Origin of the sequence: Lactococcus ileimucosae (assembly GCF_943193185.1) — a bacterium.
Lineage (GTDB): Bacteria > Bacillota > Bacilli > Lactobacillales > Streptococcaceae > Lactococcus > Lactococcus ileimucosae.
The window spans coordinates 1-57,671 of the sequence record NZ_CALPDE010000011.1; the positions used below are offsets into that span (position 1 = coordinate 1).

Consider the following 57,671-nt stretch of genomic DNA (forward strand, 5'->3'; position numbering starts at 1 on the left):
CCATGGAATATCGGATGGCATACCTCATTGAACATTAATTTGTTTTTTTACTGTCCGTTTTATTTGGTGCTTGACATCTTACTAAAAGCAACTGTGTTTTTTTTGTACTTAATTTTTAAAACTTCTATAAACATCTTCTACAAAGACTTGGGCAATTCTTTTCTTGAAAGCTTCGTTTTCTTTCTATAACTCATCAATACTGAGTTCATTGTAGCCTTCGTAATAATAACTGTTGTCAATTCCTTTCATGAAGGTTTCTCTTCCTAGATTATTTGTCAGCGCATGTTTGAGAACATGCTTGATTTCAATGTCTTTAATCGGACTGCGCTTCACAGCAGATAAATAATCTGCTTTTTCAAGGGCATTCCAATCCACAACCTGCCCCAAATATTTTTTGAAAATCAAGTCCAACCAGATGCGCCCCGCACGACCGTTACCTTCACGAAAAGGATGTGCCACGTTCATCTCCACATACTTCTCAACAATCTGGTCAAAAGTCTCGTGTGGCATCTTATCAATATTTTCAAGTGCAACAGAAAGATACATTACTGGCGCAAAACGAAAATCATCCTTAGCAAGATTAACATCACGAATCTGTCCCGCAAAATCATATAAATCGCTGAACAAATAATGATGAATCTGAGCTAAACCCTTAAAATTCCCAACTTCTATCTTGTCAATATCACCAGAATCAAAAAGCTGCTTTGCCTTTTTCTTTGTCATGATTTCTTCCTCGCGGCGGAGTTGGGCTGAGTTTGTTATGTTTCGTTTGTTTTTTAGGGTCATTGATTCTCCGATCTTCTAAAATCCTGTATCAAATGATTTTTTTTAGTTTGTGATGCTTCTAAGAATGATTTATCCTTAATATAGAATCTTATTTTTTCTTGATTGTATTCTCTAGACCACAACTCATTACTACCAGAAAGAATTACTGGAAATATAATGAAAATTCTAGCATTTTCCACAACTTCTTCCAGTTGATCCTTTTTATAGATATATTCACTCAATTTTTCTCTAAAGATGTGTGCTAATTCTTTCAGCTTGGGAAATGGTCAATGAACCTTGATTTATCTTTTCTTGTAAATCTATCACTTGGGATTCTTTTTCAACATCGGTAGATTTTAGCTTAAGGTTTGGGCAATAAATTTTTGAAATGCTGCTCCCAAAAACAATGCACCCATCGATACTTGCAATTCCCACCAAAAGAACAGTATTTTCTGGATATAAATTTATTTTTGTCTCACTGACAACTTCATCAATAATATAGTCTTCCGCTCTGAAATTTAACAAAATATTTCAAGAGAATCGTTTTCCCTCCAACAGATACCTCACCAATCCATGCCGAAATCCTTTATTTTCTCAGTCATCATTCACCGACGTTAAATATCCGTTCTTGAAGATATCCACCTTCATCGTATTTTTTCACTCCATCCTTATCAACAGCACTCCATATTTTCACATTGCGCTTTTTATCGTCCTTAATTTTTATTTTTTGAGAAATCGCTATATATTGAACTTCTTTCTTTGAATGAATAATATTATCCAAATTCATAAGTTTTAATCTATTATGTGCGGACTCAGAAGACGAAAAGAAATAAGCTTCGTTTAAGTCATCTGTAACCTTCCAACGGTTTTCTTTATTAAGAAGACCACCAACTCTTTCCATCCCACAATAATAGTCCACTTTTCCAGTCATTTCATTCTTTAAAGCAATGAAATGGACAACCTTTGTTTTGTTCCCAAATAAAATATCTTTAATTCCCATTATCATTCTCCAAACATTCATTCAATCACTCGTATTACGTATAAAATTATTTCGTCTTAGTTAAAGTCCGCATGAAATTACTGCTAAAACAGCTGGTAGTATGCTATTTTAGACTCATAAGCTTGAACTACTTTATCTTTAGTCTTTGCAAGTGCAGCTTCCAGACGAGCAATAACAAACATGGGGATGATAACATCTCTATATTTGTCTGCACGATAAGCGCCACGCAATGTGTTGGCAATAGACCAAACTAAATTAACCTCGTTGGAAATATTTATATTATTCTTTTGAAAGATAGGATTGAATTTTTCTGACATTTTTCTATTTGTACTCTTTTTCTGATTTTATATAACTTTATTATAACAAATCTACAGGCTTATATCTCTTTATGACAGTAATTTTTACTGTCAATATGGTGCATGCAGTCAATCAACAATTTAAGCAGATAAAATGCTATCTGTGCCATCATCCACTTCACAAAGTAACCTCACTGTCACATTGTTAGTTCCCGCCATATTCGTAGAATAATTGTTTCCTAGTCCAAAAGGATTTTTAAAAATTAAGACAGCTAAAGTGTGCTAAGATTTAAAGTAAATATATTTTTAGTATGAGACTGCAGCTCAAAGAAAGTAGTTTGACATGGAGGAATTCTAATCGTGCAAAAAGTAAATTTCAAAAAACGCATCGTGGACGTTAACACATGAATGAATTATTCACAATCCTCTCCGAGATCGTAAACTTCATCATCGCACTTGGTATGCTTTCAATGGTCCTTGACCTAAGCCGAGCAAAAAAAGATCTCAGAGAAATGAAGCAGATATTATTAGAAAAGGAAGATAAAAACAGCAAATAACAAAAAACAGGAGAGGATTCTCAACCCTAAGAGTTATCTCCTGTTTTTTAATCGTTTGTATCTTTCTTCATGAGAAGCAACACGCTTCTTCTGATGAAGTTAAACACGGTCAGTTCAAAATGTGCTGGTAATCCGAAATATCAACCTGTCCTGCATGTTTATGCTGTGTTTTAAGTGCTGCTTGAAAAGCGGTATTATCTTGGGACAAGATTTTAACTTTGTCAATCAGTGCCTGTGCATTATCTTTTCTAAAAATATTTTCTGCAGCGGTATAGCGCTTATTGTGCACGACATTATCAAAAGCTAAAATCAGCTGATTGTGTTCAAAAGCTTGCCGGATTATATTTTCCATTTCGTTAGCATGATTGATATCTAAATAGAAATTGCTGTTTTTTAGAGACTTTATAATGTCTTCATCACCAACATTGGGATAAACACTGACATTATCTCTGTTTTCATAGGCCATCAGAGATGGGCTCATCGTAGTTCGTGCCGCAATATGAAAATGCATCTCAGGCAGTGCTGTAACTATCGTTTCTAATGCTTCAATTTCTGCAGAATTAGTGAAGATAAAGGCTTCTGAACTTAAGGAACTACGATTTTTAAGAGGATAGAGGTAACCCAGTTGCATGAGCTCTGTGTTCAGAGATATTCCCTCCAGCTGGCGCATGATTCTCTCAAATTCGGCGCTGTCTTGAACAACAATTCGCTGGGTTGCATTATTGCTATCATCAAGAATACTTCTCATGTTACCGGGAATATCTTCTGAAGTTTCTTGCCAAAAAAGAGTATGTGCAAAGTTTTTTTCAGGATTGAGTGCTTTGAGGCGATTAGTAATGAAAAAAGGGCGCCCCAGATTGTTATAGAAAATCTCATTACTTTCGATATTTGCTACTTCCATGAAGAAAAGGATAAAGTCATTGAAGTTTTCAAAAACATGGTGCTTTCCTTCATGATTAACCTGGACTGTACCCGTGACGTGATTTTCTAAAATAACTTCACGTCCTTTATCATCAAAATAAGTCGTCAAAGCCATGCTTCCATCGGAGTAAGTACACTTGCCATAACGTTCTCCAAACTGATTATACAGATCTATTTGGCGCACACGGCCAGCATCGTTATACCATTCGACAGCTGAAACCACTCTATAGTCATTTTCACGCTTACTGTATTTGATGTGCCCCATTTTTTTATAGCCTTCAAAAATTTCAGCTTGGGCGCTGTCCCCTCTTATTTCCCAATAGAAAGGAACCTTGACTTCGTTAAAAAAGAGTGGTTCTGGTTGAGCCTCAACATCCAGTTGATGATTTTTTTGCATGCCAGTAAAATAACCAACAGGTGTTTGGACATGTTCAGGCATAAAGCCATTTTCTTCCAGAACAATGGTCGTGTGTGTAAAACCTGCCTGGCGTAAGGAATGTTCCAAGTCAAAAGCTTGGGCATTATAATTTTCAAATAAGTTAATCATTGTTTTATTACCTCTTGTTCGAGTTTCAACCACATTTTTTGAATCTCCTCTGTCAAATATTTTTTGGCAATAGCATAAGATGATTGGGAAATGAGGTGAAGTTCTGCTTCGTCTTTTTCCTGCATGGCGATAATGGCCTGAGTAATGTCTTCAACAGCTTTGGGACGATTATTTTTGTCATAATCCAACAAGTAACCGTTTTGATCTGGGTGAATAAACGTTTGATTACCATAAGGTACATCAAACCCAATCATGCCCAGTCCTGAGCCTACTGCTTCAAGTAAGGTTAGACCAAAGCCTTCTGAAGTTGAAGTTGCCACATAAGTTTGATAGTTCTTATACACATCCGTCAAATCATGTTGTCCCATAAGACAAATATAACTTTCAGCGCCTAAATCTTTAATTAACTGGCGCAAAGCAGTTCCTTCACCACCATAGCCATAAATATCTAAAGTTAAGTCCTTAATCTTCTTACGCGCTTCGACAACTGCTTTAATCTGCCAATCTATGTGCTTCTCAGCAGCAAGGCGTGAAGCTGTGATCAAACTATTTTTCTTACGGACACTCGCCTTTTTCAATTCGTCAATAGAGCCTACAGGGAGAGTATAAATAGTAATCTCTCCCTTATCATATTTCTTAAACTGTGCCTCAATGACTTCTTTTTGCCGTTCAGTAGCTGTGATAAAGAAATCAATAACAGAAGTATTTTCAAACTGATAGTCATAGAAATTATTCCAAAGAATTTTCTTTTCTGTCGTAAATGACTCACTGAAATGCTCCGCATGGATGACAATACCAACTTTTGCTGGTCCTGAAGCTCTAATAATTTGTGGTCCCATGCCCGTAGAACGATCAATAATCAGGATATCCTGAGCCGTCAAGTCAAGACACTCAACAAAATATTGAATCAGTGCCTCCTTAGAGTAAATGGTCCGATCACTGAAGATATAGAGGGATTCTTTACCATTGATGAGTTCATCGTAAGCCACCGAGCCATTTTCATTGAAGAAACGCCGCTGATAAATATTTGCTTGGTTATTCACAGGTTTGAAGTACTCGCTAAAAGTCTTCGTGTAACTGTAATAATCTCGCTGAATCAGCTTACCAGCAACAACAATCTCTGTGCGATAGATTTTATCCTTATCCTTTTTATCCAAGAAAGCAGTCATCCGCATATTATTGTCCTTAAAGCTATAAGTCATTTGCCTTTCTCCTTCCTCCACTTTATCAGCGGGCTTAGGAAAAGTCGCTTCCAAATCCTGTCTACTAAAGCGAGTAGGCGAAATCTTTACATCTGTAAAATAGCCATAGAGCCAAATGATTTCATTATCATCAAAACCAATATTTTTCGTCATAGGCTGAATATTTTCAAGAAAGAGGTCCGTAAAAATAAATTGAGCATCCTGCTTATTTCTCTTAAAAATATTCGAACGGTAGGCTTGGGCATATTCCACACCAGAACTGGCCCAACCGATACCATGATTAAAATTATAAATAGTCATATCCTACATCATCCTGTTCTTACTTCAAAAAGAGAGCTTTCTCAATCTCAATTATAAGGCTTTTCGTAAAATGTCCATCGGTGATTAAAGCCCCTACATCTTTCACATTTTCGATAAGTCTTTCATACTCTTCTTCTTTCATATCTTCCACGATTGAAACAACTTCTTCCAAACTTCCAGCGACAAAACCAATGCCATTACGTTGTACAAACGCTTCCTTTGCAAAGCCTTTGGGAACAATAACAGGAAGACCTGCTGCCAAATAAGTTGAAAATTTAAAATGATTCACAATTTGGAAGTACGCTTTGTCAAAGTATTCATCTTCCATATCATCTTCTGTCCAAACCAAACCAATTCCCCCTTCATTAAGCGAACGCATAAGCTGATCATCATACATCCAGCCCTTGATTTCAACATTCCCAACCGCCTCAACTGTTCCTTTCGAATAGGCTTCTAGCAAGATATTACTGGACCAGTTTTTGATAAATGGATAACGTTGAATGCCTCCAGCAAACTTAATCTTCCGCTGGAAAACTGGCTTCGTTTCAAGAGTGATACTACTTGTATGGTCCCAAATTTCTTGAATCAAGACTGGTGTTTTTAGACCAAAATTGATTAAGATTTTATGCATTTTTTCAGAAGGCAGAACTACTAAATCTGCTTGATTATAGAGCTCAATATAGTATTTCATCAGATAAAAGTTAGGTTTAAACATGAGTGGAATGAAGTCATGCGTGAAGATTACTACTTTTTCTACACGATTTTTTAGCTGCTCAGTCAAGACTTTGTCAAATTCAAAACCAGACCAAGAAGGCAGTTGCACTACAGCTAATTCGCCTCCTTGTACAGGTGCTAGAAAACCTTCTATACGTTTCCAACGCTCCATATCCGTATCACGTCCTGAATCATGAGCAACAATAGAGATTTCTTTAAAACCCATTGTTTTAGCAATATTTGTCGTCATATGTTGAGCAATTTGTGCAGTTGAAACAGCTGAATGCCCATAAAAATTAGTGATAAATTTATTCATAAAATTAAATTCCTCATTCTGTATTCGCAAGAATAGTGATAAACTTCTGGACGTTCCTTCGGAGTTCTTATTCACATCACTCTTTAGAGTAATATCATATAGACTCTCACATTAAATTTCGCGCCATCTTCTAGATTTTACACCTGTTCTGTTCCTAACACGCCCAATAAACCACAAAGTCCGCAATTGCGGACTTGTTGGTTATTGAAGCTTAGTTTTGCTCCTGCTCTTTATCATCCTTTTTGCGCTTTTTACTCGCAACAAGGGCAGCTGCAAGGATAGAGAACCCTGCAAAGGTTGCTCCTAGAGCATTTTCATCACCAGTAGCTGGTAATTTTTGACCTATGCTGTTCCCTGGATTTCCAAAGTCCGGCTGTACTTCGCTTGTTAAGCTATCAGACATTGAAATTGAGATGGATTCTGTCGCTGATGTTGACTCGCTTATCGATTCTGAAAGGTAGTCAGAGTTGGACACAGAATCTGATACAGATTCACTTTCTGACACGCTTACTGATAGCGATTCGCTTTCTGAGCCGATATCAATCAATGACAGGAGCGCTGATTCTGAACTTGATTCAGAGCCGCTCGTTGAAGTACTCAGAGAGCCTTCTGGAGTCATTGATGGAGTGATTGGCTTGAAGAAATCGTATTCAGAATCTAAAGCAGATTCAGAGAGAGAGGCAGAGAGGGAACTAGATTCTGATGCTTCCACAGAAGTTGACTCTGATGATTCGGAAAGGCTAGCTGAAGTACTCAGAGAACCTTCCGGAGTCATTGACGGAGTAATTGGTCTGACTGCTGGGAACAGTGATGGAGTGACTGGTTTATAGAAATCGTATTCAGAATCTAAAGCAGATTCAGAGAGAGGCAGAGAGGGAGCTAGATTCTGATGCTTCCACAGAAATTGACTCTGATGACGATTCGGAAAGGCTAGCTGAAGTACTCAGAGAACCTTCCGGAGTCATTGATGGAGTAATTGGTCTGACTGCTGGGAACAGTGATGGAGTGATTGGTTTAAAGAAATCGTATTCAGAATCTAAAGTGGATTCAGAGAGAGAGGCAGAGATTGACGCAGAGACTGAACTTGACTCGGATGAAGATTCAGATTCTGATACTTCTACTGAGGCTGATACGGACTCGGATTCTGAGAGTTCTACTGAGGTTGATTCTGACTCGGAAATCGATGCAGAAACTGAACTTGATTCAGATGCTGATTCAGATTCCGATACTTCCACCGATGTCGATGCGGACTCGGATTCTGATACTTCCACCGAGGTTGAAGCCGACTCGGATTCTGAGAATTCCACTGAGCTTGATTCTGACTCGGAAATCGATGCAGAAACTGAACTTGATTCAGATACTGATTCTGATTCAGATACTTCCACTGAGGTAGAGGCTGATTCTGATTCGGAGAGTTCTACTGAAGTCGATGCAGACTCGGATTCGGAAAGTTCTACCGAGGTTGAGGCCGACTCGGATTCGGATACTTCCACTGAGGTTGAGGCCGACTCGGATTCTGATACTTCTACTGATGTAGAGGCGGACTCGGATTCTGAGAGTTCTACTGAGGTTGATGCAGACTCGGATTCTGAGAGTTCTACTGAGGTTGAGGCCGACTCGGATTCTGAGAGCTCTACTGAAGTCGATGCAGACTCAGATTCGGATACTTCCACTGAGGTTGAGGCCGACTCGGATTCAGAAAGTTCTACTGAGCTTGATTCTGACTCGGAAATCGATGCAGAAACTGAACTTGATTCAGATACTGATTCTGATTCAGATACTTCCACTGAGGTAGAGGCTGATTCTGATTCGGAGAGTTCTACTGAGGTTGATGCAGACTCAGATTCTGAAAGTTCTACCGAAGTTGATGCGGACTCGGATTCGGATGCTTCTACCGAGGTTGATGTGGATTCGGATTCGGATACTTCCACTGAGGTTGATGCCGATTCAGATTCAGATACTTCCACCGAGGTTGAGGCTGACTCGGATTCTGAGAGCTCTACCGAGGTTGATGCCGACTCAGATTCAGAAAGTTCTACTGATGTAGAGGCCGACTCAGATTCAGATACTTCCACTGAGGTTGATGCAGACTCAGATTCGGAAAGTTCTACCGAGGTTGAGGCGGACTCGGATTCTGAGAGCTCTACTGAAGTCGATGCAGACTCGGATTCGGATACTTCTACTGAGGTAGAGGCGGACTCGGATTCAGAGAGTTCTACTGAGGTTGATGCAGACTCAGATTCGGATACTTCTACTGATGTTGATGCGGACTCAGATTCCGATACTTCCACCGATGTCGATGCGGACTCGGATTCTGATACTTCCACCGAGGTTGAAGCCGACTCGGATTCTGAGAGTTCCACTGAGCTTGATTCTGACTCGGAAATCGATGCAGAAACTGAACTTGATTCAGATGCTGATGCTGATTCTGATTCTGAGAGTTCTACTGAGGTAGAAGCTGACTCAGATTCGGAAAGTTCTACTGAGGTCGATGCAGACTCGGATTCAGAAAGTTCTACTGAGCTTGATTCTGACTCGGAAATCGATGCAGAAACTGAACTTGATTCAGATGCTGATTCGGATTCAGATACTTCCACCGAGGTTGAGGCGGACTCTGATTCGGAGACTTCTACTGAGGTTGATGCCGACTCTGATTCTGAGAGCTCTACTGAAGTCGATGCAGACTCTGATTCGGATACTTCCACTGAGGTTGATGCGGATTCGGATTCGGAGAGTTCTACCGAGGTTGATGCGGATTCTGATTCGGAGAGTTCTACTGAAGTCGATGCAGACTCTGATTCGGAAAGTTCTACCGAGGTTGATGCAGACTCTGATTCAGATACTTCCACTGAGGTTGATGCAGACTCTGATTCGGAAAGTTCTACTGAAGTCGATGCAGACTCTGATTCGGAAAGTTCTACTGAGCTTGATTCTGACTCGGAAATCGATGCAGAAACTGAACTTGATTCAGATGCTGATGCTGATGCTGATTCTGAGAGTTCTACTGAGGTAGAAGCTGACTCAGATTCGGAAAGTTCTACTGAGGTCGATGCAGACTCAGATTCAGAAAGTTCTACCGAGGTTGATGCCGACTCAGATTCGGATACTTCCACTGAGGTTGATGCCGACTCAGATTCGGAGAGTTCTACCGAGGTTGATGCCGATTCGGATTCGGAGAGTTCCACCGAGGTTGATGCCGATTCGGATTCGGAGAGTTCTACCGAGGTTGATGCAGACTCGGATTCGGATACTTCCACCGAGGTTGAGGCGGACTCTGATTCGGAGACTTCCACTGATGTTGAAGCCGACTCTGATTCTGAGAGCTCTACTGAAGTCGATGCCGACTCTGATTCGGATACTTCCACTGAGGTTGATGCTGACCCGGATTCTGAGAGTTCTACTGATGTAGAGGCTGACTCTGATTCGGAAAGTTCTACTGATGTAGAGGCCGACTCTGATTCGGAAAGTTCTACCGAGGTTGATGCAGACTCGGATTCTGAGACTTCTACTGATGTAGATGCGGACTCTGATTCAGATACTTCCACTGAGGTTGATGCGGATTCAGATTCGGATACTTCCACTGAGGTTGATGCAGACTCGGATTCAGAAAGTTCTACCGAGGTTGATGCAGACTCGGATTCGGAGAGCTCTACTGAAGTCGATGCAGACTCTGATTCGGAAAGTTCTACCGAGGTTGATGCAGACTCGGATTCAGATACTTCCACTGATGTTGAAGCCGACTCGGATTCTGAGAGCTCTACTGAAGTCGAGGCGGACTCGGATTCCGATACTTCCACTGAGGTCGATGCGGACTCTGATTCGGATACTTCTACTGAAGTTGATGCGGACTCTGATTCGGAGAGCTCTACCGAGGTTGATGCGGACTCTGATTCAGATACTTCCACCGATGTCGAGGCGGACTCTGATTCGGAAAGTTCTACTGAGGTAGAGGTCGATTCGGATTCAGATACTTCCACCGAGGTTGATGCGGATTCAGATTCTGAGAGTTCTACTGAGGTAGAGGCTGACTCAGATTCGGAAAGTTCTACTGAGGTAGAGGCCGACTCGGATTCAGAAAGTTCTACTGAGGTAGAGGCCGACTCGGATTCTGAGACTTCTACTGATGTAGATGCGGACTCGGATTCAGATACTTCCACTGAGGTTGATGCGGATTCAGATTCGGATACTTCCACTGAGGTTGATGCAGACTCTGATTCAGAAAGTTCTACCGAGGTTGATGCCGACTCGGATTCTGAGAGCTCTACTGAAGTCGATGCAGACTCTGATTCGGATACTTCCACTGAGGTTGATGCCGACTCGGATTCGGAGAGTTCTACTGAGGTAGAGGCTGATTCGGATTCCGATACTTCCACTGAGGTTGATGCCGACTCGGATTCGGATACTTCCACTGAGGTTGATGCGGACTCGGATTCGGATACTTCTACTGAAGTTGATGCGGACTCGGATTCGGAGAGTTCTACTGAGGTAGAAGCTGACTCAGATTCGGAGAGTTCTACTGAGCTTGACTCTGACTCAGAAAGAGAGGCAGAGATGGACGCAGACACTGAACTTGATTCTGAAAGCTCAGCTGAAGTTGATGCGGACTCGGAAGCAGACTCTGAAACCATAGTTGATTCAGATGATGAAGCAGACTCGGATTCAGATACAACAATTGAGAGTGATTCGGATTTGTCTAGCGAGTCACTTGTTGATGCGATTACTGATGTTGATTCAGATTGTGAAACAGATGTCGAAATTGAAGCGGAGACTGATTGTGATTCAGAAACTGAAGCAGATACAGATTGCGATTCAGACTGGGAGACTGATTGTGATTCGGATATTGAAAGAGAAGCAGATTCAGATGTTGAGAGAGAATCTGAGCTTGAGTAAGATGTCGAAAGTGAGGATGACAACGACTCAGAGCTTGATACTGACACTGATTCTGAACCACTTTCAGATTGTGAAACCAAGGCTGACTCGGATGCTGATAGAGAGCCTGATTCTGAGGAGGATTCCGACTGTGAAGCGGATACACTCATGGACTCTGAACCTTCTGGACTGAACACGTAAATCACCTTATTGTGCTCAGTTGTCGTATCTGTGATTTCTGTTGTAGTTGGTTGCGTTACCCCTTCAGGCAAGAATGAATTCCCGTCTTCCAGATAAGTATAACCTTCTGGAACGTTGGTCTTTGTATAAAGCTCTGATGTCCAATCGATGGTATTGCCCACGTTGGCCGGGACATTAGCAGCCCCCGCCATCTCACTTCCCACCTGGTTCGAGGAGGAGGATACTGGCAAACCAGAGATAACATCAATGTAGGTATAACTTACATTTGGATTGCCCTCACCATACACATAAACATTATACTCGTTGGTAGTCCCTTCTTGAGGAACGACTGCATAATTTGCTTGTCCCCATTGATCACCATTATCAGCTATAGATGTTGCATCACCACTTGGTTGCCCCTCGGTGCCTGTTGGGACATCCTTAGAAATTTGCGTTGTTTCATTATCTGCACCAATAGCCCACTTGTAACCAGCTGGCATGTTATCAATAGCATACTTCTTATCAACCAAATTAAGGGTCTGCCCGATAAAGTTCGTATCTTGATTAAGAGGAACTGTCGTAGTCCCTACATTCTTACCATTTTGATCCACATAGTTGATTTTGATATCCCCAACTGGAAGTGCTCTGGTCTGAATTTCACGTGTATTTGAAGTAATCAGATTACTTGTCGTGCCATTTGTTTGTGTCCAATTGTTGTTTACCATTTTCAACTGACCAAACTGACCAGTTAAGTCTGGCGTGTTAGGCATGCTGTTTACGCCTGTCCATGCGTTCAAGCTCGAGTTGTTCATAATGAACGTACCGTAACCTCGGATAACTCCTCCTGCAGCTGGCGCTCCATTTGTATTTAAAAGACTCAAATGGAGAGATTTCGGAGAAATAAACTCAACTTTAGAGTTCGATGAGTTCACGTTAATCAGCGGCCCTGACTGATTCCACTGATTCGCATCTATCACAGCACCAGCATTAACTTGAACAGACTGGTTTTGATAGATGTAAAAGAGACTATATGGAGCCTTTGATTTTGACAAAGTCAGGTTAAAGTTTTGGCCAAAAATGTACTGGGCATCTGCTTTAGCACCATTACCACCATGGATAAAGTATTGCCAACCTTCTTGTGACCAAGTAACATTATCTCCAGCAGTAATCTGGTCAATAGCCCCGTTGATGATTGGAGTTGTGACATTGTCACTTTCAGCTCGGGCAGATACTGTAGCTCCATCCCCTATACTGAAAGAGTTCCCATAACCGACGGTTCCTGAAACAACATTTCGTCGATCAAAGTCAAAGACAGAGTCAAGCCAAGAAGAATCAGGCCGGTTATTTTCAACACTTGCCCCATTAGAAATTTCGATCTTCGTAACCGCATGCGTCACCTGACGAAGAATACTAAAGCTATTCTTACCAGAGAAGACAGCCTTACCGTACGGTGAATAAACAGCTGTATTTCCCCACTGATTATTCGCGTGATCTTGACTGCTAAGAATCACATTATCAATATTAGTTGTTAAATATCTCCCATCTGATGTTGTGACGAGCGCGTTCGATTCCGGACCATTCGTTGATAAGGTATGGATAAATGATACATTGGAAATTGTAACAGTCGTCTCAAAGGACGCTGAAGCTGTTGAAGCAAAACGGAACATGTTGTCCTTCAAGTTTACGGTATGCCCGTTCCCTTGCACAATCACATCACTTCCTACCGTACGCTGGTTAAAGAGATTGGCAGTATCATATGTGATTCCATCGTTAGAGGCGTCAAAGTTAGCTGTAATATCAATATAACGAATACTGTTATTATTCCATGCGGAAACAAGCTCTGCAAATGTTGATACAGCTGCATAAGTGCCATCAGCCTGCGCCTGTGCCTTATACTGTGCATCATTGGTCACTTGACCTGGCGTAGCAACATTAACTGACGTTGGCGATTTAGTATTATTAGCATTGTCAGTCAAGATGTTTTCAAACTCTGGACGGTTGCTATCAGGGTCTACAGCAACAGAGTTAGACAGCCTTCCTTCATCACTTTCCAGCGCCTTTAAGGCCGGCAATTTGAAGTTCGTTTTTGAAGCATTGGTGTCTTTCACCGAAGCCAGCGCAGTCAGATCGGCTCCCGCTGCTCCACCTCCCAAAATACTAATACTCGAAATCGTCGCATACAACCAACGTTTCTTCGACTTGTACATGCGATAGCGCAGCTTTGGCTCAGAGGTTTTCAGTTTTAAATTTTCTCTTTTACTTCTTTGTTTTTTCCTCATAGTCATTTTACCTTTTCACTTTCATTATTTGGGTAGTTATTACTTCTTATCAATCACCACCAAGGGCTTGATTTTATTCAGATGGCTTTCAACACGTGCTGTAATTCCCAAATAAAAATCATCATCTGGAATCAAAGCAATCTCATGATAAGTGGAATAATCATGGCTATTGCAAGACTCACAGCAATAAGCGTCGCTATCAACTTTTTGTTACTGGCATCCTCTTCGATATCGTTAATAATACGATCTGACTCTGCCTGAAACAGCTGTTCAATTTCTACTTGCAGGTGTGTCATCTCTTTCAAAGATGGTTCCTGCTGTTCTTCCGAAATTTCTGACATTTTGTAGCACCTCTTTTAGCTTTGCAAACTTGGCATATTTCCATGCCTATGTTTTTAATGTTACGCTTAAATTAATATTAGATGTTTAAAAGTAATATTAAATATATTGTATCACATTTAGGTTACATTACGGTAACGAAAAGCAAGCTATTTCAGTGTTTTAGTTTCGTTATTTGCCTTTTTGCTTTTGTAAAGCTAAAAGAAGCATTTGAATTTCATACTCTGTGAGTATATCTGTTGTATTTTTAATATCTGTTTCAATCTTTCTGTCCGGAAAATATGTCTGTAATATTTCAGTCAAGGACTGGAATTCTATACTGAATTTTGCAACATCTGCTCCAGTCTTAATTTCAATATGTCCACCCTGCGTTTCAAGTTTGTCAATGATTGCTGAGAGCACCGTCTGAAAATTAGTTTCTCGGCTCACGAAAAGCAGCAGGTTGGCAGTACTGTCCGAAACCATGATACTTTCCCGGTCAGAGCTATGAATGAGCAGTTGAAACTTTTCACTTGAAGCTTGGAATTTTATAAATGTTAACTCCTCTCCCCTTTCCACTCTAACACTGTTTTCCTCTGCTTTTTCAATCAATAATATGTCATAAAAAACCAGTGTTTCATGTTTGATATTATTGAGGTTAATACTGTAGTGAGCAGCGTTATGGGGATATTGAAAAGTAAAATGTAGTCCTTCAAAATACTGTGTAGCAGTAATTTGACCAAACTGGTCACGAAAATCGATATCTACGCGGAATTGATTTTTCGGGTTTTCTTGGATAAACATAGGTTTTACCCGGCTTCAACAGTGGTAATAATGGAGCAACACGATCTTCTCCATAGCTTCCCTTGGAATGCCAAGCTTTGATGGTCGTACCTACAGGCATCATGGGTGATGAAAAAGTCACTTGATGAGAGTCTAGCGTAATTTCTGAACCATAATTATAAGCTTGGTTGAAACGTTTTCCCCATTTGATAAGTGCAGTATCTGCCATAAGAACTCCTTATAATCTAAAATCAATATCACGCCCATATTTATTGAGCAAAATGTTACGGTATTGTTTAATAAACCAACTGTTGATACCGGGAGTGTTATCATTGTGACGGCCAATAAATCCCTTATAGAGTAAAGTTGCTTTAGAATTCATGCTTTTGAGTTTTTCAACCAGCATCGAAAATGCCTTATGATCATAGTCGTCTTGCTTCATATAAGCCAATGCAAAGGTCGTCGAGTCATAATTGCCTTTTGAAAACTTATCCCAGAATTTTTGATCCAAACTCTCCGCATTGACAGTTGTTGAGCTGCCACCATGATGAAGAACCATGTCCAATGACGTGCCCCACATTTCAGGACGATTGATACGTTCATTGAGCGCTATCGTGCCAATGTTAGCCAAAGGCTTACCTACAATAACCGCTGCTGGCGACAAATCCGCCGCATAATAAAGCGCACCAAAGGTTCCCATAGAAAGACCTGATAAAATCAAGTCTTGACTGCTAAAGCCCAGCCACTCTAGCTTATCTTGAATAAACTGAGAAATATGCGCTTCAAGCTCTGAACTTCCTAGATAAAAATTCCCTCCCTCAAGACGAGGATCGCCAAACAGAATAAAAGGACCTCCCATATTGGCCATCATTCCGCGACCTTCCATCCCTTCCGCTGAGCGATAACCCGAGAAATAAACCGATAAAGGAGGCTTCATATCTCCAGGATGGAAATAGCAGTTGACTTCTTCATTTCTAGCCTGCCTGTCAATTAAAGTTGTGGCGCCTGAGAACATCACGGATTTGTCGTTGAGATATTTTCGGAAATGAATATTACCAACCTGTATTTCTCCCTGCCCTCCCTTAGCATAAAGTCCTATACTGGTATATACTGTATGTTCAGTATCATTATGAACAATGATTTCTTGATTTCTAAACTGCTGAGGGCTGCCCTTGATGACCTTGATAATGTTATAGTGATGTTTTTCAAGAACATAGATTCGATATTCCAGCTCCAAGTCACCGTTAACGATAGTGTCTTCTGGATAGAAGGCAAGTTTATCCCCAGCCCCAAAGTCTACGCTGTGCCTACGCCAATGCAAAACTTCTGAAAATTCGGGTGTAAATTCCCCTATCAGCTGCATATAACTGTTTCCAAACTTAGTGGACTTCCCCTTAAAATTTGAAGATACAGCCACCGTTTCAGGTTTGACCTTGTATCCCATTTGTCCAATGGATAAATCCCATATTTTTTCCCGAAGTCTTTCCAGACTGTCTTCCTTGGAGCGATAGGGATGCGCGAACTTCTGTTCCAAAATTTGTTCTTGATGAGGACTAATCACCGCTTCTGCATCATAGAAAATTTGATAGGCTGGGAACTGAGCCAACTGCAAGGGAAAGGAACGCAAGAGCAGGGCATCCGCCCCTAAAACAAAGAGTGAGCGGTTGTGCTTGGGGTTAAACTCTCCCTCTACAAAAAATCTCTCCCCTGCTTCATCAGCCATCAAGTCATAGTTCCCCGGTAAGTAAATCACATGGAATTTCTCTTTTATAGCTTCTGAAAAAGTCAGAGCCTGCCCTCCAATTTGGATAATCTTACTTTTTTTAGCCATGCTGCTTAAAAACCTCCAACCATTTTGCTTTAATCAAATGCGGTTCGTGCTGTTCGATGATGTCAATACTCGTCACTAAAGACTTGTTCCAATTTCTTAATGTTCCCATGTAGTAGACCAAAGCTTCCTTCAAATCATCCGAACTTGATATTGTCCAACCGTTTTCTCTCTCCCGCAAGAAGTCACTCTGGTGCCGTGTCAAAATTGGAATACCTGCACTGACTGCCTTTACATGGCGCTGTATATCGTATTTTTTAGAAAGATCAACGTAAACACGCGCAATATCAAAAACAGCCTCCATCTTAAGTAAATCAAGAGGCCCCACCTGCTCAATTCTGAGCTGAGCATTAACAGCACCTACGTAGTTCAACCACTTTGGCGAGTTTTTGAGTTCCTCGATAGCATCTTCCAGATGTTTAAAAACTCTCTTCTCTTTTTGCGCTACGACGTATTCATGAACTTTCTCATATTCTTCTGAATCAGAGTCAACACCAAAGTGCGTATTGATGAGAAGCTTTTGTAGAAAATACATACGTCTGCGATCTTCTACATCTTCCAGTTCGACAATTAAACCGTAGTCCTCATCTGAAATAGCCTCTTCAATCAAGAAAATTAAATTTTTTTCTGCTTCTTCATTTAGGTCTGCAAAACTTGCAAAAACTTTCATGATGGGCATCGTATCAGAACGTCCCAGACTGAGTTGGGGAAGAAAAACAGGAATATAAGGCACAGTCTGATTTGTGTCCATCTGAAAAACAGTAGAATCACGAACCCAGTGTTCTGCATCAAGTGGCTCTTTTACATCTTCTGAAAGAATATGTATCTGATTCCAGAAACTTGGAACAGCAGATATGCTTTTTTGATTTGAGTCCACCAAGACTGATTTTTCATATTTTCCAAAATTTTCGAGTAAACCTGTCGTCAAAGTCTCAAGTACATTTTCCAAAGAAAGATAAGTTTTTTGGGAGAGATAGGCATGTTCTTCCGACAAAATGGAAAGCCGTCCCTTTTCTTGGAGCAAGGTTTTCTGCCCCTTCTCATTGAAGTACTCCGACTTTACCTGAAGTCGGCTTTTATCAAAAAAGTGAATGCAGCTCATAAAGCCACGGTCATCAAAAATTTCTCGCTGAAAGCCGTCTTCAGTTCGCCAATCAATAAAGTCCATAAAGCCATAGGCATTATAAACCACCTGCCCAATGGTCTGTCCATTTTTCAAGAGCAATACTATTGAAGGAGTATAAACTTTCTCTATGCTTTCAGGAAAAACTAAATCTTCTAGGGAGAGTGGATGACCATCTTGGATCTCGATACCTTGCAAATGGTCAAATAATCGGATAATACTTTTAACCTTGAAAGCCTGAGCATTGAGATGATAACGCAAAAAAGGCAGATGTTTTGGAAGCAAAACCGTATATTCCATATCAGCCTTGGTAAAAAACTGCGCAAGATTGTAAATTCGATCTGAACCCAAATCAGTCTGATCCTGCCACTCCGCTAACAAATAAATCATAAAGTTGTCCTTTCCTGCCATCAAAAGATGACATAATGTCGTTTCGCCAAAACAAAGCGAATATCCTCATGCATGGTGTGAACAAAATAAACCATCATAACTAAAGAGGAAAAATAAAAGCTCAAAACAGTAGCTGGTTGATACCAAAGTCCTACCAATAAAGGTGTTAAAGAAACCAGTAAGATAAAGCTATTATTAAGGAAAATAATCCGGTTAAGTTTTTGCCGAATATACTTTTCCGTATCACGACCAGGTCTTACATCAAAAATGTAATCTCCCGCTCCTCGAAGCCCCTTGGCAATATCGAAAGGCCGTATATTCATATGGGAAAAGCCAAATCCCAGAAAACCCAAAATCAAACCAAAAGTGAGAATACCCTGCACTGTACTGTAAGAGAAAAAAGTAGTGACGATGTAAGCCATCAAATTATTATTTTGAAAAAAGGGTAAGAAGAGCATCACCTGTGGCATTGAAAAAAGGGTAATACCAAACATAAAAGGAAATGCTCCTGAAGTCAAAACCTTAATCGGAATGTATGAAGATTTAAAAGCAACTGTCATGGCAGTTTGTTGAACAGGAATACGATACTCACTTCGGGCTAAAATAGAAGTTACATAAACCATAACCACTGTTGCCCCACCAATGAAAACGAGTCCCCAAACACTACTGAATAAAGCACTGTCTTGCCCACCTGTCAATAACATTCGTGGCATGTTTGCCAATAATCCAGGAAAAATAAGAATCATCTGCTTGCCCACACCCTTGTCTTTATTGAGATCAGCAATATAGGCAATCACCATACCGCCAGAAGTCAGCAAAAGCAGGAAAAAGAAGTCAACTTGGCTCTGCGAAAAACTAGGAAAATGAGCGTAAAAGATATTCCCCTCGAAGCTCCGCAAAGTCGCCCATGCTTGCAAAATAGCAAAAAGCAAAGTAATTGCGCGGACAATCAAACCAGACTGCTTTTGTGAAAGACTCTTAATCGCATCAACCTCCAACAAACTGAAGAGATTCCAAACAATAAAAGATATCATGTACGGACTGAGACCAAGAGAAAAGAGGGTCAACTCTCCTGACTTCCCTGCGGAAATACTGGCAAAAAAATTCATTATGCCATCATTGTTAGCAACCTGTGGCGTGGTACCCGGCAGGTTCAGATGGTTCCCTAACTGAACGATGGACAGGATTAAAAGTGTTACTGAAAAGCGCTTGATTGCGCCTGAATATTCTTTCATTTTCTACTCTCTTTATCTCATTTACGGCAATTCAATATCCACAGAACCATCTCGATTGATAAAGAGCTCTGATAAAAGCATATTACGTGTAATATCAATCCAGAGACGCTCCATGCATTCTGTGAAATAGCGATTGGCTTCTTTTTCAAATTCATGCAAAGGGCGCTGCTGCCCAAAAGTTCTACTTTGAACAACCGTTTTCAACTGCACCAAGGCATCTGCCAAATCTATCCAAAGTTGGTCTAAGGATTTAAGGATGATAAAGCGCTGATACATGTAGCTTTGGTCTGCATGTGGAAAGTTTTCTAAAATTCGCTGATCTTTTTCGGCAATGATGTCGTCCAACAATTGACGGAGAGTCTTTACACTCATCTTGTCAAACCCATCTAATCTTGATTGGTCAAAACTATAGTCTAAATTATTAAGGATAAAATCTGAAAATTCAAAGGCATCCCGTTTTTTTCTTTCCGCTAAAAAATTCTCTGCGGTATGTTTATAGCTCTTTAATATAACTTCTCTAAAATATGTCGGTGTACCTGTCAGGACTTTGTTGCGTGTCGCATAGACACGTTCGCGAAGGACACTAATGACATCATCAAATTCCAGAGTTGTTTTTCTGCTGTTCACATCTTGATTTTTCTTGTTTTTCTGGGATTTTTCTATGAGACGCTGAAACTTTTTCTTATTTAGCAATCCTTCTTGCGTCGCAACCTCATCTCCCTGTTTATTTTCTAAATTTTTACGGAATTTACGTACCCATTCGGGGGAACTTTCAACAACGACTTTATCTTCCAGAGAAGTATAAAAATGCGAATCTCCGGGCTCTCCTTGACGTCCAGCACGCCCTCTTAACTGATTATCGATGCGGTCACTGGTCATGCTCTCAGTCCCCACAACCATAAGTCCGCCATTTTCGCGACTGAAATCATCCAACTTAATGTCTGTTCCCCGTCCAGCCATAGCTGTAGCTACAGTCACAGCACCACGCTGCCCTGCCTGATGAACAATTCTTTTCTCCTTAGCTGCTGTCGCCGTAGTCGCATTAAGTAAGGAGTGAGGGATACGATTATTTAGAAGTATGAGCGAATAAAGGCGAGATTTAGTGACTGAGCCCGTGGCGATTAGAACAGGACGTTCTGCTGCCACAGCTTTCTTAACTAATTCTAGTGAACTTAACATCTTAGCTTTGTTGGTCAAATAAATACTGCTTTTATGATCCGTGCGCTTAATCGGTCGGTGTGTCGGGATAGGTACTACATCAATATCGTATGTATCACGGATTTCTACTACATCCGTATAGGCAGTTCCCGTCATCCCTGATAGGACTCGAAACATTTTAAACAAATTCTGATAGGTGATAGAGCCCATGGATTTAGTCTCCAGAGTGATTGTCACCTCCTCTTTTGCCTCAATAGCTTGGTGCATTCCCCCTTGAAGCTTAGTACCAATCATCTTGCGACCATTCATTTCATCAAGAAGAAAAATTTCATCTTCTTCAACTACATAATGGCGACCAACTTCCTGAACATAGTTTGCCTTTAAAGCTAACACTAAATGTCTGTAATGCACTTGGTTCTCTTTGGACAAAATTTCTGAAAGTCCAAAGTAGCGACTGGAATGTTCAATCCCTTCCTCCGTAAACCAAACTTGTTGCTTATCCTCCGAAATTTCATAATCTACCTCTTCAGTTAAGCTTTTGACAAACTTATCCGCCAAATGATAAAGATTGAATTGTAAAGTCGGTGCACCAGAAATAATCAATGGAATTTGGGCCATATCCAAGAGTATGGCATCTAGCTCATCAATAACTACAAAATTAAAGCCTTGCAAGTATTGTTTGTCTACTTCTGTTGCCAAATTATCTAAAAGATAGTCAAAACCTAGGCCAGAGTGTGTAGTATAAACGATATCAGACTTGTACACCACACTGCGATCCACTTCCTTGTCGTACGCATTGCGCTGCACACCAACAGCTACAGAAAGCCCGAGCCAACGGTAAACCTTGCCTACTTCTTCAGCATCGCGCCAGGCCAGGTATTCATTCGCAGTAACTAAAAAATTTCCCGGGCCAGTTAAACCCATGAGATACAGGGGCATCGTAGCAGTCAAGGTCTTGCCTTCTCCCGTCTTCATCTCAGCTACATTTCCGTGAAAAAGAACAATCGCTCCGAGTACCTGCACATCATAGGGCGCCATTCCCAAAATACGGCGGTCTGCTTCAATGACAGTTGCATAAGCTTCTGGTAAAATATGGGCGAGTGTTTCGCCCTTTTGAAGACGCTGCCTAAACCTCTCTGTCTGTGCCTTTAGTTCTTCGTCAGTCATGTTTTTATACTTCGAGGCTAAACCCTTAATCGTCCGAAGAATTTTAATATATTTTCTTTTCTTAAAGCCTTTAAACTCAGCCATAGTTATATGTATTCCTTTCTAATCAGAGGAAAACAAAATCAAATTGTATTTCTGATTTTTCTTGACAAGAATGAGTATTGCTCTTAGATAGTTGCTTTCTTATTCTAAAAGTCTCCTATACACGCTCATCTTAATTAATAATCCAAGGGAAAGATGATTAGATACTCTAACCCCATTTTCATATTATTCTCATCCATTAACTATAACATAATTCCAAGTAAATGTAATCTTTTATACACAAAACATTAACATAAAAAAATATTATAAACCAAAAATACATCATTTAGTCATAAAAAAACTTAATCGCCATAGCAAAGAAATTCATGGTTTGGACACTGATTTTTTTCAAAATGAACTGCACTAAACTCTAGAAGCCTAGTACTAAACCTTAGATAGCGTACTTAAGATGTGTTTTCACTTTTTCTAATGCAAAACTGTCCTCCAATGGCTTGCGGACATTCCCTAATATCTATATTGACAAATCTCTATCAAACTATATACTTATCTTGTCGAACCTCATCTGAAAAAAACGGAACAGTCGGAAGGAGAAAGCGCATGAAAAAAAGATTGCTTTATTTTACAGCAACCCTACTTATACTTCTGTCCTTGAATTTTATAATCTGTCCACAAGCTTTGACAGAAAGCTACCATTCTGATTTTTGCAATCAGCTGGGAACTTGGAAATCCCTTATTGGACAAGCTGATAGAAACATTCGTCAGGGCCAGTTTGTGATGAGCAGTCAAAAAAAAGGTGAACATTCTGAAAATGTTTCCCTCAATACAGAGGCAGGTGAACGAAGTTCTGGTGATTTACAAATAAGCTTTGTTTACAAGGGGCAAAAGAATTTTGGACTCATTTTTAGAGCTGGGGGAGAGAACAGTAAAAATTACCAGTCTTTTGTCTACCTCGGTAATGGAAAATGGCAGCTGGTCCAGTCTAGCCCCAAACAGATGATTGATATAAAAGGTCCAAACCTAGTTTCTGGGCAAACTTATAAGTTACTGCTGCGTTATCAAGGCACCAGCCTTCAAGCCTATCTCAATGAAAAGTTGATTTATGACGAACAGCATGTAAGTTTCAGCGATGGTTCTACCATTGCTGGGGATTGGAAAGGCTACATTGGCTTAGGATTTTTTAATTCCCCCAGTCAGCTGACTGTCTTATCCATTAAGAGTGGAGATATTGGAAGTAGCTCTGTCGGCATTGATCCACATGAATTTGTAAAACTGCGGAACAAATGGAAAGAGCAACATGAATTTGTAAAACTGCGGAACAAATGGAAAGAGCAACTGGTCACAGAAAATTATAATCCCAGCATTCCCGCCCTTGTCAAATACGTAAAAACTCTATCTGATAATGCCAAAGTACTTTACCAAAGCATGTCCCTTGATCCTCAGCGCACCTATCTTTGGCCTTTACAGCCGGGAGAAAGTGCTTCCGCCCACCTTACACGGCAAGTTACTAACCTCTATTACTTGTCTCAAGCCTACAGCACTCAAGGAACAGACTACTTTCAAAGTCCAAAAGTTTTAGCCGCAATCCAATCTGGTTTTGACTTTATTGTTAATCATGAAGGTTATGATGGCAATAAATATTATGGCAACTGGTGGGATTGGCAGATCGGTATTCCACAGAAATTTATTAAAAGCTTGATCATTCTTGGCGACCATATCTCAGAGAACGCTCTTCAACGTTATACCCACGCCATCTCTGCCTATGTGCCAAACCCCTACCAGCAGCTCTATTCAAAGCCTCAAGAAGCCTTTGTCGACCTCTCTTTTGTTCCCAACTTTTCAGCGACAGGCGCAAATCGAACTGACTTAGCCTTATCTGTACTAGGTTTAGGAATCTTACAAAAAGATGAAAACAAGATAGAGTGTGCTTCAAATAGCCTCAAGGAGATTTTTCAACTGGTAAGTCAAGGCGATGGCTTTTACTCCGATGGTTCCTTTATTCAGCATAACAAAATCCCCTACACTGGCGCCTATGGAAATGTCCTCATCAATGGCATCGGCCAAATCCTAGCGACGACCAAAGGTTCCAGCTTTGAGATGGATAAACAGTCTGTCTCAAACTTTGTCAATACTGTCGCTTCCTCCTTCCTCCCCTTAATCTATCAGGGAGCAATGCTACCAAGCGTCAACGGTCGTGCCGTATCCCGTGCGCCCAAGGGCGACCAGATTGACTACGGCTCAAAAACCATGTATAACTTACTCATTGTAGCTACACTGGCCCCAATGGATGTTCAGAAGAAACTTCAAGAAGCTGTCAAATATTGGATACAAGAAAATCCAGATTACTACCTGAACAACCCCAGAGACTATAACAGTCTACAGATGGTGCTTTCTTTGTTGGCAGATAGTACTGTTTCTGGACAAAGTCTTCCCTTTGTTGGTACAAAAAATTTTTCCGCAATGGATCGTTTTGTTCAAAGCACACCTAATTATCTGTTAAGTTTAAGCCTTTATTCCAATCGCATCTATTCCTTTGAAGCAGGAAATGGCGAAAATAAACACGGTTGGCATACCGCAGATGGCATGCTTTATCTCTACAACAATGACGGCGTACAGTTTGGAAACAGTTATTGGCCTACAGTTGATCCTTATCGTCTTCCCGGGACAACTGTTGATACTGTGGCCTTACAGGATGAAGCTTCTTACTTTACTACTATAACCTCACCTGAAACTTGGGTCGGCGGAGTAGCTTTAGAAAATCAGGCAGTGATGGGCATGGCTCTCAGCAAAGAAGGCACAAGAAATAACGGTCTTCTTCTCCCCATGAATCTCCATGCAAAAAAATCATGGTTTATTTTGGATAACCAGACTATAGCTCTGGGTGCTGGCATTAGTGGCGACACTACAGCTGATATCGAAACCATTGTTGATAACCGCTTGCTCAACGCCACTTATCATTATCAATTGCTATCCAGTACAGGGCTTATAAATACATGTACTGCAAAAGAAAAGGTGGACTGGCTCTTACTACAGTCCAATCAGCAAAACGCCTCCATCGGCTATATTTTCCCAACTGCGCAGGAGATAACGCTGCAGTCTGAAAAGTGCACAGGAACCTATGCTGCCATCAACACCGCATTCCCCAGTGATACCACTTATACAGGAGACTACTGGAAATTCATAATCAACCACGGAAAAAATCCTATAAACGCCAGCTACGCTTATATTATTCTCCCCGGTGCGACGCTGGATACCCTAAAAGATTACAGCAAAAATAACGACTTGAAAATCCTCTCCAATACCGCCAGCATCCAAGCAGTACAGATGGACAAGGCAGGATATTTAGGAATTAACTTTTGGGAGAACTCAGGCGGTACAATAGCTGGCATCACGAGTGACAAGCCTATATCTTTTATGAAACAAACTAAAGCCGAACAAACCCTCTACACTCTCTCCGATCCCACTCAATCTAACGAAACCGTCCATATTCATCTGCCCCAAACTTCCCAGAACATTCTCTCCATGAGCGAGGGCATATCCTTTGATGAGGCTACACACAGCTTTATCGTTGATTTTTCAGGTAGTGCAGGGCAGGCAAAACAAATTGTTTTAGGTTCACGTTAAAGTAACTTATTTTATTTGATGCAAAAAGAGTGGAGGATTTTACTATCTTATGTGACAAGTGCCTTTTAGTTAGCAGATTGCTGGGGGGATAAATGTATAAAGGCGCTGCATGCACCGTCATAGGCATCACACTATAACATGTGTTTTCCTCCCAAGTGAAGGACTCTTCCTAACCCAACCCAGCATTATTAGAAGCAGGGATATAAAGCTCTTACCAAGCCTTGGATTGAAATACTTCTCAGGAATAAGACAGCCGTGAAGGAATAACTCCTATAAAAATTCCTAATTGGCATAAAATGTGCAGCACAATAAAAAGGCAACAAAAAGTATTATAAAAGCAGTTTTCTTCCAGTGGAAACAAGTAACAAATACCTTAATTGAACTGCTCCTATCAAAATAGATATAGTTAAAAAATCACCATGCAAACCATTATACTCCCCTCTAAAGTTAGACAAGAGCTTTTCTTATGCGTAAAAACAATAAATATGGTGGAGATTTCAAAATCCAAGTTGCTCAAGATTATCTCTCAGGTAAGTATAGTAGCACTAAAGAAGTGACCCAAGCTTTTTGTGTCACAAACAAAAGCCAAGTTGTGATTTAGACTAAACTTTATCAAGTTTCACTTGGACGTCCTGCAAAGAAAGGAACTAAAATACCTCAATCTACTTTACTTGAGGCATGTCTCTTAAAGAACAAAATCACTTTCTGCGCATGGAAAACGACATCCTAAAAAAGCTGAAAGCTCTCCGCAAGAGTTGAGGAGTTCTCTTAAATATCGGGTCATTGATGGTCTCAAAAACAAGTATTCCATTGGAAGCCTGTGCGCTTATCTTTAAATCGCTCGAAGCAGTTTACTATGCTTGGATAAACAAGGGGAAATCGAGATGCAAATGTTGGAAGCAGGACTTGATAGATAAAATTCAAAAATTCTCTTTGATTCCTCCTTTAAGGACTATCACCATATCTGGATGCAACTTAAGCGGATTTATGATATTAGTGTCAATCTCAAAACTGTTCTTTGTTATATGCACTTGCTTGACCTTGAGGCTCCCATACGCAAGAAACGCTTTACTTCATGTACAAGACAAGAAAGGAACAAAAAAGCAAGAAAAGTTTCGCTAAACCTTCTCACTCGTGATTTCGTCGCCACTCAACCCAACCAAAAGTTAGTGACTGACGTTTCCTATGTGTATCATAAGCAGGACCGACTCTTCTTAAGTGTCTCATTAAGGACCTCTGTATGATAACTCTATTGTAGCTTACAATCTATCAAGATTCAATAATAATAAGTTAATCTTTGATGGCTATTGGGAGGGGGGCACAAGAATGTCTTCTCCACTCTGACCAAGGTTTTTAATATACCAGCCATGCTTATCATAAGAAACTAAAATGCTATAATGTGACGGTCTCACATTCCAGAAAAAGCATTTGTTATGACAATGCCTCTTGTGAGAAGTTCTTCCCTCACCTTAAAGGTGAGTCTTTAGAACTCTTTGTAACAGAAGATGAGATAGCGCCGATAAAACAAATTGATGTCTATCTAACTTAATATAACAAGAAGAGGACACAAGAGAAACTAAAAGGTATAACCCCGTTAGAATATCGGGCATCATACCTTTACTCATTATTAATTAAACTGGTGTTTTTTATCTGTACATTTTAACTAGGGATTAACAAGTTCATATGCCAACTTTAATTGTCTATATTTTTATAATCGGTATTGTTCTCAAATTATATTTTCACTCTAAAATTTGATTCATACTCATATTTCTATTTCCCCCTTAATTGAGATAGCTTTCAAGAACTTTCTTTTTTTGTATTTGAATATCAGACAGTACTTTCTTCTCGATGATCATCTTTTCTTCAATCTCTTCAATTCTATTAATTGCTTCATTTTGTTCCTCTATACCTGGAGCTATTACCGAAAGTTTTTCTATTTGATTAATTGACGCTCGATAACTCCTTGAAAAGCCTTCTCTCAGTCCCTCTTGTTCTAAACGATGTGCCAAATAACGATAGTTTAGTTTATTTGTATTCACTCGCAAAACACCAGCATGATCCGTAGGATAAAATGGTCTATTAGCAGCAATAGTATTAACCATCCAATCTCCATCAATACCCCAAAGAATTGATGGTTGACTAAAATCTTTTATAATATCTTTATTAATTCTTCCAAGTGGTTCATAGACATTTGCTGAAAAAACGGGTATACCTTCTTGAGTTAATTCTCTGTTTAATACACGTTTACCAATCATAATAGTAAAATCACTTGATGAAAGTCTATAGCTCGTCCCCCCCTAGTACATCAAGGCTTTGGAAGATTTCTGATATTTGCTTTCGATACTCTTCTAACTTCATACGCGAAGATTGGTATTTTTCATCCAGTTTTTCAACAGCTTTATTAACTTCTTTTTGTACACTATTAGGTACTTGTGGAACAGGAAACTTAGCAATATCCTTGGGATATACATGAGGCTGAGCTGCTCCTCTTGCCAAATCAAAAATAGCTTGTTGCTGTGATTTTAAAAAATTAAAAATATATTTTGTTTCTTGTACAGTATTTGCTTGAACAGTTGTTGTATCGCTTGCAAATATGGGTTCATCCCAGTAATTAACAAAACCAGCATTTGCTCCTGAAGCAGAAATAGTAATAATATTGGCTGTCCGATTTGCTTTATCATGTGTATAAGCGAAATCAATACCTCCAGCTACAACTTTAACATTTCCTTCTCTAGTCTGATTTTGAGTAATGGTTGAACCTCTTTGAATATCTGCAATTTTACCTAATTTTTCAATTGGATATTTACTTTTAATCTCAATCTTTTTATCTGCAGTAGTTTTTATCTGAGCATCAAAACTTGTTTGAGTGAAATCTAGCATATCTACTAATGGAGAAATCGTTACGAATTTTTCTAGAGCAGCAGGTACTTCAGCTAGAGAGCCTTCAAAATTCTTTCGAATAATTGTATTTATCTTATTACCATCATATAAGTCAAGAGGATTAAACAATGGTGTTTGAATACTGTTCATCGCTTGATTTTTAGACACTTCCATCTCATCATCAGAAATACTAGCATCTATATACTTAATTCCTTCTTGCCCTTTACGTTTAGACCACTCATAACCAAGAAATTTTTTTATCTCTGCATTTTCGGCTGGTGATTTAATCACGATAACTTCACTTTCTTGAGCAGAAGACATTGCAAAGTAAGCTACCTTTTCTTTCTCAATTTCTCTAATATATAAAAACTGTGCCTTTAAAAGCTCTATGTCTTTAGTTTCTTGAGTGTATTTTTTATTGATTTTCTTTTTCTTTATCTTCTTAGAAACAGTAGTTTTATCAAATTCTTCTACATATTCTCCAAATAACTCCATTTCCAATAGCTTATCAAGAATTCCATTTTGTAACTCGAGATAATCATCATACTTGTAAGCTAGTGCATCACAATATGATTGAATAAGCTCAATATCAGATTTCTGAACCTCTGTATTTGTAAACCAACGTTTAACTGCATACTTATAATTATCAGATTCCTTAGGGGGATATTTTTTCTTCCGTAAGAATAAAACAATTGTATTTGTACCTGTTGAACCAAATGTCTTTGACCCAAATTCCGTAATTGCTATGATATCAAAATTTTCAATTAGCATTTTTCTTGATTTGGCATATATGTTTCCATTCGACAATATCGAGCTTGGTACAATGATTCCCGCCACACCTTCTGATTTCAAAAGCTGTTCCGCACGTTCTAAGAAGAATAATTCAATACTATTGTTTGTATCAAGTTTATCTACACATTTACTAAGCGCATATTTAGATCGTTGTTTTTCAGGCAAAGTAGTCAAGAAGCCTTTAACTGAATAGGGAGGATTAGCAATAACTACAGAATAAGAATTGTCTTCTACACTATCCTGCTCTGTCAAGGCATCCCCATAAATAATATTGATATCATCTTGTCCATACATGAAAGCTGAAACTTTAGCTACTTTTGACAACCGGTACTCTTTTTCAATTCCATAAATCTCTGAATAGTAATTTGGTAATTTTTCCTCATCAACAAACTGCTTAATCTGCTCAGCATATTCATTCAAAAAATGACCAGCTCCACTCGCATAATCAATAACTTTGGGAATATCCACTTGGCTATTAATCTGTTTTAAAGGCAAACTTGAAACGATAAATTTAACAATTGGAAGAGGAGTAAAAAATTGACCTTCTGATTGTTTAACACCATTGTCAAGAAATCCTTCAAACAAATCTCCTAAAAACTGATTTTGTTCTTTTGTTTTTAGTTTCATATCTTGCATCATTTGAACTATCTCTACTAAAATTTTAGAGTTTTGATAGAAGAGTTGTTCATTATAGACATCAAGAAAAGTAAAATCATTGTTTGAAAAATATTTTAACTCCTTAAAATATTTCAATATTGCATCTTTTGCCGCATCTTCACGCAACCTAAAAGCTGCTTCTACATCTTTCTCTGCAACATATGATACTTTCTCATTAAGAAATTTTTCCATTCCAACTTGGTAAAGTTTTTGTAATCTATCAACTAGTTCAAAATAGGTATCCTGTGCAACTCCTTTCCAATTGAATTTCAAGTCATCTGAATGCTGTTGCTCATCAACAATTTTAGCAAGAAATAGATTTACTAGCTTATCAAAAGCATTCTCTCGTCCACCAATATTATATTTCCTTAAAATTGTTGCAAATTGATTATACTTTTTTTGAACTTCATCATGCGTTATCTCTTTTAAATCTTTTACGGAAGTTTTGGCCTTGCCAATTTCAAATGGCTTTATAGTTTCCTCAAGAACTCCATTTGTTACAAAATCTTGCTGATAAGTATCACGCCAAATCTCAAATTTGTCATTTCCTCCCTTAGCATCTTTATAGCCCCGTGCATTTTCTAGGGTCGATAAGAATTCCAAGTTATCTTCTAAGTTAATCGCATGATAGAGGCGTTCAATAGAATCTTCATTAATTTGTGATGAATAAAGAACAAGCGCTTTAGCTCTATTATCTTGTTTTTCATAAGAAAAAAGTTGTCCCCCATCAGCCAGCATATTTCGCCATTCTTTATCAAATTCAGCACCATAATTTTTGGCTTCAATGATTAAAAATGTTTCTCCCGCATTATCTTCAACTGTAATATCAGCATTTCCTGATTTGCTGTTATGTCCAAGTTTATAACTCTTTTCAATTGAAATTTGACTCGGAAGATAGCCTTGCTTAAGCAATCCAACAATTGCTTCAAGGACGACAAAATTTTCTTTAGAAGAGAAGTTAGTCGTTGTTTTACGTCCAATTTCTTTCAAGCCTGGATACTTGATTTTTTTATTTTTTATATCCACTTCAATTACAAAACCATTAATACTAAGCTCATATGAATCATTATTGTGACTGAAACCTAATGCATCCAGCCATGGTTTAATATCTGGCATTTTTATTTTTCCTTTCTAGTATAAGAAATGATATCTCCAAAATCACAGCCTAGCTCTTCACAAATTTTAAGCAATACCGCTGAGCTTACAAGCTCCTCATTTCTCATTTTAGTCATTGTATTTGGCGCAATATCAATAGCTCTGCGCAAATCAGCTTTGCTCATTTTTCTATCTATAAGTAATTTCCATAACCTATCATAGGAAATCGGCATAATATAGCCTCCCACTCTAAAGTATACTTACTATGCATTATAACATATTTTTTCATTTTTTTTATAAATTTTCGCATTTTTTTGCGATTTCAATTCTCTGAAAATTCTAGAAATAGCTTTTTAGTTTCAGAGTTTCAACTCTTACTCATTTTTCTCCATGATAATATAGTTCAAATATTCAAACAAGAATATCAAAAAGTTGAAAGATTCTACTTCTACAAAAGTCAATTCTAACTCATTATGGAAAGTAAAATTGGTTCTGTATACTTGTATGGTGGTAGATGAAAATCTACTGCCATTTTTTGTAGGAAAAAAGCCATAGAAATTCGCTAAAATGGAGTTACCACACAAACACTTTAGTTAAGGATTCCTATGACTCATTCAGATTCTATCACACTTTCGCTCGACTTGAAAGCCTCAGACCTCGATTTCCCTTTAGAAAATTTTATCCGATATGGTTTTGCCAAAATAACAGGACAACATGAAGCACAAATTTTTACCGCCACTTATCGACCTAAAACTACAATTTGCTCTTAAAGCAGCTATCTTGATTGATTTCAAAGTCAAAATGTCTATGCGTGAAGTTGCCAGCCGTTACTTTGTTTCCCCCGCCTTTTGTTGGAAAATTCTTGATCGGATTTCCCTCAAACAAAAGTTTAGGAGTCTACCAAAAGTTCTCTGTTTTGACGAATTCAAAGCCACTCAAAATGACGACAATGGGCTTGCTTTTGTCTACGCAGATGGTCTGACACATGACATCTTAGATATTTTAGAGTCTAGAAAACAAGTGGACTTAATTGCTTATTTTCTCAATTTTCCTAGAAGTGAGCGTTTAAAAGTCAAAACAATTGTCATGGATATAAATGCTTCTTACCCTGCCCTCATGACCCTTTTTCCTCAAGCACAACTGCTTATTGATGGTTTTCATGTCATCCAGCAATTATCAAGAGCTTTCAATCAACTTCGTGTTAAGGAAATGAAGCGCTTGAAGAAACTCAAAGGCGACAATGGCAAGATTTATCGTAAGCTAAAAAAATACTGGCGACAGCTGCTCAAGTGGAACGGCAAGGTCAATTACCAAAATCGTAAGCAATTTCCGCTTTTCAGGGGCGAATGGAGAACGGAAGGTGAGGTCATTGACGCCCTTTTGAGCTACTCTCAGAAGCTCCAAGAAGCCTATATGGTCTATCAGAACGCCTTGGATGCCTTTCAAAATAAGCAAGCAGACGACTTTTTTGAGGCTATTGAAACCATGCCTGAAAGCTTGCCAGAGGACTTTAAAATCAACTGTCGTTACTTGCTTAAACACAGAGCTGCCATTGGTCGTGGGATTCTTTCGCCTTATTCCAACGGCCCACTCGAAGGGAAGAATAACCTTTGTAAGCTCATTAAGCGTATTGCCTTTGGCTTTGGGCGTTTTGACCATCTCAGAAAACGGATTTTACTTCAACAAATTCTCTCAAAAACAAACTAAAAAACTGCCCGAAGACAGTTTTTCAATTGATTAATCTGTAACTCATTTTACTTTTACCACCGCAGAGTTGACAGAACCATTTAAGACATAGTAAAAAAGACGCAGAAGAACTACTGCTATATTTTGGTAACAAAAAAGAGCACATAAGCCTCATACTTAGTGCTGCTACCGTCAGGTCCTGACACGCTTCGTAAGAAACTTATTGCTCCGAAAGCTATTATAACATATTTCTGCTTCTTTTGACAAGCCACGATATTTTTTAGAGCTTCATTTACGAGGCTCTCTTTTACTTCTTCCCTTTATAAGCTTGCACTGCCTCGTTATAATCCTCTTTCATCCTTGGAAATTGCTTTTTAATAGCCTGAGCAGCAACAAAATAAAAAGCAATAACTAAAATTAAGAGTACAAGATTCGTCAAAGAGAGGAGAGCGGAAACAATATTCACTTGAGGATAGGCAATAAGGCTCATAACGTAGAAAACAGACACTACGTTATAAACATAGTAGAGAATAGGCGCCACGTGACAAATTTTAGGCGCTTGAATTTTTTTGTAATTAACGTGCGTAATAATGGCAAAGACGAAGATAATCATTCCAGCTGCATTAACCGTAAGGCCCAAAAAAACCGCGATAAATAATACAATTAGGGCAACTGGGATACTGATACTGTTGAGCCATGCACGATAGGGAGCTGTTTTTTCTTTGTAATCTTGTTTTGTTATTTTTTCTCTTTCCATCATTTCATCCTTAACTTCTAATATTTTCTCAAAAAACTCTTTTTTCTTAGAGAAATTTTTACTCCTTGCTGCTTTTTCTTCTCTTTTGAAAGAAAGTTTTCATGATATTTGCACATTCTATTTCTAAAACACCGCCTTGGACGGCTACTCTATGGTTGAGACGTGTATCTTCTAAAATTTGATACAAGCTCACTGCGGCCCCGAATTTTGGATTAGTCGCGCCAAAGTAAATTTCAGGTATACGTGCTAAACCGATTGCTCCGGAACACATAACACATGGTTCAATAGTGACAAATAAAGCACAGTCCAATAAACGCCAGTTACCAACAGCTTCGTTGGCAGCTTCAATCGCACAAATTTCCGCATGATGCGTGGCGCGCCCATCAAGTTCCCGACGATTAAAAGCTCGGGCGATTATTTCTCCTTCACGTACAATAACTGCACCGATGGGTACTTCTTCATTTGCTGCTGCTTTTTGGGCTTCAAGCAGCGCTTGTCCCATAAAATATTCTTTTTCTTCCTGAGTAAATACCATTAGACCGTCCATTTCATGTGCGGTTGTGCCAAGTCAACTGGTATCTTCCCGGCAGCTTCCTGTGCCTCATCTCGTAAAACTTGTAAATCACCAACTTGTGGCAAGTGTGTCAGGATTAATTTTTTCACATTGGCCTGTGCTGCGATTTCTCCTGCTTCTACACTGGACAAGTGATTAGGCATGTGGGAGTATTTGGTATAGTGCTCTTTGAAAAAGTAAACATCAGCAAGCAAAATATTCGCATCTTTTGAAAAATCTACAAGTTCTGCAAAATAGCCTGTATCACCTGTATAAACCAAAACTTGCCCTGTTGCTCTCTCAACGATACGCATGGCATAACAGGTGACAGGATGCACGGTTTTTAAGAACTGAATATCAAAGGGACCTACAGAAGTGCCATTTTCAACATCATATGCCATACCTTGACTGACATTTTCCAAAGATAATTTTGAAAATTCGTATTCATTTTCCTGATGCCCATAAATAGGCAAAATTTCAGGTTTTACTGTTTGCAGCTGACGGTATTGGCGCAAGGCGCCCAAGTCTGCAATGTGATCTTCATGGTAGTGACTTAAGATGATTGCATCTAAATCATTAGGTGAAAGTTCATGCTCAAGTTCCGTCACGGCACGTGATCCTGCATCCAATAAAAGATTAAACCCCTCTTCGCTTTGCAGTAAGTAAGAAGTTGTGCCGGCATCCCGTGTAGGATAGCCTCCCCATACACCAAGTGCTGTTAATTTCATATTTTCTCCTCCCTTTCAAACCTCAACATAAAGTAAACAATCATTAAAAATGTACTGGATACAAGTAAGGTCCAATTGCCAAAGATATCTGCACTATAAGTCCCCAGTATCGTTCCTAAGAAGAAAGAGACCACCAGACTTGCAAATACCCGAAAATTTTGCAAATAATGCCGTTCATGTGTCAAGCTATAATTTGTTAAGTTCACCATAGTGGCTTTTAAATTCCCAGTCATCATGATACTTCCATAAGGCAGTCCCCTTGTTTTACTAAACGTGTCATGCTGGATAGCCATAAAAAACGACAAAAAACCAACAAAAATAGACACCGGTAACTTTAAAAATGTCACATAGAGCAATGTAAAAAGGGTTACCCCAGACCACTGTAATAAAAGAAGATAGAGCGTGTCTGGCTTATACTTTTTTCTCAGATAATAGGAATAAATATTTTTAAAAATGACACCACAAGAAAAAAAGAGCACAGGAATCATAAAGTCAAGCACACGTATAAAATTACCCTTTGCCAAATAAACAGCCGCCTGAATCATGTTCCCTGTCTGCATCCCTATAAAACGTCCGCTAAAGTGGAAAAAGGAAAAAGCATCCATAAATCCCGCATTCATCGCTAAAATGGAAGCAACTCTTAATCTTTCTCTCATTTCGATGTTCATAGTATCCATTATAGCACATTCTGAAAAGCAAGGCTCACTATAGCTCAATCAAGCAGTTGAAATTTCTAACTTTAAGACACTATATGCTGTAGAACAATCATCTTTTTCAGATAAAAATATATTTTATAGTGTTGGAATAGCACGTTCCATCCTCTTTTTTTGCTCGCCAATAACTCTGCGAACTTATGGACTGTATTATCTTATCATCCACAGCTACTGAGTAGAAGCCTTCATTCAATAACAGCTTCCTCTCCTGTTGTATAGATTACTTTTACTTTTTCATTTGTTCTTCCCATTTTCAAGCCATTACCGTTATGAAAACCAAAACTTCCCACTATTATCGAATTACCTCTGATAACCGTTCCATCGGTTTCCTCTACATCAAAATCAACATTTTTAATCCCAGGAGATGATTCATAGAAATCCGTAATCGTGATTTTTTTAACATTTTTAACGTTATCTTTTATCTCAATTGCTGTTTGTTTCTCTAACTCTATTCGGTCATGTTCTTTACTTCTCATATACAGCGTTTCTCCGAGAGCTAATGCTAAGATAAGAAACAATGCGACGATTATTCCAACTGTTATTCTCTTTTTCTGTTTCGACATCCTTTATTCCTTTGTAAAAAAAGTAGCCGCTTGGACTACAGGTTATTTTGAGTGAGGTTTCCAAGCTGTGAAGCTCTTGTGCCTCACTTTCTGTGACCGTATCCACATTTGTTCAGTTACTGATTAATACTTTCTTGCACATCTTCGAACTTTTGAACATTTTGATAGAGTGGGTTATACCGTTCTAAGCAAGCTTGGAACTCCTGACTTTTTTTACTCCTCTGCGGTTGTAGTGGGCATTGTCCTTAACCTTGCAGGACATATTGTTTTTGTTCTTCTGGTGTGACATGAAGTGTGATTATTTTATTCTCTGCAAGTAAAAATGAGAATATTGACTTTTTCCACAATTTTATTTTATCAATCTCCTCTGTCATTGTCAAAAGAACTACAATGCTTTTTACCCGCAGGAATGACAAACTTCCTCTACACGGAAAAGGACGTTTACATTTATTTTGTCTCCTCACAGATGCAATATAAGAAAATGTCCATAAAAAAATAAGTCCTGCTTCAAACAGAACTTATTCTGATTTTTTAATCTGCAGCCAAAGCCTCGATTGTATTTAAACGTGCAGCACGCGCAGCAGGAGCAAAGCTTGAAAGTAAAGCAATGATAACCGCAATGATAACTGCAAAGATAATATGTCCTAAAGTGATTTGAACAATGTTTCCACCCACTAAACTATGAAGTGCTTTATTGATAATGCCTTGTCCAGCATAAGCGAGAGCAATAGCAATTCCCGCTGATGCCAATCCAAGAATAACACTTTCTGCAGTAAACATCCGTGACACATCCTTACGACGACCACCTAAGGCGCGAAGTACACCAATTTCTTTTGTACGTTCAGCAACAGACATATAAGTCGTTACAACAATCATAAAGATTGACACAATCAGGCTGATACCAGCGATTGCTGCTAAAACGGTCGAAACGATACCTGTGATGTTTGTAATTGTGTCAAGCATACTGCCAATATTAGCTGAAGCGAATACCAGTTTATTATTGTCTTTAATCGCATTGATTTTGTTGCTTACTTCCTTAACATGATCGGTTTCTGTAACTGTAACATAGGCTGTATTTGGCATCGCCTCTACGTTATTTTCTTCAAGCATTGTTTCCAAAGCTTCCACAGAAGTTATCACACCAGAAACTGGAATTTCTTGCAGGATACCCGAAATTTCCATCTCTTGTGTAATTGTCACTGGGCTATTATTTTTATCTAAAGTTTGGAAGCTGACTTTCACTGTTTTTCCAATAACTGCATTCCAGTCCTTGGCTTCATAGGCTTTTGAATCAAATTTCTTCATGTCTGATTCAGAAATAACAATCTGATTTCCTTTAGGTTTTGAACCAGCCTGTAAACTTGAAGACTGAATCATCGGTGTCCATGACATGATGGTTTGGCTTCTTGCAGTCTGACCACTATAATCTAAACTCACAACGCCTACTTTTGTGATTCCTTCACTTACTTCTTTGACATTATCCAAAGCTTTTAATTTGCTGATATTATCTTCTGAGATGCCGAGCATCGCTTGCTGCGCCATCGAAAAAGCTTCGTCATTGTTCTCTCCTTGATTGTTTATCGGATCACGTTTAACAACGGAGATAATATTAGGATTGGCCAGACTTGTCACCTGATCGTTCATATACTTTGTTGCCCCGGTACCTAGACCAAGGAAGAAGATAACGGAAAATAGACCTATCGCTGTCCCCAGCGCAATGAGAAGATTTATTTTCCAAGTGTTTGTAAAATGCTTAAAAGCAGTCTTAACCACATCTCCATACGAGAGTGCTTTGGTCTGGAAAGGCTTTATCTCATGAGGCACAGGATAAGCTGGTTTAGCCCGCTCATCCCCAGTAATCTGACCATCTGCCAGCCGAATCGTACGTGTCCCATAATCAGCAACTTCTTGCGAGTGAGTCACGACAATGACTGTTTTACCAGATTGCGCAATTTGACGGAGAAGTGCCAAAACTTCTTTGGTATTTTGCGAGTCAAGAGCTCCTGTAGGTTCATCTGCAAGAATAATTTCCGGATCACTAGCTAAAGCGCGAGCAATGGCTACACGTTGCTTTTGCCCACCCGAAAGTTGAGCTGGCTTTTTCTTACGGTGTTCATAAAGTCCAACTTGTTTGGTCAGCTCAAGTGCACGTTCTATACGTTCTTTTTCAGACAAACTTGTCATTTTTAAGCTAATCAAAATATTATCAAGAACGCTCAAGTAGTTAATCAAGTTAAAAGATTGGAAAATAAAACCGATGGTATCACGGCGGTAGGCATCCATATCTTTTTCTTTTTTCGTCTTTTGTGCCACACCATCAATAATCACATCCCCGTCATATTCTCGGTCAAGGCCACCGATGATATTCATCAGCGTTGACTTCCCCCCTCCAGACTCTCCGAGTAGACTCACAAAGTCTCCACGCTCAAACTCGAGATTAATTCCTTTAAGAACGGGGAACTCTTCTTTGCCTAGAAAATACGATTTTCTAATATTTTTTAATTCTAATACTGGCATAATTTCTTCTTTCTAAAATAAAGATATATCCATTATACCTTAAATATATCAAATGAATTTAGGACCTAAGACTGATTTCAATTCTCTTAAAAATCGTCCCAATTTTCTGCTCTTTTATTTCGTGGCTGATAAGGGAAGTTCCATGGCTTGTGTGCCTCTCTCATCTGATGGCACATTTCTTTTCTCATTTTTTCTTCCATTTCTCTTCCCATATGATGTATCATACGCGGATCAAAACTTCCAGGTCGTATATTTGCAAGGTGAAAATCAAACTCTTCTTCTCCCTTGATGCTTTCTTCTAACTTTTCCAAGATGTGGATCAATGACAGTTGCTCTTCTTTGGTCAAATGACCAAAAATCCCTTCCGACAAGTCATCTTGACTTTCCTTATAGTCAACCTGAGCTTGTTTACCTTCTTTTGTCAAGAATACACGACTCACACGCTTGTCATTTTCATCTGTCACACGTTTGACCAGACCACGTTGTTCTAAACTTTTTACTTGAGCTGTGACACTTGAAGGACGAATATCAAGGAGTTCTGCAATTTCTGCATTGGTCAATCCATCTGTTTTCCAAAGCTCAACAAGTAAGCCTTGAGCACCCATACGGGGCTTCCTTTCTCCAAGCTGGTTTGACATTCTCTCCCTGTGCAAAGCCATGATAAGTTGTGGGTTATGTAGTAATTTTGAAAATAGACTGAGTAATTTATTCGTTTCTACTGACATATTTTTCTCCTCTTTTTATTTAGTTTCTTTTATAAGAAAGCTAACGAAATATATTTTAAAGCATTTATTTCGCTTTGTCAACAAAAAAAACTAAAGACTCCTTAAAAGTCATTAGTTCCTAAATCCATCTGATAAAGTTTTCGGAAGTCTTCATCGTTTTGCAGCAGGTGTTGAGGCTGGTCATCCAGTTTGATTTTCCCATTTTCCAAAAAAATGACACGATCCATATGTTGCACGCCAAGCAGATGATGAGTGATAAAGATTATGGTCTTGTCTTTCAGTCGTTCAAAGAAAAGACGCAACAGTTGATTTTCAGTAATGGGATCAAGAGAAACTGTTGGCTCATCAAGAATAACCATATCTACATCTGAAAGTAAAATACGTGCTAACGCCAAACGCTGCCGTTCCCCTCCTGAAAAACGCTGTCCCGCTTCGTCCACAAGCTCATCAAGCTGTTCAGGAAGAGAGGCAACCATTTTTTTCAAGCCAACGAGTTCCAAAGCCTTCCAAATTTCTTCATCACTCGCATCCAAACGCGCTAAACTAAGATTTGAACGGATACTGGCATTGAAAATATAAGGGCTTTGGTTAATCACACCGATTTTTTCTTCTACATTATTTGCATGAGCCGGTTCTACACCTGACAAATCAACACGCCCTTTTTGAGCAATCAAATCCCCTCGAATAAGGCCAGCAAGTGTTGATTTCCCAACACCTGAACGTCCTAAAACCGCCACATGCTCTCCTTTTTTAATGTGAAAATTTAAGCCTTCAAAAATCTTCTTCTCCCCGAACGAAAAACTCAAATCTGAAATTTGTAAATTTGTATCTAAAATTCTTTCTTGACGGACATCTTCTTTGACATTGGGTAAATCATTGAGGCGTTGAACAGAATCACCATAACGCTGTGTCTCCACCACTGCATCCGACAAGGGCGCAAAAGCATCAAATAAAGGAAAGGCTGCTAAAGAAACAGCTGCAATATAATTCGGAGCATCTCCTGTTCGCAAGCTTGTGCCGGACCAGACAATCAGATAGACAACAAGAAGGGCAAAGATAAGCTGTAAGACAAGATTACGTTTGCGAACATAACTCAATAACTTCTCTTGAATCTGACGCGTTGCTTTTTCTGAGCTTTGATAATCAAGCAAGAAATCTTCTTTTCTTCCTGATAAAACCCAGTCTTGTAAGCCTAAAACATCATCTGTCAAATCTGAAAAGAGTTGGTTTCGATAATTTTTCAAGTCCCGATCATATTTGGCAGAAACTTTAAGCGAGATATAAGGTAAAACAATAACCATGAGTCCCAAGAAAAAGGCAACTGTCAAAGCCAATGCTACCGAGAAAACACCAGAAGAAAGGATAAGAGCGACAGATAGGGAGCCAACAATCATCAAAGGAAAGAGCGTCCGTAAGAATAGATCTTGGATGTTGGCAATGTCTTCATTGAGCAAGCCTAAAAGCTCCCCTAACTTATAGCGCTCAGACAAGCCAATAGCTGACCTTTCCAGTCTTAGGTAGAGCTTGCGGCGCAGGTTGCTGGTTATGCGCAATATCCAGTTGTGCGATGTTAAACGTTCGATATAACGTATGACAGGACGTGAAATACCAAATACACGCACCATCAGAACGGGTACATAAATGATTAAAATATTTTCTGGTCGAGTTGCCGACTTTGAAATCACGTAACCTGCTGAAAACATAAGCAGACCGGCACAAAGCATCGTTATGGTTCCAAGAACTACTGCTAAAACCATCCCAAAACGATATTTACGTAAAAAAGGGGTAATCCAGTCATTGTTGAAAAGAATCTTTTTCATTTTTTCTCCATTGTTTTTACAATTAAGTCATTTTGCCTCTCATTTCACGTAAAAGCTCTTGATAATAAGTGCTGCTAGCTAAGAGCTCCTGATGTGAACCGGCTGCTTCTAACTTGCCTCCGTTTAAGACGAGAACCACATCCATCTGAGGCAACCAATGTAGGCGGTGCGTAGCTAGAAAGACGAGCTTACCTTCAAAAAGAGGCAAGATACTTTCTTTGACTTCCAGTTCTGTTTCCACATCTAAATGCGCTGTAGGCTCATCTAGGAAAAGGATATTTCTATCCTTGGACAAGAAAGCCCGTGCCAAGGCTACCCGCTGCATCTGTCCGCCAGATAATGTCCGTCCTCCTGCACCAATATTTTCCTCTAAACCTACCTCTTCTACCAAGTCTTTTAAACCTGCCAACTCTGCTGCATGAACAATTTCTTCATCAGAAGCCTTAGGCTGGTAAAAGGCCAAGTTCTCTCGCAAGGAGCCTGCGAAAATGTAAGTATTTTGCGGAATAAACTGTAGGGACTGGCGGAAATTTTTATCATTAAGCGAGTCCAAGACATGTGTGTCGAGCTGTATCTCTCCAGAACTTGGTTTTAAAAATCCTGAAAGCAGACTTAAAAGTGTAGATTTTCCTGAACCAGATTCACCCACAATGGCAACTTTTTTGAAGCCTTGGAGGGCTATATTGATATCCCTTACACCGCGCCCCGTTTCAAAAATCTTGCTCAAGTTGTTCAGAACTAATCGCGAATCTTCACTCCATCGAATAGGTTCTGGCAGAGCTTTCGTTAAATGCTCTTCAGCATTTAGGACTTCATTGACACTGGCATATGCGTTTTTTCCATTTAAAGTCGCGTGATAATCTGAAGCAAAATCTCGGAGTGGCAAAAAGTATTCCGGTGCTAAAATTAAGGCTGCAAGTGCTGGAAATAAAAGGATGGCCCCCTCCATTAAGCGAAGACCTAAAAAAAGAGCTACTGTAGCTACAGATAGGGTAGCAAAGAAGTCTAAGGCAAATGTGGACAATATAGCCACACGTAAGGTCGCCATTGTTGCCTTACGAAAGCGCTCAGAAGTCTGATAAATTGACTGTGCATAAGTCTTAGACAATCCAAAGTACTTCAAGGTCGAAATTCCACGAAGCGAGTCCAAGAAGTGATTGGACAAAACTTGAAAACTTTTGTACTGTTTATTCGCTTGACCTTGTGCAGCATACCCTAATAAAATCATAAAGATAATGGCAAAAGGAAAAGCAATAGCCAACACAAGGGCAGTCTGTCCATCTAAAAAGGCAATAGCCACCAATAAGAGAACAGGGATAATCATCATGTTCAAAACTTTGGAAAGAACCAACTTGATGTACGTTTCCACCTCATCAATCCCTGAAATAACTGTTGACGTAAGGTTGCCCGTCCCCATTTCTCGTGATAAGGCAGGTCCTAGATTAAAAGCCTTTGCAAGAACCTGACTCCGCATATTTGCAGCCAAGCGATAGGAAACTCTGTCCAACATGTATTGCCGCAAAAAATTAACAAGTTCCCGCCCAAAAAAGCTGAAGAAAAAGCCAACAATATAAGGAAAAACCTGTCTCAATTCTTGCCCCTGCCAAAGCCCTGTTATCGCTTGAGACAAGAACAAGGCCTGTCCTAAAATACATAAGGCTTGAAGTAAGGCAAGTCCTCCAAGAGCGGGAAGAATCTTACGTACTCCTGGAAGAGTAAATAGAGTTCTATCAATCATTTCAATTACCTATTCTTATTCTTTTGATAACTTTTATTATAGCAAAATATGGGTCTTATACCTTTGAAACTGCTTATAAATTCTTTATTTTTCAGAAACAAAGCATAAACTCGTGCTTCATCAAAATAAAGAGCCATCAAAGAGTTTCATTACACTTGAAAAAGGTAGAAAAAAGCTCCTTTTAGAAAAGGAACCTTAATATCAGTTACTCGCTGATGCGCTTTTTGAAAACATGATAAGTCCAAGCCATATAAGCAAGAACAAAAGGTAAGATTGCCATTGTAATAATGGACATTGTCGTCAAAGTATAGTGTGTTGAGCTTGCATCCTTAATCAGAATACTATAGGCTGGATTTTCAGCAATCATTACACGTGGGAATAAGCCTTGGAAAAGCAAAGCAACCAGTGCAAGGAAAGTCAAACCAGACGATAAGAATGCTGCCATCTCACGTTTTTTAGCTACGGAAAGATGAGCTAAAGCAGTTAACAGAACAATAACTGCCAACAAGACAATAGTCAATACTGCATGTTTTTCAACAAAATCTGTATATAGGGCAAGCAAGATTGCGAAGACAACTTCACCTGCATAGAGGACAAAATAAAGTTTATTCGCCCACTCATTTGCACGTTGGCGCATGCTTCCATCTGTTTTCAAAGCAATGTAGTTCAACCCATGCAAGAAACTCATTAAAGCTACCGCAACGCCACCAACCAGAGAAAGTGGATTGACATAGTTTATGAAATTGGCGTAGACATCACCATGTGCATCCATTGGAACGCCTTGAATCATACTGGTAAACATCAAGCCAAACAGGAAGGGAATAGCAAAACTTGTCAAACCTAAGATAATTTCCCAAGCACGCTCCCCTTTTTCAGTCTCACTGCGGTGACGGAACTCAAAAGTCACGCCACGTAAAATCAGACAAACAAGTATTAACAAAAGAATATTGTAGTAACCGGAAAACAGGGAGGCATACCAGTAAGGAAAGCTGGCAAACATTGCACCACCAGCTGTCAAAAGCCAAACTTCGTTCATATCCCAGAAAGGACCAATCGTAGCAATGGCTTGATTGACTTCGCGCTTGTTACGCGCCAAGGTTAAAACACTCATCCCCACACCAAAGTCGAAGCCCTCGAGAAAGAAGAATCCTCCAAAGAGCACTGCAATTAAAATAAACCAAAATAATTGTAATCCGCTCATTTCAAAGCCCCCCTTCTTGTTCCGTTTTTATCTTTTTCCCACCGAGACTTTCTCTACTAAACGGGTCTAAATCTACATAAGCAGTTTCTGCCTTATGTGCACTGTTACGCATGATGCGTCGGCTGAAAAGAATCATAATCGCACCCAGAACGCAGAACAGTACAAAGTAAACAATATTTGAGAAAAGCAAACTTCCTGCTGAAACATTCGGTGAAACAGATTCTTTAATCGTAAAGAGTCCATAGACTGTCCAAGGGTAGCGTCCAAGCTCAGTAACCAACCAGCCACAAGTCATGGCTACAAATGGAAGGAACATTGACCAACCATAAAGGCGCATCATTCCTGGTTTTTCAAACATCCAAGGTTTCTTGCGACGTGTCCAGAAGAGACCGAGAGCTGAGATAAGGATAAAGTACATGCTCAAACCGGCCATGATACGGAATGTATAGAAGAGAACAGTAACTGGTGGGTAGTAATTCTGATGATCGCCATATTTGGCTTCCAGTTCCTTGTTGATTTGATTCATCCCTTCCACTGAACCTGAAGGACGGTGATATGTCAAGATTGACAGCATGTAAGGAATGCGTATACCAAAGACCGATTTGTGCTCGGCTTCGTTAAAGAAAGCGACCATATCCCAAGCTGCTGGATCCTCTGTCGTTTCATAAACACCTTCTGTCGCTGAGAATTTCATCGGCTGAGAGTTTCTAACCTCCAACATTTGTTGGTCACCGGCAACAAAATTGCCCAGTGCACCGATTAGAGCGACCCAAAGTCCTAAACGTAAAACTGGTTTAAATAAATCCACTTCTCGCTTTTTCAAGATCTGGAACGCTGAGATACCTGCGACTGCAAAACCACCTGTTAGAAAAGCCCCTGTGATAATATGTGTAAATTCCAACATCGTTTGTGGATTAGTCAATAAGGCTGAAAAACTCGTCAAAGTTGCACGCCCATCAATAACTTCATATCCCACTGGATTTTGCATGAAACTATTAGCTGCAAGAATCCAAAGTGATGAAATCCACGTTCCCACCATTACCAAGCCAAGTGTAGTTAAATGGAGTTTTTTACCTAGGCGATCCCAGCCAAACATCCAGACACCTAAAAAGGTTGATTCCATGAAGAAAGCCAGCAAGGCTTCAACGGCAAGTGGTGCACCAAAGATATCTCCAACAAAACGAGAATAGTCCGACCAGTTCATCCCAAACTGGAATTCTTGGATAATTCCTGTAACAACACCTACGGCAAAAGACAATAGCATGATTGTACCAAAGAACTTGGTACGCGTTTTCCACTTCTCATCGCCCGTCTTAACATACACTGCCTCCATAATAAAAGTCATCGCTGTTAACCCAATAGAGAGGGGAACGAAGAAAAAATGGAAGATTGTGGTCATGCCAAACTGAAAACGTGCGAGAGTTTCAATTGTAAACATAAAGCCTCCTATTGCTCGAAAAAAAGTAAAAAGCACACAATTCCCGAGACTAACAAAAATTAAATTATAACTTATTTTAACATTATGAAAGCGGATAGAAAAGAAATTTGTTTCTAAATTTAAGTTTCGGAAAGATTACAATTCTATGTCACCCTCTAGTACCCTTCAGTTCTTGGCCTTCTTTTTAACTTCAACTCAAAATACTAAACACCTGCATCTTATCCCCCACTATCACAAAAATTATGTAAATAGAAACAAAAATTCCGATAGGATTTTTATAAATGTTATTAATCAAGTTAGTGGATGCATCAAAATAGAGCAGATATTCAAATAAAATCGCCAATGCTCCCCTCATAACATTTTTCTTAATCTTCTGGGTTACAGAAGTACCATTCACCCTTGCTACTTTCGCTGGTATTCTCAGCTTCTTTACTTCTTTGCTAATGGGCTCCTTCTCTTTCATACAAACATTAATTTGGGACGATCCTGTTGATGGATTTCCCACTCTGGTTATCCTTGTTCTACTACTTGATGGTCTACAACTGCTGCCCCTTGAGATTATTGGAAAATATATCGCCAAAATTTTCCTTGAAATCAAGAAATGCCCTAACTATATCGCCAAGGAAAGCAACATAAAAAGCCTCATATGAGAGCTCTTTATGTTACTTTCTTTAAATCTTATTTTTCACTTTTACAATCCTAAACTCTTGTCCAGACTTTGCGGAAAGAACACACTTATCCAAGTAGCTTTCAAGCAAATTTGTAAACTCTACTTTCTGTAAAAAATGGATGCCTTCAAAATCAATCGTCACTTCTACTTCTGTAGGATTTACCATGTAAACAAATGCCTCCGATTCCGTATAACGCAAAATTCCCAAGATATTCTCATAATAAAATGGAGTAAATTTCCCACGATACAGTGATTTTTCTCTACGTCGCTTTGCTATCCATTCTTGATAGAGTGCGTAAGTCGGAGCATGGATATTTTTCCACGGAAAATACTTTCGATTTTTAGGATCTTTACGTCCGGTGAGTCCTGCTTCATCTCCATAATAAACACAGGGTATTCCCGGCAGGGTAAAGAGCATCCCTACAGCCAGATCATTGGCCTCATCACCCACCATGGTCAAGATACGCTCCGTATCATGTGTTCCCAAATTATTCAAATTGTTATAAAAAATATCATGTGGATAATTTTCATGGAGAACCATCATCTGGTAGGCAATATCTTGGGCACTTCGAGTAGAGGTGAGATAAGCAATAATCATTTCTCGAAAAGGATAATTCATGACGCCATGCAAACTATGACCTAAGATATAGTCTCGCCGCTTGCCATAAGAAATTTTATTCGAAGCATCTTCCCAAACTTCTCCGATGAGAACTGTATCAGGATAGCGCGCCAGATTCTTGCGGATGCCTCGGATAAAACTGTCTGGCAACTCATCAGCTACATCTAAACGCCAACCATCAACTCCCAGCTGATTCCACTTCGCGAGGACAGAGTCTGTTTCACCATAGATAAAATTTCGAAATGAAGGATTGTCTTTATCAACTTCTGGTAAGTCCTTGATGCCCCACCAAGACTTATAATCCATAGGATATTCTGTAAACTTGAACCAGTCCATATAAGGGCTGTCTATACTTTTAGCAGCTCCAACATCATTGCCATACTGACCTGATAGATTAAAGTATCGAGAGTCTTTCCCTACATGTGAGAAAACACCATCTAAAATAATATGCATATCTTCTTTGTGCAACAGGTCAACTAACTCTTGAAAATCTTCTTCTGTTCCCAACATACTATCTATCTGAAGATAATCATTGGTGTCATAGCGATGATTACTGCTGGCCGAAAAAATCGGGTTGAGATAGAGGGCAGTAACCCCAAGTTCCTTAAGATAAGGTATCTTTTCGATAATACCACGAAGGTTGCCTCCAAAAAAATCCCAGCGTATGACATTCCCCTTTTCATCTCTAATATACAGGGGAGTATCTTCTTTTGTTGCATATATAAAAGAGTTAGGTTTGGGATGATTAATTTTTCCATCAGGATTACCATTATGAAAACGGTCCGGAAAAATTTGGTAAAAGACGGCTTGACGATACCACTCCGGTGCTGCATCTTCTGCTGAAAAGACTGTCGCTTGATAAGGGCGAACGTCATTTTCATTCATATAAAGTACCCCTTCACCTCCGAGACCGCTGCAGCCATAATAAAACTTTTTTATTCCCCAATCTGTCGGCTCATTGATTTCAAAATAATAATAATAAAGCCCTTGTCCGACATCAAACTTCACCGAGGAGCTAAAAAGTCCCCGATCCAGCTTCTGCATATCAAACTCTGAGCGGGCGCCAAAATCACGCCGAATGATAAACTTAACCGTGACATTTTCTTTATCTGTTTTGAGATTAACCTTCATAATCTGCCCAACTTGGATAGCGCCAAAAGGCCGCTTAAAATCTGAGTCCCAAGAATTGTAATAATACACTCTTTCCCCTTTCCATTTGTTTCTTGAAAGTCAAGCTGCCTTACAGTCATTTTATCACACTAAGACATGAGCAAAAAAGGAAAGACAAGCTTCTTCCCCTTGCTTAAAAATCAGACTTCCTCGCTTTTTTCTTCAATGAACCAGATATCTTTCGCATACTGACGAATCGTACGATCTGATGAAAAGATACCTGATGTCGCGATATTCATCAAACTTGCTTGTGCCCACGCTCTTTGGTCGCGATAGAGGTTCTCAAGATCTTTTTGAGCACGCACGTAATCATTAAAATCACGCAGAAGGAAATACTCGTCATTGAATGCCGTGAGGGATTCAAATATTTCCGGACCTTCATTCGTAATGTTTGGAATAGTACCATCGATAAAGGCATTTAAAATGCGGTGAACGACTGGATTTTGCTCATAGATATCACGCGCATTATAATTGCCGTTCTTATAGTATTCGTAAACTTCATCTTTTGTGAGCCCAAAAATAAAGATATTTTCATCCCCACAAGCTTCTTTAATCTCAATATTTGCCCCGTCTAGCGTTGCCATAGTCAGAGCACCATTGAGCATGAACTTCATATTTGAAGTTCCAGAAGCCTCTTTGGAAGCCAGAGAAATCTGTTCGCCGACATCAGCTGCTGGGATAATTGCCTCTGCCAAACTCACATTATAATTTTCCATAAAGACCAGTTTCAAACGGTCCTTAACCTCTGCATCTTCATTAATCATCACAGCTATTTCATTAATAACTTTGATAATCGCTTTTGCATAATGGTAACCTGGTGCAGCTTTGGCTCCAAAAATAAAGACACGCGGTACCATTTCTAAGTCTGGCTGATCTTTAATATCGAAATAGAGTTTCAAGATATGTAAAACATTTAAAAGTTGACGTTTATAAGCATGGAGACGCTTAATCTGCACATCAAAAATAGCTTCCGGATTGACCTCAATACCGTTTTTTTCCTTTATCAAGGCTGCCAGATCTTTTTTATTTTCCAGCTTGACGGCTGCCAACTGCTTTAGAGTTTCTGTATCTTCACGAAAATCTTTCAAGGCCTCCAGCTTGACTAAATCATGGCGCCAGCTCTTACCGATTTTTTCATCAAGAAGTCTTGACAGGCGTGCGTTAGAAATTTGAAGCCAGCGGCGGTCTGCTATACCATTGGTCTTATTATTGAAACGTTCGGGATAGAGCTGGTAAAAATCATGCAGTTCTACATCTTTAAGAATGTCAGAATGCAGTTTAGCCACTCCATTTGTCGAGTGAGAACCGATAATCGCCAAGTTGGCCATATGAATTTGACCATCTTTAACAATACGGGTCTTATGGATAAGTTCGGCACCTACATGCGGAAGAAGCTCATCCGTGCGACGTTTATCAATCTCATTAATGATTTGATAAATTCGTGGCAAGAGCGTGTGTACCATCTCTTCTGGCCACTTTTCTAATGCTTCAGATAAAATCGTATGGTTCGTATAACTCATCACCTTAACTGTAATATCCCAAGCTTGCTCCCAAGAAAGACCATTCTCATCAAGCAGGAGACGCATAAACTCTGGAACACAAAGTGCTGGATGCGTATCGTTGATATGAACAGCGATATAATCAGCGATTTGGGCAATGGGAGCAATCTTGTTTGACTTATAATGACGGATAATCCGCTGAAGCCCAGCTGATACAAAAAAGTATTCTTGCTTAAGACGGAGCAAGCGTCCATCATAATTAGAATCATCAGGATAAAGTTCAGCTGATAGCATTGAAGTTTGGCGCATGTATTCCATATTTTGAAATTTCACATCCAAGTCTTGAGGAACTTCTGAACGCCAGAGACACATATTATTAACCCTTGTATTTTCAAAACCAACCATTGCTGTGTCATAAGGCACAGCCAAAACACGCTCTTGATTACGGTAACGCGGTATCAATCTTCCATCTTCTGTTTCTTCTAGCCAGGTTTCTCCACCAAAAGTGACCTCAATTGCCTTGTCTGCTCGCCGTACTTCCCAAGGATTAACATTGTTAAGCCATGAGTCCGGTAACTCTACTTGATAACCATCAATTATTTTTTGCTTAAAGAGTCCATAACGATAGCGGATACCGTTACCATTTACCGGCAAACCCGTTGATGCAGCAGAGTCCATAAAACAACTCGCTAACCGGCCTAATCCTCCATTACCTATAGCCATATCTGGCTCTATTTGGGCTACCTTTTCGAGGTCGATACCCAACTCTTGCAATCCTTCACGAACTGTTGAAAGAATTCCCAGATTAAGAAGATTGCTCTTCAGCATCTTACCTGGTAAAAACTCAATTGAGAAATAATAAGTTTGCTTTTTCTGACTCCTATCTTTATATTGATTATCTCCTTGCCAAATTTGTGTGTAATATTGTTTTACCACAGAAGACAGTGCTGCAAAAGTTTCTGTTATTCCAGCTTTAGCAACATCTGTCGCAAACTCTGATGTGAGGCTTTGTTCAAAGTCTCTTCTAAATTGCGTTTTTGAAAGTTTCAATATATCTTACTCCAATTTTATTTTCTATTCCTGAATTTGTTCAAGAAAGGGATACTATGTTTTATCTGCTTTTGTTAAAACATCTCTCTGTAAAGCTGGATATACTGATCCGCCTTTGTCTCCCAAGAGAAGTCTTCTTCCATCGCTCTAAGTCTAAGCTTCTGAAGAACTTCCTTCTGGTTTTCATACACATCCAGTGCCTGATTAATCGTATTTATCAAAATCTGTCCAGTAAAGTCAACGAAGCCAAATCCTGTACCCTCATTTGTTTGAGGATTATAGGGTTTAACAGTATCTCTTAAGCCACCAATTTCATGAACGATAGGTAGTGTACCATAGCGCATCGCAATCATTTGTGAAAGGCCGCAAGGCTCAAAAGCAGAGGGCATCAAAAAGAAATCACTTGCTGCATATATTTCCTGTGCAAGTTTCACGTCAAAACTAATAATTGCAGCACATTTTTCCGGGTATTTTTCTGAAAAATATTTAAAGCCATTTTCAATATCATCATAACCTGTTCCTAAAAGAACGATTTGAACATCTTTGCTCAAGATTTCATCCATGCGTTCCAAAACAAGATGAAACCCTTTTTGGGTTGTCAAGCGACTCACTATGCCAAGCAACGGTTTGTCAGCATCTCCTGGAAGCCCCACCCGTTCTTGTAACAGCCTCTTCATCTTCTTTTTTCCTGATAAGTCAGAAGGAGAAAAGTGGTGCTCAATCATCCTGTCATTTTGGGGATTATAGACATCATAATCAATACCGTTCACAATACCGACAAGTTTGTCCGAAACAAAACGTAAAACAGAGTCCAAACCACAGCCAAATTCAGGTGTTTGGATTTCCTGCGCATAGCTTGGTGATACAGTATTGACACAATCAGCATAAAGAATTCCTGTCTTTAAACTGTTCAGCATCTCATTGTGGCGCACTACACCTTCGAAATATCGCTCCATCCCCATACCAAAGAGTTCCGTTAATGCCGTTCCCTGCATAATCCCCTGAAATTCAATATTATGTATGGTCAGAACCGTTTTAATATCCTTATAAGCATCTATCCACTGAAATTTCTCTTTCAAGAGAAAGGGAATCATTGCAGTGTGACAATCATTAACGTGAAGGACATCGGGAATAAATTCAAGGCGTTCCATGAGCTGCACGATAGCTAGACTAAAAAAAGCCCAGCGTTCACCGTCATCTTCGTAACCATAAATTTCATCACGGCCAAAATAACTTTCATTATCTAAGAAATAGTATTTGACATTGTCTTGAACCAAGCTTTTCACGCCAACATATTCATGCCGCCATCCCACATTAACATAATCCCAAAACTCGTCTTTGATCTGTGCCTTATGGCTTTCTGCTATACCATGTTTATAGTAGGGCAAGATCACAGCAACCTGCATGTCCGAACCTTTCATAGCAAGTGCCTTGGGAAGAGCGCCAGTCACATCGCCCAATCCTCCTGTTTTGAAAAAGGGAGCACACTCACTTGATGCAAATAATACTTTCATATTTTCTCCTTATAGACATAAAGTTGTCGTCTACTTATCAACGACAACTTTTGTTATTTCTGAATGATATTCTCTGAGACAACTGTATATTTTGGAATAACAACGGGACGCTCAAGACTTCCTTCAATCCGTACATTATGTTCAATAATTACATGTTTATCTATAATTGCATATTTGACTTTAGCTCCTGCTCTAATCTCACTTTCTGTGAACACTATTGATTTTTCTACCACTGCATTCTTTTCAATTTTTGAACGCCGTGAAATTAAAGAGTCTGTAACACTTCCCTCAACAATACAGCCTGAGCTGAGTTGACTATTTGTTACGTTACTTTCTTTAGAAAAATAAGTGGGAACTTCATTGCTTACCTTTGTCCGGACAGGCTGACTTCCGTAGAGTAAAGCAGTAAAATTACTCGAATCCAACATTGACATATTGGCATCATAGTAAGATTTGATACTTCTAATGTTGCTCATATAACCTGTGTATTCATAAGTATTGATATCAAATTCCGATAAATATTTACGGAGCAAGCGTGAACTGGATGCATATTCACCTTCGTCTTGCATCCGTTGAAGAAAGCTAATCAACCACTCTGTATCTACAATAAACATATTTAAACTTAGTGCTTCTTTATCTTGAATGTCTGTGAGCTGTGCTAGAAAACTACTTGAAGCCTTATTGTTTTCGTCAAAGCGAATAATCGTATCGACCTCTTCAGCCATATCCGGTGTAACTTTTTTATAGATAGCCGTGATATGCTTATTTGAAGTTTTATGGATTTTCAAAACAGCAGTCAAGTCAACATTACATATAAATTTACTGTCTATCAGAACTGTATAAGCAGCCTTAGCCTTTCGCAAGAAGCTAATTTGTTGTTCAAAATAAGGAAGACCCTGCTCTTTAAGGCGTTGAAAATCTTGCTGAATATAAACAAAATAGCGATTTTTAAAACTGTCTAGTCCCCATTCGCTGCCTGAACCCATATGATCAAATATCGACTGTGTTTCACCTTGATTTGCTGTCATAAAAATAGAGCTGACGTGGGCATTTGCTAATGAGGAAAGCGGAAAATCAATCAAACGATATTTACAATCAAAAGGTAATGTCGCAATAGGACGTTGACTAATCAGAGGGGCCAAGCTTTCGTTGCGTGTGACGTTAGATAAAAGAGCACAAATTTTATTTTCAGTCTTCATTTTCTTCCCCTCTTACTTCTCTGTGACCAATTACAGCAATATCACCTGGCTTGCCAATAATCTCTACATTATCACCTATATAAGCTTTTTCACCAAGGATTGCATATTTTATAGTTACATTTTTTCCAATATGTGCGCCTGACATAACAAAGCTTTTTTCTATCTCAGTTCCTTCCTGAACATGGACATTCTGCGACAAAATAGAATCCGTTATCTGGGCATCAACATAGCTGCCATCACCAACCAAAGAACCTTTGACATTGGCCTTAGTCGTGAGAAATTGTGGCGCTGAAATATCGTTACGTGAATAAATACGCCATTCTTTATCTGTAATATTAAGTTCATTTTTTAAATCAAGAAATTCCATGCTTGACTCATGCAGGCTATCAATCGTTCCCACATCTTTCCAATAGCCCTTAAACCGATAAGCAAAAACATTTTCTCCTGAATCAATGTAGGCAGGAATCACATTGCCTCCAAAATCCTCCATGTCAACACCTTTTGCATAGCCTGTAACCAAGACTTCGCGTAGTCGCTTCCAATTAAAAATATAAATCCCCATTGAAGCCAGATTAGATTTTGGCTCAGAGGGTTTTTCTGCAAATTCAATGATACGGCCGTTATCATCCGTATTCATAATCCCAAAACGGCTGGCTTCTTCTAGAGGAACTTCCATCACAGAAACCGTTAAACTGGCTCCGTGTTCTTTATGGTTGTTCAGCATTGCTTCATAATCCATCTTATAGATGTGGTCACCGGATAAAATCAAAATATATTCAGGATCTTTTTTGTCAATATAAGCGATAAAGAAGTTCAAAGATTTTATTTATCTCTAAAAACTATATAAACAGGGATAAATAAAGGATTATACAGCATTCTTGAAACAGACCATAATCAATCAATTATTAACAACTCATCAAAAACTGGCCCACTTTTTGCCCACCAAAAAACCTCCCCAAAACAGGGGAGGCAAATTGAATTGTGTTCCCATTGTATCACAAAATCCCCACTGAAGTAGGAATTCACCTATAAGAACAGACATTCATTATAACATACTCTCACGTTCTTTGATAAGTTTCTTTAACTCCTCTAAGTCTTCTAATGTTGCATGTTTTGAAATAAAATTCTTAGAAGTTGATCGCTTTGCTAAATAATTGGTCCTTTCTTTATTTTTTTGTCGATATTTATCAATAGCTTTTTTCTGCGCATCAGTATATTTTTCTGCCACCTAGTTCTCCTATTTTATAATTAAATTCAAAATATAAGCTAACCCAACAAGTCCCCCTTTCCTTAATTTTGTATATATTATAATATATATTAATCGAAATGTCAAGAATAAAGTGCAAAAAAATGCGCTTTATTATAACAAAAAACCACGCTGGCAAGGCGTGGTACTATTTGATTAAACGAAGAATAGGTTCATTTGTTCTAGTTTGCTCTTCAATTATTACTATAGGTCCAATAATCTTCTTCGTTTCGTCAATTGGTAAATTAAGTCTCCTATTTAATTCATTCTTTGACATAATATTGTGTTCAACAATTATATTATATACCTTGCTAAGAAGCTCAGGTTCCTCAATAGAAATTACCTCATCCAACGGTTCAACTTTCCGCCATTTATTTCGCGATATTTTCTTATTGAGATAAAAATATTGATCCTCATTAATCAATTGCATTGAAAAAGCTTTGTAAATCATTGAAGCAATGGAAACTTTCCAATATTTCTTTAACTCTATATAGTATTCCATTGATGTAGAAAGCAAAGTTTCAGAAAAAGCTTCATCAGGTAACAAAAAATGACTCGCAAAAGAATGAGCTTGCTTTTCAATTAAATTCTTTAGATCTTTTGAAGAGTAGTCATGGATACTTTCTATTGTATTATGAAGAATAATATGTCCTAGTTCATGTGCAACATTAAATCGCCGTCTAACAGATGATTCATTATTACTAGTCAACATAATAAAAGGTCTGTCTTTAATCCATCTTGATACAGCATCAAGCCTATCATCTTCCATATTTGCCTCTGCAATTAAAACTCCTTTACTTTCAGCAATATTCACTAAATTCCCAATCGGTGAAACTTCATCAATTTCCCAAAGCTTCCGTAGTTCTCTAGCTTTTTGAATAATATCTTCTTCTGTTATTTCATAAATATCCTTTTCCAGTAATGATGGTAAAATTACTGGAGGAAAATTTACATATTGAGCTAAAACTTCATAAACATTACTAAAATATTTCAATCGTTCACCCTGCATATCCCTAACTTTTTTTGTTGCAGCGCTCTGGCTTCTAAAATACGTTGCTCCTGAATACAAAGGCGACATATCTTGCATAAAAAAATTATGTGGAAATTGAAGAATTGAGATTAATTTTAATAAGCTTTCTGCTTTAGGGGTAGTTTTTCCTGATTCATAATTAGAAATCATTTGTCGAGAAATATCAGCTTTCTCGGCGAGTTCTTTCATTGTAAGTCCTCTCGCAAGACGAGCTGATGTTAATTGTTTTGGATTAAATGCTTTCTTCCTCTCTTGCATCATCCACTCCTCTCTCAATTAGTTGTTTCGCTTCAGATGTAAATGTTAGTTCAAGCTCTCTTTTTACATCACTTTGATTTTTCAAAAGAACAGGGGACCGAGTAATATCAACTTGATCAATCCATCCTTTTACATCTAGATCTGGCAACCCTAATCTTACAAAATCAAGTTTATAGTCCTGCCCTCCATAAGTTAAAACCAGAAATGGAGGATTATTTTCGTCATATTTTTGATTCAAATCATCAGAATTACCAAATAAACTATACTGCTTATTTATTATACTTCCTTTACTTCTAAAAATAGCTTTAGGAGGTACTGCAATGGCTTTTTTTACTTTAGCAGGTGTTAATATTGCTCCCTGAGTTTCAATCATTAAATAAGTATAACCATTACGATAACGACTGGCTGTTTTATCAGCAATTTCATGCGGAATTTCAGAGCTAGCAAGCACCTGTTTCAAAGCTACATCAATAAAACCATTCCGTATATGTCCATATGTTTTTTTCATTTCAGGTCTTTGAAAAATTCTGTCATTTTCTTTTAATTTTTCTAAATATTGATAAGCTTCTCTCACACCCAGAGAAAGAACTCCTTGTAATCTTGAATCACAGTTATTTTTAATATGATCTTCTAAAATTCCCATAAAATTCCTCACCTTCTATTAACAAAATACATTCAATGTTAACAGTTTACCCTTTTTAAAAAAAAATGTCAACCAGACGAGATTAAAAAAGACCCGATCATTCGATCGAGCCGCTAGGAGTTTATTTGTGAAAAAAGTATCGTATGAATGTATTATAGTTGTATACCCTTAAATGTAACAAAAATTCTTGTTCTTCAGGACTAAATTTTTTGTTTATATAACTTATCTAATTTGTCCCCCTTTTAATAAAGGATGACAAATTACTTATAGCTCGCCCTCTGTCAATATCTTCAAAAGTGGTCACAAATACTTAAAAATCTTCTTTCGTTATTTGAAATTCCCTTGTTCCTGTACCTCTTTTTAAATCAATGAAAACTTTTTGAAAGGGTTTTAAAACAGTATCAAGATCTTTTACTCTAGCTTTCCCCCAATCGTTTAGCTCTTTATCCGTCTTAGACTCCCCATAGAAATCTATTTCATCAATTTCCTTCTTCATATCATTAAGCTTACTGGCCATAGTATTTATCATTTCACAAACGTCTGATTTTTGTTCATAGTTAGTTAAATGTACAATCAAAGTATTGCTTAATTGAGTGAATTTTTCCGACAAATTCCTTTGGGCATCCCAAAGTGTTTTAGAAACATTTTTAGTATCCTCAATTCCCCTTTTGACCTGTTCTTTATCGCACTTATATGTATCTTTAAATGTTTCAAGTTGACTTACTATGTGTATATTTGTATACAGACGAGATAAATACTCAGCTTGCCTATCTACATTAGAAATGATTTCACTAGAAATCTCTATTAACAAATTAGTTTCTTCTATTCTATTTTGTAGTTCAAATGTATCCCTTTGATATTTGCTCTGTTTTTTCAAATCTCTTCTTTGTAATCCTAATGCTACTAAAGCAACAATTGTAGAAACAATAGCAGGAACTGTTCCCCAATATTCACTCATAGTACTTCCTCCTTTAAAAATTATAACAAAAAATACCCCAGCTAAAAAGCTGGGGTAAAATCACTTTCTCACTGCTCCAAAGGAGAGGATGTCATCTTCTGTAAACACGCCTAACTCGTAGTAACACCGAATCAAAGTAGGCTGATTACGTTTAGAAGGGCCACTCGAGTCATTTGGATTGTATTGCGCCTTGCTAAAATCAAAAAGGGAAGAGTCATTCACGGGATTAGTAACCTCCGCGCTCCCCCAAAATCGGGCTACAATATTCGCTGTACTCCAACTCGAAATAGGAACACTACCGTTTGCTGTTCGCATTAAACTTAATATGACACGATATTCTG

General features: G+C 38.9%; 46 protein-coding genes, 1 other RNA gene and 3 pseudogenes (1 of these 50 running past the window's edge). 7 read left to right on the plus strand and 43 right to left on the minus strand.

Annotated features, from left to right (window positions below; translation table 11 throughout):
• Positions 1-183: 183 nt before the first annotated feature.
• The 5 genes from fic to NFR51_RS05995 all read right to left on the minus strand — a co-directional run bounded on the left by fic (position 184) and on the right by NFR51_RS05995 (position 2,082).
• Positions 184-786 carry a protein adenylyltransferase Fic gene (fic, locus tag NFR51_RS05975; RefSeq protein WP_251712827.1) on the minus strand — a complete coding sequence of 201 codons (603 nt, stop codon included), beginning with the start codon at positions 784-786 and terminating at the stop codon, positions 184-186.
• Positions 783-1,007: a hypothetical protein gene (locus NFR51_RS05980; RefSeq protein WP_251712828.1), complete on the minus strand. Its 225-nt coding sequence runs from the start codon at positions 1,005-1,007 to the stop codon at positions 783-785. The genes fic and NFR51_RS05980 overlap by 4 nt, the downstream gene beginning before the upstream one ends.
• A 7-nt stretch (positions 1,008-1,014) precedes the next feature.
• Positions 1,015-1,290 (minus strand): hypothetical protein, encoded by a 276-nt coding sequence (locus NFR51_RS05985; protein WP_251712829.1) that lies wholly within the window; start codon positions 1,288-1,290, stop codon positions 1,015-1,017.
• 76 nt (positions 1,291-1,366) lie between these two features.
• Positions 1,367-1,765, minus strand: a complete 399-nt coding sequence (locus NFR51_RS05990) for a hypothetical protein (RefSeq protein WP_251712830.1) — start codon at positions 1,763-1,765, stop codon at positions 1,367-1,369.
• 83 nt (positions 1,766-1,848) lie between these two features.
• Positions 1,849-2,082 (minus strand): type I restriction-modification system subunit M N-terminal domain-containing protein, encoded by a 234-nt coding sequence (locus NFR51_RS05995; protein ID WP_251712831.1) that lies wholly within the window; start codon positions 2,080-2,082, stop codon positions 1,849-1,851.
• Positions 2,083-2,465: 383 nt separating this feature from the next.
• On the opposite strand from NFR51_RS05995, the gene NFR51_RS06000 reads away from it, so the two are divergent.
• Positions 2,466-2,618 (plus strand): hypothetical protein, encoded by a 153-nt coding sequence (locus NFR51_RS06000; protein WP_251712832.1) that lies wholly within the window; start codon positions 2,466-2,468, stop codon positions 2,616-2,618.
• A 109-nt stretch (positions 2,619-2,727) separates the two neighbouring features.
• Here NFR51_RS06000 and gtfB read toward each other — a convergent pair whose 3' ends face one another.
• From gtfB to NFR51_RS06020, 4 genes are all read right to left on the minus strand, one after another.
• Complete coding sequence (gtfB, locus tag NFR51_RS06005; RefSeq protein WP_251712833.1) at positions 2,728-4,086, minus strand: accessory Sec system glycosylation chaperone GtfB; 1,359 nt, start codon at positions 4,084-4,086, stop codon at positions 2,728-2,730.
• The gene (gtfA, locus tag NFR51_RS06010; protein WP_251712834.1) at positions 4,083-5,588 is read right to left on the minus strand and encodes an accessory Sec system glycosyltransferase GtfA; all 1,506 of its coding nucleotides are present in this window, start codon (positions 5,586-5,588) and stop codon (positions 4,083-4,085) included. Before gtfA ends, gtfB begins: the two co-directional genes overlap by 4 nt.
• A gap of 19 nt (positions 5,589-5,607) precedes the next feature.
• The gene (locus NFR51_RS06015; RefSeq protein ID WP_251712835.1) at positions 5,608-6,618 is read right to left on the minus strand and encodes a glycosyltransferase; all 1,011 of its coding nucleotides are present in this window, start codon (positions 6,616-6,618) and stop codon (positions 5,608-5,610) included.
• A gap of 211 nt (positions 6,619-6,829) precedes the next feature.
• Complete coding sequence (locus NFR51_RS06020) at positions 6,830-7,393, minus strand: LPXTG cell wall anchor domain-containing protein (RefSeq protein ID WP_251712836.1); 564 nt, start codon at positions 7,391-7,393, stop codon at positions 6,830-6,832.
• 230 nt (positions 7,394-7,623) lie between these two features.
• Between NFR51_RS06020 and NFR51_RS10755 the strand changes: the two genes are divergently transcribed.
• Together NFR51_RS10755 and NFR51_RS06030 are read left to right on the plus strand one after the other, a co-directional pair.
• Positions 7,624-11,508 carry a hypothetical protein gene (locus NFR51_RS10755; RefSeq protein WP_277613157.1) on the plus strand — a complete coding sequence of 1,295 codons (3,885 nt, stop codon included), beginning with the start codon at positions 7,624-7,626 and terminating at the stop codon, positions 11,506-11,508.
• 1,236 nt (positions 11,509-12,744) lie between these two features.
• Positions 12,745-12,936, plus strand: a complete 192-nt coding sequence (locus tag NFR51_RS06030; RefSeq protein ID WP_251712837.1) for a hypothetical protein — start codon at positions 12,745-12,747, stop codon at positions 12,934-12,936.
• 248 nt (positions 12,937-13,184) lie between these two features.
• Here the strand turns inward: NFR51_RS06030 and NFR51_RS10840 are convergent.
• The 8 genes and pseudogenes from NFR51_RS10840 to secA form a co-directional block, all read right to left on the minus strand.
• Positions 13,185-13,952: pseudogene (locus tag NFR51_RS10840) on the minus strand (pectate lyase-like adhesive domain-containing protein); the annotation flags it as partial.
• Positions 13,953-14,077: 125 nt separating this feature from the next.
• Entirely contained in the window at positions 14,078-14,287 is a 210-nt protein-coding gene (locus NFR51_RS06035) for a hypothetical protein (protein WP_251712838.1), read from the minus strand.
• A gap of 169 nt (positions 14,288-14,456) precedes the next feature.
• Positions 14,457-15,068, minus strand: coding sequence for an accessory Sec system protein Asp3 (locus NFR51_RS06040; protein ID WP_251712839.1), 612 nt, complete (start codon positions 15,066-15,068; stop codon positions 14,457-14,459).
• Positions 15,013-15,276 carry an accessory Sec system protein Asp3 gene (locus NFR51_RS06045; RefSeq protein WP_251712840.1) on the minus strand — a complete coding sequence of 88 codons (264 nt, stop codon included), beginning with the start codon at positions 15,274-15,276 and terminating at the stop codon, positions 15,013-15,015. The genes NFR51_RS06040 and NFR51_RS06045 overlap by 56 nt, the downstream gene beginning before the upstream one ends.
• 9 nt (positions 15,277-15,285) lie before the next feature.
• A complete protein-coding gene (gene asp2 / locus NFR51_RS06050; protein WP_251712841.1) occupies positions 15,286-16,878 on the minus strand; it encodes an accessory Sec system protein Asp2 in 1,593 nt (530 codons plus the stop codon).
• Positions 16,871-18,388, minus strand: a complete 1,518-nt coding sequence (asp1, locus tag NFR51_RS06055; RefSeq protein ID WP_251712842.1) for an accessory Sec system protein Asp1 — start codon at positions 18,386-18,388, stop codon at positions 16,871-16,873. Before asp1 ends, asp2 begins: the two co-directional genes overlap by 8 nt.
• Before the next feature lie 20 nt (positions 18,389-18,408).
• On the minus strand, positions 18,409-19,623 hold the full coding sequence (locus tag NFR51_RS06060; RefSeq protein WP_251712843.1) for an accessory Sec system protein translocase subunit SecY2: 1,215 nt from the start codon (positions 19,621-19,623) through the stop codon (positions 18,409-18,411).
• A 21-nt stretch (positions 19,624-19,644) separates the two neighbouring features.
• Positions 19,645-22,032, minus strand: a complete 2,388-nt coding sequence (gene secA, locus NFR51_RS06065) for a preprotein translocase subunit SecA (RefSeq protein ID WP_251712844.1) — start codon at positions 22,030-22,032, stop codon at positions 19,645-19,647.
• A gap of 555 nt (positions 22,033-22,587) precedes the next feature.
• Between secA and hylB the strand changes: the two genes are divergently transcribed.
• A complete protein-coding gene (gene hylB, locus NFR51_RS06070; protein ID WP_251712845.1) occupies positions 22,588-25,611 on the plus strand; it encodes a hyaluronate lyase HylB in 3,024 nt (1,007 codons plus the stop codon).
• 466 nt (positions 25,612-26,077) lie between these two features.
• Positions 26,078-26,212 (plus strand): hypothetical protein, encoded by a 135-nt coding sequence (locus tag NFR51_RS10760; RefSeq protein WP_277613158.1) that lies wholly within the window; start codon positions 26,078-26,080, stop codon positions 26,210-26,212.
• 1,180 nt (positions 26,213-27,392) lie between these two features.
• Here NFR51_RS10760 and NFR51_RS06075 read toward each other — a convergent pair.
• From NFR51_RS06075 to NFR51_RS06085, 3 genes are read right to left on the minus strand one after another with little or no spacing between them, the layout of a single operon-like run.
• The gene (locus tag NFR51_RS06075) at positions 27,393-27,866 is read right to left on the minus strand and encodes a restriction endonuclease subunit S (protein WP_251712846.1); all 474 of its coding nucleotides are present in this window, start codon (positions 27,864-27,866) and stop codon (positions 27,393-27,395) included.
• A 25-nt stretch (positions 27,867-27,891) separates the two neighbouring features.
• Positions 27,892-31,056, minus strand: coding sequence for an N-6 DNA methylase (locus tag NFR51_RS06080; RefSeq protein WP_251712847.1), 3,165 nt, complete (start codon positions 31,054-31,056; stop codon positions 27,892-27,894).
• Positions 31,057-31,058: 2 nt separating this feature from the next.
• Positions 31,059-31,268, minus strand: a complete 210-nt coding sequence (locus NFR51_RS06085) for a helix-turn-helix domain-containing protein (protein ID WP_251712848.1) — start codon at positions 31,266-31,268, stop codon at positions 31,059-31,061.
• A 481-nt stretch (positions 31,269-31,749) separates the two neighbouring features.
• On the opposite strand from NFR51_RS06085, the gene NFR51_RS06090 reads away from it, so the two are divergent.
• Complete coding sequence (locus NFR51_RS06090) at positions 31,750-32,742, plus strand: ISL3 family transposase (RefSeq protein ID WP_251712849.1); 993 nt, start codon at positions 31,750-31,752, stop codon at positions 32,740-32,742.
• A gap of 128 nt (positions 32,743-32,870) precedes the next feature.
• Here the strand turns inward: NFR51_RS06090 and ffs are convergent.
• The 13 genes from ffs to NFR51_RS11065 form a co-directional block, all read right to left on the minus strand.
• Positions 32,871-32,956, minus strand: an RNA gene (ffs, locus tag NFR51_RS06095) — signal recognition particle sRNA small type.
• 72 nt (positions 32,957-33,028) lie between these two features.
• Complete coding sequence (locus tag NFR51_RS06100) at positions 33,029-33,478, minus strand: hypothetical protein (RefSeq protein ID WP_251712892.1); 450 nt, start codon at positions 33,476-33,478, stop codon at positions 33,029-33,031.
• 58 nt (positions 33,479-33,536) lie between these two features.
• Complete coding sequence (tadA, locus tag NFR51_RS06105; RefSeq protein ID WP_251712850.1) at positions 33,537-34,013, minus strand: tRNA adenosine(34) deaminase TadA; 477 nt, start codon at positions 34,011-34,013, stop codon at positions 33,537-33,539.
• Complete coding sequence (locus NFR51_RS06110; RefSeq protein ID WP_251712851.1) at positions 34,013-34,759, minus strand: MBL fold metallo-hydrolase; 747 nt, start codon at positions 34,757-34,759, stop codon at positions 34,013-34,015. Before NFR51_RS06110 ends, tadA begins: the two co-directional genes overlap by 1 nt.
• Entirely contained in the window at positions 34,756-35,427 is a 672-nt protein-coding gene (locus NFR51_RS06115; protein WP_251712852.1) for a YoaK family protein, read from the minus strand. Before NFR51_RS06115 ends, NFR51_RS06110 begins: the two co-directional genes overlap by 4 nt.
• Before the next feature lie 230 nt (positions 35,428-35,657).
• Positions 35,658-36,035, minus strand: coding sequence for a hypothetical protein (locus NFR51_RS06120; protein WP_251712853.1), 378 nt, complete (start codon positions 36,033-36,035; stop codon positions 35,658-35,660).
• A 531-nt stretch (positions 36,036-36,566) separates the two neighbouring features.
• Positions 36,567-38,552: an ABC transporter ATP-binding protein/permease gene (locus tag NFR51_RS06125; protein ID WP_251712854.1), complete on the minus strand. Its 1,986-nt coding sequence runs from the start codon at positions 38,550-38,552 to the stop codon at positions 36,567-36,569.
• An 86-nt stretch (positions 38,553-38,638) separates the two neighbouring features.
• Positions 38,639-39,277: a MarR family winged helix-turn-helix transcriptional regulator gene (locus NFR51_RS06130; RefSeq protein WP_251712855.1), complete on the minus strand. Its 639-nt coding sequence runs from the start codon at positions 39,275-39,277 to the stop codon at positions 38,639-38,641.
• 101 nt (positions 39,278-39,378) lie between these two features.
• Positions 39,379-41,097 (minus strand): thiol reductant ABC exporter subunit CydC, encoded by a 1,719-nt coding sequence (gene cydC, locus NFR51_RS06135; RefSeq protein WP_251712856.1) that lies wholly within the window; start codon positions 41,095-41,097, stop codon positions 39,379-39,381.
• A 22-nt stretch (positions 41,098-41,119) separates the two neighbouring features.
• Positions 41,120-42,835, minus strand: a complete 1,716-nt coding sequence (gene cydD / locus NFR51_RS06140; RefSeq protein ID WP_251712857.1) for a thiol reductant ABC exporter subunit CydD — start codon at positions 42,833-42,835, stop codon at positions 41,120-41,122.
• Positions 42,836-43,040: 205 nt separating this feature from the next.
• Positions 43,041-44,036 carry a cytochrome d ubiquinol oxidase subunit II gene (gene cydB / locus NFR51_RS06145; RefSeq protein ID WP_251712858.1) on the minus strand — a complete coding sequence of 332 codons (996 nt, stop codon included), beginning with the start codon at positions 44,034-44,036 and terminating at the stop codon, positions 43,041-43,043.
• A 1-nt stretch (position 44,037) separates the two neighbouring features.
• The gene (locus NFR51_RS06150) at positions 44,038-45,474 is read right to left on the minus strand and encodes a cytochrome ubiquinol oxidase subunit I (protein ID WP_251712859.1); all 1,437 of its coding nucleotides are present in this window, start codon (positions 45,472-45,474) and stop codon (positions 44,038-44,040) included.
• A 190-nt stretch (positions 45,475-45,664) separates the two neighbouring features.
• Complete coding sequence (locus NFR51_RS11065) at positions 45,665-45,979, minus strand: hypothetical protein (protein ID WP_439108856.1); 315 nt, start codon at positions 45,977-45,979, stop codon at positions 45,665-45,667.
• Here NFR51_RS11065 and NFR51_RS06155 point away from each other — a divergent pair.
• Positions 45,864-46,124 (plus strand): annotated as a pseudogene (locus NFR51_RS06155) (glycosyltransferase); the annotation flags it as partial. The gene NFR51_RS11065 and the pseudogene NFR51_RS06155 overlap by 116 nt on opposite strands.
• Positions 46,125-46,145: 21 nt before the next feature.
• On the opposite strand, the gene NFR51_RS06160 reads toward NFR51_RS06155, so the two are convergent.
• The 10 genes and pseudogenes from NFR51_RS06160 to NFR51_RS06205 all read right to left on the minus strand — a co-directional run.
• A complete protein-coding gene (locus NFR51_RS06160) occupies positions 46,146-47,963 on the minus strand; it encodes a glycoside hydrolase family 13 protein (RefSeq protein ID WP_251712860.1) in 1,818 nt (605 codons plus the stop codon).
• 110 nt (positions 47,964-48,073) lie between these two features.
• A complete protein-coding gene (locus tag NFR51_RS06165) occupies positions 48,074-50,482 on the minus strand; it encodes a glycogen/starch/alpha-glucan phosphorylase (protein ID WP_251712861.1) in 2,409 nt (802 codons plus the stop codon).
• A gap of 74 nt (positions 50,483-50,556) precedes the next feature.
• Positions 50,557-51,996 (minus strand): glycogen synthase GlgA, encoded by a 1,440-nt coding sequence (gene glgA, locus NFR51_RS06170; protein ID WP_251712862.1) that lies wholly within the window; start codon positions 51,994-51,996, stop codon positions 50,557-50,559.
• Positions 51,997-52,049: 53 nt separating this feature from the next.
• Positions 52,050-53,195 (minus strand): glucose-1-phosphate adenylyltransferase subunit GlgD, encoded by a 1,146-nt coding sequence (gene glgD / locus NFR51_RS06175; protein WP_251712863.1) that lies wholly within the window; start codon positions 53,193-53,195, stop codon positions 52,050-52,052.
• Positions 53,185-54,000, minus strand: a pseudogene (locus NFR51_RS06180) (sugar phosphate nucleotidyltransferase); the annotation flags it as partial. The gene glgD and the pseudogene NFR51_RS06180, both read right to left, overlap by 11 nt.
• A 240-nt stretch (positions 54,001-54,240) precedes the next feature.
• Positions 54,241-54,423, minus strand: coding sequence for a hypothetical protein (locus tag NFR51_RS06185; protein ID WP_251712864.1), 183 nt, complete (start codon positions 54,421-54,423; stop codon positions 54,241-54,243).
• Positions 54,424-54,589: 166 nt separating this feature from the next.
• A complete protein-coding gene (locus NFR51_RS06190) occupies positions 54,590-55,729 on the minus strand; it encodes a helix-turn-helix domain-containing protein (protein WP_251712893.1) in 1,140 nt (379 codons plus the stop codon).
• Positions 55,704-56,372: a hypothetical protein gene (locus NFR51_RS06195; RefSeq protein WP_251712865.1), complete on the minus strand. Its 669-nt coding sequence runs from the start codon at positions 56,370-56,372 to the stop codon at positions 55,704-55,706. Before NFR51_RS06195 ends, NFR51_RS06190 begins: the two co-directional genes overlap by 26 nt.
• Before the next feature lie 310 nt (positions 56,373-56,682).
• Positions 56,683-57,330 (minus strand): hypothetical protein, encoded by a 648-nt coding sequence (locus NFR51_RS06200; protein WP_251712866.1) that lies wholly within the window; start codon positions 57,328-57,330, stop codon positions 56,683-56,685.
• A 60-nt stretch (positions 57,331-57,390) separates the two neighbouring features.
• On the minus strand, positions 57,391-57,671 hold the final stretch of the coding sequence (locus NFR51_RS06205) for a hypothetical protein (protein ID WP_251712867.1). It continues 880 nt past the right edge of the window; only the last 281 of its 1,161 coding nucleotides appear in the window; its start codon lies beyond the right edge, outside the window; the stop codon is at positions 57,391-57,393.

What these genes read in the sequence shown, in the direction of transcription:
- NFR51_RS05990 (WP_251712830.1), bottom strand. Translation starts at nt 1,765, where the DNA reads ATGGGAATTAAAGATATTTTATTTGGGAACAAAACAAAGGTTGTCCAT.
- NFR51_RS06100 (WP_251712892.1), bottom strand. Translation starts at nt 33,478, where the DNA reads ATGGAAAGAGAAAAAATAACAAAACAAGATTACAAAGAAAAAACAGCT.
- NFR51_RS06150 (WP_251712859.1), bottom strand. Translation starts at nt 45,474, where the DNA reads ATGTTTACAATTGAAACTCTCGCACGTTTTCAGTTTGGCATGACCACA.
- tadA (WP_251712850.1), bottom strand. Translation starts at nt 34,013, where the DNA reads ATGGTATTTACTCAGGAAGAAAAAGAATATTTTATGGGACAAGCGCTG.
- gtfB (WP_251712833.1), bottom strand. Translation starts at nt 4,086, where the DNA reads ATGATTAACTTATTTGAAAATTATAATGCCCAAGCTTTTGACTTGGAA.
- NFR51_RS06030 (WP_251712837.1), top strand. Translation starts at nt 12,745, where the DNA reads ATGTACTGGGCATCTGCTTTAGCACCATTACCACCATGGATAAAGTAT.
- gtfA (WP_251712834.1), bottom strand. Translation starts at nt 5,588, where the DNA reads ATGACTATTTATAATTTTAATCATGGTATCGGTTGGGCCAGTTCTGGT.
- hylB (WP_251712845.1), top strand. Translation starts at nt 22,588, where the DNA reads ATGAAAAAAAGATTGCTTTATTTTACAGCAACCCTACTTATACTTCTG.
- NFR51_RS06040 (WP_251712839.1), bottom strand. Translation starts at nt 15,068, where the DNA reads ATGTTTATCCAAGAAAACCCGAAAAATCAATTCCGCGTAGATATCGAT.
- asp1 (WP_251712842.1), bottom strand. Translation starts at nt 18,388, where the DNA reads ATGATTTATTTGTTAGCGGAGTGGCAGGATCAGACTGATTTGGGTTCA.
- NFR51_RS06115 (WP_251712852.1), bottom strand. Translation starts at nt 35,427, where the DNA reads ATGAACATCGAAATGAGAGAAAGATTAAGAGTTGCTTCCATTTTAGCG.
- NFR51_RS06045 (WP_251712840.1), bottom strand. Translation starts at nt 15,276, where the DNA reads ATGGCAGATACTGCACTTATCAAATGGGGAAAACGTTTCAACCAAGCT.
- NFR51_RS06085 (WP_251712848.1), bottom strand. Translation starts at nt 31,268, where the DNA reads ATGCCGATTTCCTATGATAGGTTATGGAAATTACTTATAGATAGAAAA.
- asp2 (WP_251712841.1), bottom strand. Translation starts at nt 16,878, where the DNA reads ATGGCTAAAAAAAGTAAGATTATCCAAATTGGAGGGCAGGCTCTGACT.
- NFR51_RS06080 (WP_251712847.1), bottom strand. Translation starts at nt 31,056, where the DNA reads ATGCCAGATATTAAACCATGGCTGGATGCATTAGGTTTCAGTCACAAT.
- NFR51_RS06195 (WP_251712865.1), bottom strand. Translation starts at nt 56,372, where the DNA reads ATGGGAATTTTAGAAGATCATATTAAAAATAACTGTGATTCAAGATTA.
- NFR51_RS06200 (WP_251712866.1), bottom strand. Translation starts at nt 57,330, where the DNA reads ATGAGTGAATATTGGGGAACAGTTCCTGCTATTGTTTCTACAATTGTT.
- NFR51_RS06020 (WP_251712836.1), bottom strand. Translation starts at nt 7,393, where the DNA reads ATGACTCCGGAAGGTTCTCTGAGTACTTCAGCTAGCCTTTCCGAATCA.
- glgA (WP_251712862.1), bottom strand. Translation starts at nt 51,996, where the DNA reads ATGAAAGTATTATTTGCATCAAGTGAGTGTGCTCCCTTTTTCAAAACA.
- NFR51_RS06090 (WP_251712849.1), top strand. Translation starts at nt 31,750, where the DNA reads ATGAAGCACAAATTTTTACCGCCACTTATCGACCTAAAACTACAATTT.
- cydB (WP_251712858.1), bottom strand. Translation starts at nt 44,036, where the DNA reads ATGAGCGGATTACAATTATTTTGGTTTATTTTAATTGCAGTGCTCTTT.
- NFR51_RS10760 (WP_277613158.1), top strand. Translation starts at nt 26,078, where the DNA reads ATGCGTAAAAACAATAAATATGGTGGAGATTTCAAAATCCAAGTTGCT.
- cydD (WP_251712857.1), bottom strand. Translation starts at nt 42,835, where the DNA reads ATGATTGATAGAACTCTATTTACTCTTCCAGGAGTACGTAAGATTCTT.
- NFR51_RS06130 (WP_251712855.1), bottom strand. Translation starts at nt 39,277, where the DNA reads ATGTCAGTAGAAACGAATAAATTACTCAGTCTATTTTCAAAATTACTA.
- NFR51_RS06125 (WP_251712854.1), bottom strand. Translation starts at nt 38,552, where the DNA reads ATGCCAGTATTAGAATTAAAAAATATTAGAAAATCGTATTTTCTAGGC.
- cydC (WP_251712856.1), bottom strand. Translation starts at nt 41,097, where the DNA reads ATGAAAAAGATTCTTTTCAACAATGACTGGATTACCCCTTTTTTACGT.
- NFR51_RS06110 (WP_251712851.1), bottom strand. Translation starts at nt 34,759, where the DNA reads ATGAAATTAACAGCACTTGGTGTATGGGGAGGCTATCCTACACGGGAT.
- fic (WP_251712827.1), bottom strand. Translation starts at nt 786, where the DNA reads ATGACCCTAAAAAACAAACGAAACATAACAAACTCAGCCCAACTCCGC.
- NFR51_RS06075 (WP_251712846.1), bottom strand. Translation starts at nt 27,866, where the DNA reads ATGATTGGTAAACGTGTATTAAACAGAGAATTAACTCAAGAAGGTATA.
- NFR51_RS06015 (WP_251712835.1), bottom strand. Translation starts at nt 6,618, where the DNA reads ATGAATAAATTTATCACTAATTTTTATGGGCATTCAGCTGTTTCAACT.
- NFR51_RS05995 (WP_251712831.1), bottom strand. Translation starts at nt 2,082, where the DNA reads ATGTCAGAAAAATTCAATCCTATCTTTCAAAAGAATAATATAAATATT.
- NFR51_RS06060 (WP_251712843.1), bottom strand. Translation starts at nt 19,623, where the DNA reads ATGAAAGAATATTCAGGCGCAATCAAGCGCTTTTCAGTAACACTTTTA.
- NFR51_RS06000 (WP_251712832.1), top strand. Translation starts at nt 2,466, where the DNA reads ATGAATGAATTATTCACAATCCTCTCCGAGATCGTAAACTTCATCATC.
- NFR51_RS06035 (WP_251712838.1), bottom strand. Translation starts at nt 14,287, where the DNA reads ATGTCAGAAATTTCGGAAGAACAGCAGGAACCATCTTTGAAAGAGATG.
- NFR51_RS06190 (WP_251712893.1), bottom strand. Translation starts at nt 55,729, where the DNA reads ATGCAAGAGAGGAAGAAAGCATTTAATCCAAAACAATTAACATCAGCT.
- glgD (WP_251712863.1), bottom strand. Translation starts at nt 53,195, where the DNA reads ATGAAGACTGAAAATAAAATTTGTGCTCTTTTATCTAACGTCACACGC.
- secA (WP_251712844.1), bottom strand. Translation starts at nt 22,032, where the DNA reads ATGGCTGAGTTTAAAGGCTTTAAGAAAAGAAAATATATTAAAATTCTT.
- NFR51_RS06120 (WP_251712853.1), bottom strand. Translation starts at nt 36,035, where the DNA reads ATGTCGAAACAGAAAAAGAGAATAACAGTTGGAATAATCGTCGCATTG.